Below are 57,671 nucleotides of genomic sequence, written 5' to 3' on the forward strand. Positions count from 1 at the left end.
GGGCGTGCCCGGCCGCCCCTGCCGGCTGGTGCACTACGAGGTGGTGACCAGCGACCCCGACACGGACCTGGCGCACCGGCTGCTCAACCTCGACGAGCGGCTCACCGCCCTGGTCGCCGAGCACCGCCCCGAGTCCGTCGCGGTGGAGCGGGTGTTCAGCCAGCACAACGTGCGCACCGTCATGGGCACCGCGCAGGCGGGCGCGGTCGCGATCCTGGTCGCGGCGCGCGCCGGCCTGCCCGTGCAGACCTACACCCCGAGCGAGGTGAAGGCCGCGGTCAGCGGCAACGGCTCCGCGGACAAGGCACAGGTCACCGCGATGGTGACCCGGCTGCTGCGGCTGCAGGTCGCGCCCCGGCCCGCCGATGCCGCCGACGCCCTCGCTCTGGCAATCTGTCATGTCTGGAGGGGCGGCACCCGGGACCGCATCCAGGCGGCGCTGAGGAGAGCACGATGATCGCGAGTGTGCGGGGGCGGGTCGCCGCCGTGTCGCCGGACGGGGCCGTGATCGAGGTGGGCGGGGTCGGCCTCGCCGTGCAGTGCTCCCCGCAGACGCTCGCCGACCTGCGGGTCGGCCAGGAGGCGCGGCTGGCCACGTCGCTGGTCGTGCGGGAGGACTCGCTGACCCTGTACGGGTTCGCCGACGACGACGCCAAGCAGCTGTTCGAGCTGCTGCAGACGGCGTCCGGCGTCGGGCCGCGGCTGGCCCAGGCGGTGCTCGCGGTGCACAGCCCAGAGGTGGTGCGCCGGGCCATCGCCGGCAACGACACGTCCACGCTGACCCGGGTGCCGGGCATCGGCAAGAAGGGCGCCGAGCGCCTCGTGCTGGAGCTGCGCGACAAGGTCGGCGCGCTGCCCGGCGACGGCGCGGCGCTCGTCGGGGTCGGCGCCGGCGCGGTGTGGGCCGAGCAGGTCCGCCAGGCGCTCACCGGCCTAGGCTGGACCGCCGGGCAGGCCGACCAGGCCGTCGCGGCCGTCGCCGAGCAGCTCGACGGCGGCACCGTCCCGCCGGTGCCGGTGCTGCTCAAGCAGGCCATCCGCATGCTGGGCACGATCCGGTGACCGACCCCCTCGTCAGCGCGTACGCGGCGGAGGAGGAGCGCGCCGCCGAGCAGAGCGTGCGCCCGAAGCGGCTCGCCGAGCTCATCGGCCAGCACCGGGTCCGCGAGCAGCTGGACCTGCTGCTGCAGAGCGCGCTGCGCCGCGGCAGCCCGCCGGACCACATCCTGCTGTCCGGCCCGCCGGGGCTGGGCAAGACGACCCTCGCGATGATCGTGGCCGCGGAGCTGTCCGCCGGCCTGCGGATGACCAGCGGTCCGGCGATCGAGCGCGCCGGCGACCTGGCCGCGGTGCTGACCAGCCTGTCCGAGGGCGACGTGCTGTTCATCGACGAGATCCACCGCATCGCGAAGCCCGCCGAGGAGCTGCTGTACAGCGCCATGGAGGATTTCCGCGTCGACGTCGTGGTCGGCAAGGGGCCCGGCGCCACCGCGATCCCGCTGGACGTGGAGCCGTTCACGCTGGTCGGCGCGACGACCCGCAGCGGCCTGCTCACCGGCCCGATGCGGGACCGCTTCGGCTTCGTCGGCCAGCTGGAGTTCTACGACCCGGACGAGCTGGAGCTGATCATCGCCCGCTCGGCGCGGATCCTCGACGTGCCGATCACCGACGAGGGGTCCGTGGAGATCGGCCGGCGCTCCCGGGGCACGCCGCGCATCGCCAACCGGCTGCTGCGCCGGGTCCGCGACTACGCGGAGGTGCGCGGCACCGGCGTGGTCGACCTGGCCGCGGCGAAGGCCGCCCTCGCCGTGTACGACGTCGACGAGCTCGGCCTGGACCGGCTGGACCGGGCGGTGCTGCACGCGCTGATCCGGCAGGGCGGGGGGCCGGTCGGGCTGTCCACGCTCGCGGTGGCGGTAGGTGAGCAACCCGACACCGTGGAAGAGGTCTGTGAACCTTTCCTGCTGCGTACCGGTCTGCTGGCGCGTACTCCGCGTGGGCGAGTGGCGACGCCGAGTGCATGGCGTCATCTCGGGCTCCCGGTTCCCGCTGGTACCGTCGGTGGCGGGAGCCACGCAGCGGGGACATCACCGCAAATGCCCGATCTTTTCAGCTTGGAGCCGTAGCGTCCCTAGCTGTCGTGATCGGACCGTGATAGACGCCGGTCTGCGTGTCTTCCGACACACCGACTAGACTCGCCGCGGTCCGCCGCGCGGACTTCATACTTCGCTCGGAGCGCCCAGGCCCCTGGGTCCCGAGCCGACCGGAAGGCCATGATCGTGCTGTTCGCCGAGGCACAGGGTTCGAGTGGTGGTAGCGGGTACACCTCCCTGTTGTTCATCGTGGGGATCTTCGCCCTCATCTACTTCATGATGATCCGCCCGCAGCAGCGCCGCCGCCGGGAAGTGCAGAGCATGCAGTCCACCATGGGCGTCGGCGACGAGATCATCACCGTCGGCGGCCTCTACGGCACCATCCGCAGCCTGGACGAGGAGAGCGTCCTGCTGGAGATCGCGCCCGGCGTCACCGCCAGATACGCCAAGGCCGCGATCGGCAAGGTGAACCAGAAGGCCGTCACCGACGACGCCGTCGAGGACGAGGCCGCCGGCGACCCGGCAGACGAGACGCCCGCGCCGGGCAGCACCCCGAAGTCCCTCGACTGACCGCAGATCCGCCGCACCACCACGAACAAGCACGCCGCGCACCCCGCCGGCGTTAGTGCAGGGAGACCCGACAGCCGTGGCACAACCTCAGGCACCGATGCACCCGGGCCGTCAGCTCGGTGTGCTCGGCACCATCTTCGTTCTGCTCGCCATCTGGGTGTGGTTCGGCGGTGACGGCGGCTGGCGCAACCGGCTTGAGCCGAACCTCGGCCTCGACCTGATCGGCGGGACCACGGTCACGCTGCAGGCGAAGACCGACAACGGCAAGCCGCCCACGAAACAGCAGATGGAGACGGCCAAGGACATCATCGACAGCCGGGTCAACGGCCTGGGTGTCTCCGAGGCCGAGGTCGTCATCGAGGGCGACACCAACATCAACGTCTCCCTGCCGGGCAAGAGCGACGACCGCCTGAAGCAGATCGGCCAGACCGCCGAGCTGCGCTTCCGCAAGGTGCTCGGGCAGACCCAGGACATCGGCGACACCAACCCGTCGGCGTCCGCCTCGGCCTCGCCGTCGGTGTCGGCGTCCGGCTCCGCCCCGGCGGCGTCGGCGTCCGCGTCCACCAGCGCGAAGCCCTCCACGTCGGCGTCCGCGCCCGCGTCGTCGGCCCCGGCGTCCGCCGCGCCGTCCGCGTCCGGGTCGGCGCCGGCCTCCTCCGCGCCGCCCGTCGCCGCCGACGTCGCGCAGCAGCGCGCCGCCGTGCAGAAGAAGATCGGCGACGCCGCCTGGGCCGCGGCCATGCAGGAGGCCGGGCCGGTCGACCTGTCCGCCGACCCGTCGAAGGCCGCGCTCTACGCGCCGTTCAAGTCGCTGACCCCCGAAGAGGTCGCGGTCCTGCCGCCGGCGATGCAGTTCAACATCCCGTTCGTGACCTGCGACAAGCTCGACAATCGTCCGGTCGGCTCGATCCGGGCCGCGGACCAGCCCGCGGTCGCCTGCGAGCCCGGCGTCAAGTACAACCTCGACGTCGCCAAGGTGCTCGGCACCGACGTGTCCAAGGCCGACTCGTCGATCGACTCCACGAACGGCAAGTGGATCGTCACCATCTCGTTCAAGGGCGACGGCCAGGACGCCTGGACCGACCTGACCCGCGAGGCGTACAACAACGGCACCGACAGCAAGCAGGTCGCCGTCGTGCTCGACAACAAGGTCGTCTCCGCGCCGGTCATCGAGAGCGTCATCCCCGGCGACGCGCGCATCACCGGCCAGTTCACCAAGCGCGACACCGAGCTGCTGGCCAACCAGCTGCAGTACGGCGCGCTGCCGCTGTCCTTCGTGCCGCAGGACGCGCAGAGCATCTCCGCCACGCTCGGCAGCTCCCACCTGGAGGCGGGCGTCCTCGCCGCCGGCATCGGCCTGGCGCTGGTGGTGCTCTACTCGTTCTTCTACTACCGGCTGCTGGGCCTGGTCATCACGCTGAGCCTGGTGCTGTCCGGCGCGATGGTCTACATGGCCCTGATCATCCTGGGCCGCACCATGGGCTTCACGCTGACGCTCGCCGGGTTCGCCGGCTTCATCGTGTCGCTCGGTGTCGCCGCCGACTCGTTCGTCATCTACTTCGAACGGCTCAAGGACGAGATCCGGGAGGGCCGCAGCCCGCGCAGCGCCGTGCCGCGCGCCTGGGTCCGGGCCCGCCGCACGATCATCTCCGCCAACGCGATCACCCTGCTCGCCGCCGCGGTGCTGTACTTCTTCTCCATCGGCTCGGTCAAGGGCTTCGCGTTCGCCCTGGGCGTCGCGACCATCCTCGACCTCGTCGTGGTGTTCCTGTTCCGCCATCCGATCATGACGTTGTTCGCGCGCAGCAAGGCATTCTTGTCACCGAGGGTGTCCGGCCTCGGCCGGATCGTCGAGCAGCGTCCCGGCGCCGGTGTGGCGTCCTCCGCCCCCCGTCGTAACCGCCCGAAGGAGGTCTGACGATGAGTGGCAAAGGTGGCATCGCAGCCCGGCTCTACCGTGGTGAAGCCAACATCAACGTCGTCGGTCGCCGGCGGCTCTGGTTCAGCGTCGCCGGGATCGCCCTGCTGATCGCGATCGGCAGCATGGTCTTCAAGGGCTTCACGCTCGGCATCGAGTTCGAGGGCGGCAACCAGTACAGCGTCCCGGTGAGCGTCGGCACGCTGGACGAGGTCGAGAAGGCGTTCGGCGACGCCGGCGTCGAGGTCAAGACGGGTCAGAAGGTCGGTGACAAGCAGTACGTCATCAAGACCGAGCTGATCACCGACTCGGCCCGGCAGACCGAGATCAAGGAGAAGGTGGCCGGCACCTTCAACATCGACGCCACCCAGATCAGCGACAGCGCCGTCAGCACCTCCTGGGGCGGCCAGGTCACCGACAAGGCCCTGCTGAGCCTGGTGATCTTCCTGGCGCTGGTCACGGCGTACCTGGTGTTCCGCTTCGAGTGGCGGATGGCCGTGGCGGCGATCGGCTCGCTGCTGCTGGACCTGGTGCTCACCGGCGGCGTCTACTCGCTCGTCGGGTTCGAGGTCACGCCCTCCACGGTCATCGGCTTCCTGACGATCCTCGGTTTCGCCCTGTACGACGTCGTCGTCGTGTTCGACAAGGTGCAGGAGAACACCAGGGGCATCACCGGCAACAACAACAGCACCTACAGCGAGGCCGCCAACCTGGCGGTCAACCAGACCCTGATGCGCTCCATCAACACCGGTCTGGTCGCCCTGCTGCCCGTCGGCGGCCTGCTCTTCATCGGTGCCGGCCTTCTCGGCGCGGGCACCCTGAAGGACCTCGGCCTGGTGCTGTTCATCGGTATGGGCGTCGCGGTGTACTCCTCGATCTTCTTCGCCACGCCGGTGCTCGCCGAGCTCAAGGTCCGCGAGCCGCGCCTGCAGGCGCACGAGGCCCGGGTGGCGAACCGCCGCGCGGCGGTGGCGAAGCAGGCCACCCAGGCGCCGCCCGTCGACAGCGACGGCGTGCCGATCGGCAGCGCGGCCGGCAAGTCCGCGGAGCGCTCCGAGCTCGCCGGTGCCTCGCCCCGCCCGGGTGCGCGCCCCGGCAACCGTCCCGGCCAGGCGAAACGCCCCCGGGCAGGGGGTCGGCCCGGCTCCGGCCGGCGCTGAGCCTCATCCACGTTCACCCGGTACGGGCGTCGCTGTCGCAGCGGCGCCCGTGCCGCCGTTTCCAGGAGGTACTGCGGTGGAGATCTCGGAGCTGGTCGCCAGCAAGGTCGTGGACGTGCCCGACTTCCCCAAGCCCGGCATCCTGTTCAAGGACCTGATGCCGCTGTTCGCCGACGGTCCGGCGTTCGCCGCCGTGATCGACGCGATCATCACCGAGCACGGCGCGGACAGCTTCGACGTGGTCGCCGGGATCGAGGCCCGCGGCTTCGTGATCGCCGCCGCCGTCGCGTACGCCACCGGCAAGGGCGTCGTGCCGGTGCGCAAGGCCGGCAAGCTGCCCCGCCCGACCGTGTCGGCCAGCTACGCCCTCGAGTACGGCGAGGCGGTCCTCGAGGTCCACGAGGACGCGTTCGTCGCGGGGGAGCGGGTCCTGGTCGTCGACGACGTGCTCGCGACCGGGGGCACCGCCGCCGCCACCCTCGGCCTCGTCGAACGCGCCGGCGGCCGGGTGAGCGGTTTCAGCGTCCTGCTGGAGCTCGGGTTCCTCGGCGGGCGGGAGCGGGTGGCGCCGCGTCCGGTTCATGCCCTGCTGACCGTCTCCTGACCGCGCTTTCCGGCCGCTTGGTCCCTGGGAATGTCGGTGGGGGCGGGTACGCTTGCGGTTCATACGTTGACGGCGATGAGGAGTGGCCGGTGACCGGCGACATCGCATCCCCGAAGGGGGGTACGGTCAAGCGGATGGGCGCTGCGTCGACACCGGAGGCGGTCCACGTGCCAGACGATCAGCAACAGGCACCGCAGGGCACCGAGCCCGAGACGGCCGAGGCCGGCGGTGTGGTGCTGCAGTTCCCGACCCCCGACGGCGCCGTGGCGCACAACCGGCGCTCGACCGACCCGGGCTACACCGGCCCCCGCGGTCCCGTCCCCGGCCCGCCCGCCGCGGCCGCGCCCACCCGGCGCCAGGTCGACGACCTCGGCGAGGACACCGAGGACCTGACCGAGGCGGCCGGCTCGATGACCGGCACCGCGCTGGGGCTGGTCGGCGCCGCGCCGACCGGCCGCCGGGTCCGGGCGCGCCTGGCCCGGTTCAACGCGCCGTGGCAGAGCCCGTCGGTGAGCGAGGTCCTCGAGCCGCTGATCGCGCAGCACAAGGCCAGCCACCCGAAGGCCGACGTGCGGCTGCTGCAGCGGGCCTACGACATGGCCGAGCACTTCCACAAGGGGCAGTACCGCAAGTCGGGCGACCCCTACATCACGCACCCGCTCGCCGTCGCCACGATCCTCGCCGACCTGGGCATGGACACCACGACCCTGGTCGCGGCGCTGCTGCACGACACGATCGAGGACACCGACTACACCATCGAGCGCATCCAGCACGACTTCGGCGGCGAGGTCACGCTGCTCGTCGACGGCGTCACCAAGCTCGACAAGGTCAAGCTCGGCGACGCGGCGAAGGCCGAGACGATCCGCAAGATGGTCGTGGCGATGGCCAAGGACCCGCGGGTGCTGGTCATCAAGCTCGCCGACCGGCTGCACAACATGCGCACCCTGACCTTCCTGCCCCGCCCCAAGCAGGAGCAGAAGGCCAAGGAGACCCTGGAGATCCTGGCGCCCCTCGCCCACCGCCTCGGCATGAACACGATCAAGTGGGAGCTGGAGGACCTGGCGTTCCGCACGCTGTTCCCGAAGCGGTTCGACGAGATCAGCCGGCTCATCGCCGAGCACACCCCGCAGCGCGACTCGCTGCTGCGCACCGTGACCCAGAAGGTCGCCACCGACCTCAAGGCCGCGAAGATCAAGTCCGAGGTGACCGGCCGACCGAAGCACCTCTACTCCGTCTACCAGAAGATGATCGTCCGGGGCCGCGACTTCGGCGACATCTACGACCTGGTCGGCGTGCGCATCCTGGTCGACACGGTGCGCGACTGCTATGCGGCACTCGGTGTCATCCACGCGAACTGGCAGCCCGTCCCGGGCCGGTTCAAGGACTACATCGCGATGCCGAAGTTCAACATGTACCAGTCGCTGCACACCACCGTGATCGGCCCCACCGGCAAGCCCGTGGAGCTGCAGATCCGCAGCTACGCGATGCACCGCACCGCCGAGTACGGCATCGCCGCGCACTGGCGGTACAAGGAGAGCAAGAACGCCACGATCGCCGGCCCGCCCGCCCACATCGACGAGATGACGTGGCTGCGGCAGCTGCTGGACTGGCAGCGGGAGGCGAGCGACCCGTCGGAGTTCCTCGACGCGCTGCGCTTCGACCTGTCCAGCCAGGAGGTGTACGTCTTCACGCCCAAGGGCGACGTGATCGCGCTGACCACCGGCTCGACCCCGGTCGACTTCGCCTACGCCGTGCACACCGAGGTCGGCCACAAGTGCATCGGCGCCCGGGTCAACGGCAAGCTCGTGCCGCTGGAGAGCACGCTGTCCAACGGTGACGTCATCGAGATCTTCACCTCCAAGTCGGAGACCGCCGGCCCGACCCAGGACTGGCTCGGCTTCGTGAAGAGCCCGCGGGCCCGCACGAAGATCCGGCAGTACTTCAACAAGGAGCGCCGCGAGGAGGCGATCGAGGCCGGCAAGGAGGCGATCGTCAAGGCCATGCGCAAGCAGGGCCTGCCGCTGCAGCGCCTGCTGACCTCCGAGTCGCTCATGACGATCGCCCGCGAGCTGCACCTCGCCGACGTCGCGGCCCTCTACGCCGCCGTCGGCGACGGCCAGGCCTCCGCCCAGTCGATCGTCCAGCGCCTCGTCGCGGGCTACGGCGGCGAGGAGGGCGCGGTCGAGGACATCGCCGAGACCGCCATCCCGACCCGCCCGTCACGCACCCGCACCGCCGCCTCCGACCCCGGCGTCGAGGTCCTCGGCGTCGACGACGTCTGGATCAAGCTCGCCCGCTGCTGCACCCCGGTCCCCGGCGACGCCGTCTTCGGCTTCGTCACCCGCTCCGGCGGCGTCAGCGTGCACCGCGACGACTGCGCCAACGCCGCCGACCTCAAGGAGCAGCCGGAGCGGGTCCTGGAGGTCAACTGGAAGCCCACCAGCGCCTCCACGTTCCTCGTCGCCATCCAGGTCGAGGCCCTGGACCGCCACAAGCTCCTCGCCGACGTCACCCGCGTGCTGTCCGAGGAGAAGGTCAACATCCTGTCCGCCACGGTCACCACGACCCGCGACAGGGTGGCGATCAGCCGGTTCAGCTTCGAGATGGCCGACCCGAAGCACCTCAACCACCTCCTGGCCGCGGTCCGCCGCATCGACGGCGTGTACGACGCCTACCGGGTCACCTCCGGCGCCTGACCCACCCGGCCACGGCGCCCTCCGCCGCGGCGCCCGGCGCGCGCGGCCGGCGGGTCACGGGCTTGCCGTGGCGCTCACGGCCGGCCCGGGGCGCTTCCGGGGCGGTGCCGACCGCGTTTCCGCGCGCTCCGTGTTGGGCGGGCACCGGGAGACGGCCTGCGCCGGTCTGAGGTCTTGTGAGCGGTGTCCGCTCTGCTTGCCGGGCTCGGAGGAGCTCTGCGTCGGTCTGAGGGCTTCAGGACGGCTCTGTGGCGTGCTGGACCCGCACGGCGGCCGGGTTTCCGCGACCTGCCCCGTTGCGAGAGTTGCCCGCCTCGACCGACCGCGCGTCGGCGGCAGGAAGTTCTCCGCGGGGATGCTGTAGCTTGGCTGATGCCTCGTCCCCGTGCTGTCCGTCGCTCATCTGCCTGGTCGACTGCACCGCGGCGGAGACCGGCTCGCCGACAGCGCACTGTGGCGCATCGCCCCTGGTCCGGATGCGCTGCCATCAGCCGACCAAGGACCCCGTCGCACGCCGCACCGGTGAGGGCAAGACGAAGACAGAGATCATGCTTCGCCGCAAGCGCTACGTCGCCCGCGAGACATTTCCGCTACCGGTGGTCAGCATCGCCTGGTGCGAGAAGTGGCAAAACCGACAGCCTGGCCGTGGCGTGGAAATACGTGAAAACAGGAAGGGCCGCAGCTCGGTGAGCTGCGGCCCTGTCCAGGTCGGCGATCAGCTGGCCGGGCTCATCGTCAGCGAGTTGATCTTCACCTCGGTCTTCGGTGCGCCGTCGCCGGAGGAGGCGGCGGCCGGGTCACCGGAGGCGGCGGGGTCCGGGACGGTGCCGGCCTCGGCGACCTTCTTGACCAGGTCGAGGCCCTCGGTGACCCGGCCGAGGACCGTGTAGTCGGCCGACAGGGACTCGATGTCCTTGTAGACGATGAAGAACTGGCTGCCGCTGCTGGCCGGGTTCTGCGTCTTCGCGATCGCGACCATGCCCTCGGTGTACGCGGGGCGGCGGCCGGTCGGCAGGTTCTCCTCGGCGTAGCGGTACGTCGGGCCGCCGAGGCTGGTGCCGGACGGGTCGCCGCACTGCAGGACGTAGATGCTCTGGGTCACCAGGCGGTGGCACTTCGAGCCGTCGAAGAACTTCTTGCCGGCCAGGTACGTGAAGCTGGCCGCCGCGCACGGGGCGTGCTCGGTGTCGACCTTGATCTTGATCACGCCGACGCTGGTGTCCATGGTCATGACCTGGGACCCGGTGCGGGGCTCGCCGGACGCCGGCGGGGTGCCGACGTCCTTCACCTCCTTGGGGATCTCCGGCTTGGGCGACGCGGACGGGTCGACCAGGGGCAGCCAGGTGCAGCTGGTCGGGGTCGCGGAGGCCGAGGCCGAGGCGGCCGCCTCGGCGCCGGTCTTCGTGTCGTCGCCCTTGGTCAGCACGACCACCAGCCACGCCACGCCGAGCAGGACAACCAACCCACCGGCCGTCGCGGCGATCGTCGTGTTCCTGCGCCGTCGGCTGGCTGAGCGCTCTGCGCGGTCGGCCATCTCCCGCTCCAGTCGCGCACGCGCTGCGGCGCGCTGGCGGTCCCGGTTGGAGGTCACGGTTGGTACTCCTTGCTCAGCAGGGATTGGGGTGGAGTTACGACTTGCTGGAGGCGCTGGCCGACGGGGCCGGCGAGGCGGGCGCCGACGACGCCGGGGCGGAGGCGGGGGCCGACGTGGCGGGCGTCGGGTCCTCCTGCGGGGCGACGTCGGTGATCGTCAGCGAGCTGATCTTCGCCTCGGTCTTCGGCTTGCCGTCCCCGGCCGGGTCGGAGCCGCCGGCGCCGATCTGGGTCAGCACGTCCATGCCGCCGACGATCGTGCCGAAGATGGTGTAGTTCGGCGGCAGCTTGATGTCCTTGAACACCAGGAAGAACTGGCTGCTGTTGGTGTCGGCGCCGGAGTTGGCCATCGCGACGGTGCCGGCCGGGTAGAGCACGTTGGTGTCCGCCGGGGCGGACGGATCCGCCGAGGGGTCGGTGGACGGCGCGGCGGCCGGCGGCGGGTTGTTCTCGTCGGGGAACCGGTACGCGGGGCCGCCGCTGCCGGTGCCGGACGGGTCGCCGCACTGCAGCAGCGAGTCGTTGAGCATCCGGTGGCAGGTGGTGTTGTCGAAGAACTTCTTGCTCGCCAGGTACGTGAAACTCTCCACGGTGCACGGCGCCTTGCTCGGGTCGAGCTTGGCCGTCACGGTGCCCTGGCCCAGGGCGATCGTCATCGTCTTGACGCCGTTCTTGACCACGTCGTTGGTCCGCGGCTTGCCCACGTCGGTGACGCCGCCACCGGCGTCGACCGGGGTCCAGGCGCAGTCGGCGGCGCGGACCGGCTCGGGGTCGAACCCGCCGGTCTTCCAGATCACGGCCAGGACCAGCAGGGTCAGTGCCACGGCCCCGCCGATGCCGGCCTGCCATTGCCGACGACGCCGTGCCGCTGCCGCCCGACGGGCGATCTGCCGCTCGGTCTTCGCCCGCGCCAAGGCGCGTTGCCGGCTCTTACTGGAAGCCACCGGTGCTCCCCTCCAGGAAAATACGTTTGGGTGCCACGTCACACGCCCGCCAGAGTGTACGGGTAGAAACCGGAATGGTGGTCGCCGCCCGGTCACGGTTCGCTGTGCCTGACCTCCGGATAGGGTCTGAGGGGTTGTCGCGCGGAAATCGACAGGGAGGAGCGCCGCGTTGCTCGTCGCCGGCTTTCCCGCCGAGGCGTTCGGGACCAACTGCTACGTGGTCGCTCCCGCGCCCGGTGAGCAGTGCGTCGTCATCGACCCCGGGATCGGGGTCCTCGACCGGCTGGACGCCGTGCTCGCCGAGCACCGCCTGCAGCCGGCCGCGGTCCTGCTCACCCACGGCCACCTGGACCACACGTTCTCCGTCACGCCGGTGTGTGGCGCGCGGGGCATCACCGCCTACATCCACCCGGACGACGGCGAGATGCTCGCCGACCCGGCCAAGGGGCTCAGCACCGACCTGACGGCGCTGTTCGGCGGCCGGCTGAGCTGGACGGAGCCCGAGGACGTCGCACCCCTGGAGGACGGCCTGGTCCTCAAGATAGCCGGGCTGGAGCTGATCGTCGACCACGCGCCGGGCCACACGCGCGGGTCGGTGATGTTCCGCGGCGCCGAGCAGATCTTCACCGGAGACGTGCTGTTCAAGGGCTCCATCGGCCGCACCGACCTGCCCGGCGGCAGCATGGCGCAGATGATGGCGAGCCTGCGCGACAAGGTGCTCACGCTCCCCGACGAGCTCGTGGTCCTGCCCGGGCACGGGCCCGGCACCACGATCGGCCGGGAACGCAAGGGCAACCCGTACCTGCGCGAAGCGACGACACAGAACCCCAACCGAGGCTGGTAGACACAGATGACCCGTCCCACGCCGCTGTCCGGTTTCCCGGAGTGGCTCCCCGAGCAGCGCCTCGTCGAGCAGCAGGTCCTCGACCGGCTGCGGCGCACGTTCGAGCTGTACGGCTTCTCGCCCCTGGAGACGCGCGCCGTCGAGCCGCTCGACCAGTTGCTGCGCAAGGGGGAGACCTCCAAGGAGATCTACACGCTGCACCGCCTGCAGGCGGCGGAGGGCGACGACGAGCCGAGCCTCGGGCTGCACTTCGACCTGACCGTCCCGTTCGCGCGGTATGTCCTGGAGAACGCCGGCAAGCTGCAGTTCCCCTTCCGCCGGTACCAGATCCAGAAGGTGTGGCGGGGGGAGCGCCCGGCGGCCGGCCGCTATCGCGAGTTCCTGCAGGCGGACATCGACATCGTCGACCGTGACACCCTGCCCTCCCACTACGAGGCCGAGATCCCGCTGGTCATCGGCGACGCGCTGCGGTCGCTGCCGATTCCGCCGGTCAAGATCATGGTCAACAACCGCAAGCTGTGTGAGGGGTTCTACCGGGGCCTCGACATCGACGAGCCGGAAGAAATTCTCAGAATAGTCGACAAACTGGACAAAGTCGGTCCGGACGCCGTGAAAGCGGAAATAGCCGGAAAATATGATGAGGCGCGGGCGGACGCCTGCCTCGCGCTCGCCGCCATCCGCGCGCAGGACGCGTCCTTCGCCGACGAGGTCCGCAAGCTCGGCGTCGAGCACCCGCTGCTCGACGAGGGCGTCGCCGAGCTCGCGGCGGTCGTGGAGACCGCCCGCGAGCACAGCCCCGGCCTGGTCGAGGCGACCCTGAAGATCGCCCGCGGCCTCGACTACTACACGGGCACCGTTTACGAGACCGAGCTGGCCGGGTTCGAGCAGTTCGGCTCGATCTGCTCCGGCGGGCGGTACGACAACCTCGCCAGCGCCGGCCGGGACGTCTTCCCCGGCGTCGGCATCTCCATCGGCGTCTCGCGCCTGCTCGGCCTGCTCTTCAAGGCCGAGGCCCTGACGGTGTCCCGGCCCGTGCCGACCGCCGTGCTGGTCGCGCTGTGGAGCGAGCAGGACCGGCCGGTCAGCAACCGCATCGCCGCGTCGCTGCGGTCCCGCGGCATCGCCACGGAGGTCGCGCCGGTACCGGCGAAGCTCGGCAAGCAGATCCGCCACGCCGAGCGGCGGGGCATCCCGTTCGTCTGGTTCCCCGCCAACGGCGACAACCCCGACCAGGTGAAGGACATCCGCAGCGGGGAGCAGGTCGACGCCGAAGGATGGGCACCCCCCGCCGAGGACATCGCCCCGACGCTGCGGTGACAGAATGACTACCACCTGCCCGTACGCGAAGGAGAGAGACATCCCGTGATCCGATCCCATCAGTCCGGCGCCCTGCGGGCCGGCGACGCCGGCACGACCGTGACGCTCGCCGGCTGGGTGGCCCGCCGCCGCGACCACGGCGGCGTCATCTTCGTGGATCTGCGGGACGCCTCCGGCGTGGTCCAGGTCGTCTTCCGCGAGGACATGCAGGTCGCGCACGCGCTGCGCAACGAGTACTGCGTCCTGGTCACCGGCGAGGTGCGCACCCGCCCGGCCGGCAACGAGAACCCCGACCTGCCCACCGGCGCGGTCGAGGTCGTCGCCACCTCCCTGGAGGTGCTGTCGGAGGCCGCGCCGCTGCCGCTGCCGGTCGACGACGGCGAGGCCGCCAGCGACGACGTGCGCTACCGCTACCGCTACCTCGACCTGCGCCGCTCCGGCCCGCACAAGGCGATGAAGCTGCGCTCCCGGGCCAACCAGATCGCCCGCAACCTGCTCGCCGAGCGCGACTTCGTCGAGGTGGAGACCCCGACGCTGACCCGCTCCACGCCCGAGGGCGCCCGCGACTTCCTGGTGCCCGTGCGGCTGCAGCCCGGCACCTGGTATGCGCTGCCCCAGTCGCCGCAGCTGTTCAAGCAGCTGCTCATGGTCGGCGGCCTGGAGCGGTACTACCAGATCGCCCGCTGCTACCGCGACGAGGGCTTCCGCGCCGACCGGCAGCCGGAGTTCACCCAGCTGGACATCGAGATGTCGTTCGTGACCCAGGACGACATCATCGAGCTCGGCGAGGCGATCGTGCGGGCTCTGTGGTCCGACCTCGCCGGCCACGAGATCACCGGCGACATCCCGAAGCTGACCTGGCACGACGCCCTCGCCCGGTACGGCTCCGACAAGCCCGACCTGCGCTACTCCGTCGAGCTGACCGAGCTGACCGACTACCTGCGCGGCACCGAGTTCCGCGTCTTCGCCGGCGCGATCGACGCCGGCGGCTACGTCGGCGCGGTCGTCATGCCCGGCGGCGCCGCGCAGACCCGCAAGGAGCTCGACGGCTGGCAGGACTGGGCCAAGGCGCGCGGCGCCCGCGGCCTCGCCTACGTGGTGCTCGACGCCGAGACCGGCGAGCCGCGCGGCCCCGTGGCGAAGAACCTGTCCGCGGAGCACCTGGCCGGCCTCGCCGACGCCGTCGGCGCCAAGCCCGGCGACGCGGTCTTCTTCGCCGCCGCCACCGAGCGCCGCGAGGCGCAGGAGCTGCTCGGCGCCGCCCGCATCGAGATCGCGAAGCGGGCCAAGCTCGTCGACGAGTCGGCCTGGTCGTTCTGCTGGGTCGTCGACGCGCCCATGTTCGAGCCCACCGACCCGGACGCCGGCGGCACCGGCGGCGGCGCGAAGGGCTGGACGGCCGTGCACCACCCGTTCACCTCGCCGAACCGCGAGTGGATCGACCGGTTCGAGGAGTCCCCGGGCGAGGCCCTGGCCTACGCGTACGACATCGTCTGCAACGGCAACGAGATCGGCGGCGGGTCCGTGCGTATCCACCGCGGCGACGTGCAGCGGCGGGTCTTCGACATCCTCGGCATCAGCCCCGAGGACGCCGCGGACAAGTTCGGCTTCCTGCTCGAGGCGTTCAAGTACGGCCCGCCGCCGCACGCCGGCATCGCCTTCGGCTGGGACCGCATCTGCATGCTCCTCGCCGGCGCCGACTCGATCCGCGAGGTGATCGCGTTCCCGAAGACCGGCGGCGGCTTCGACCCGCTGACCGGCGCGCCGACCCCGATCACGGCGCAGCAGCGCGCCGAGGCCGGCGTCGACGCCAAGCCGAAGGCCGCGGCCGCCGAGGCGAAGGCTTGACGGTGCTCGTGACCGGCGCCTCCGGGTATCTCGGAGGCGCCGTCGCCGCCCTCGCCGGGGCGGTGCCCGCACCCCGGGTGGACATCCGCGACCTGGCCGCGCTGTCCGCCCTGTTCGCCGTGGTACGGCCCGCGACCGTCATCCACACCGCCACCACCCTCGGCAACAAGGGCGGCGCACCGCAGGACCTGTGGCCCGTGGTCGCCGCCGGCGCCGCCAACGTCGCGGTCGCGGCCCGCGCGGTCGGCGCCCGCCTCGTCCACGTGTCCTCCGACGCCGTGTTCGCCGGGCGTGACGCGCCGTACACGGAGGCGGACGCGCCGTCGCCGGTGTTCGACTACGGCGCCGCGAAGGCCGCCGCCGAGGAGGCCGTCGCCGCCGTCGACCCGGGCGCCGCCATCGTGCGGACCTCCCTGATCGTCTCCGGCGGCCGCGGCGAGCTGTCCCGGCACGAGCGCACCTGCCTCGACCTGGCCACGGGCGCGGCGCAGGGTGCGCTGTTCACCGACGAGATCCGCTGCCCGATCGCCGTGGACGACCTGGCCGCGGCCGTCGTCGCGCTGGCCGCGACCGACCACGCCGGGGTGCTCAACATCGCCGGCCCGCAGGCGCTGTCCCGCCACGAGCTCGGCGTGCGGGTCGCCGCCCGGCACGGCGTGGACGCCGCCGCCGTGCCCGCCGCCACCCTCGCGGCGAGCGGCCTGACCCGCCCCGGCCGGGTGGTGCTGGACTCCTCCGCCGCCGCGCGGCTGCTCGGGCTCACCCCGCGACCCGTCTAGAAATCTGTTTCGCAGCGCAAACATGTAGGGTCTGGGGCCGTGGACGGCTTGTTTGAGGTGCAACCACCGGACGGCGGCGACCCCGCGCGGCCCGGCGGGTTCGACGACGTCGCCGCCGACGCGCCCCTCGCGGTGCGGATGCGGCCACGGACCCTGGACGAGCTGGTCGGGCAGCAGCACCTGCTGGCTCCCGGCGCCCCGCTGCGGCAGCTCGTCGTCGGTGCCGCGCCGATGTCGGTGATCCTCTACGGCCCGCCCGGCTCCGGCAAGACCACCATCGCGCACCTGGTCGCGGGCGCATCCGACCGGAAGTTCGTCGCGCTGTCCGCGCTCACCTCCGGGGTGAAGGACGTGCGTTCGGTCATCGATGTCGCACGCCGCGAACGCCGCCGCGGCGGCCCGCAGACCGTGCTGTTCATCGACGAGGTGCACCGCTTCAGCAAGACGCAGCAGGACTCGCTCCTCGCGGCGGTCGAGGACCGCACCGTGACGCTGCTCGCCGCGACCACCGAGAACCCGTCGTTCTCCGTCATCACCCCGCTGCTGTCGCGCTGCGTGCTGCTGAAGCTCGAGCCGCTCACCGACGATGACGTGCGCCGCCTGGTCCGGCGCGCCCTGACCGACCCGCGCGGGCTCGACAGCCAGGTCACGCTCGCCCCGGAGGCCGAGGCGCATCTGGTACGACTGGCGCTCGGCGACGTCAGGAAGGCGCTCACGGCCCTGGAGGCGGCCGCCGGCACCGCCCTGGCCCAGGGCGTCACCGAGGTCGACCTGACCACCGCCGAGCGGGCCGTGGACGTGGCCGCGCTGCGCTACGACCGCGACGGCGACGAGCACTACGACGTGATCAGCGCGTTCATCAAGAGCATCCGCGGGTCCGACGTCGACGCCGCCCTGCACTACCTGGCGCGGATGCTGGTCGCGGGGGAGGACGCCCGGTTCATCGCCCGGCGGCTCGTCGTGCACGCCAGCGAGGACGTCGGCATGGCCGACCCGACCGCGCTGCAGACCGCGACGGCCGCCGCGCACGCCGTGCAGTTCGTCGGCCTGCCCGAGGCCCAGATCGTGCTGGCGCAGGCCGTGATCCACCTGGCGCTCGCCCCGAAGTCCAACGCGGTCGTCGTCGCGATCGGCGCCGCCATGGCCGACGTGCGCGCCGGGCACGGCGGTGCAGTTCCCGCGCATTTACGCGATTCGCATTACAGCGGCGCATCCAAGCTCGGCCACGGCAAAGGGTACAAATACCCCCATGACGACCCTCGAGGCGTTGTCCCGCAACGGTACGCCCCGGAAGGGCTCGACGACCGGGAGTACTACCGCCCTACGGGCCATGGCGCTGAGCGCGCTGTGGCGGAACGATTGCCCAAACTGCGGCGTATCGTGCGGGGGACCGACGGCGTGACCAGCATGGTGGAGGAGCGGCACCGGTGACATCGGGTCGAGACGAGGCCAAGAAGCGGCGCGGCCGCGGCAAGGCCGAAGAAGGCCCGAGCGACGAGGACCTCGGCTGGCTCGCCGAACTCCGCAGCGCCCGCGGCGACGAGGACGTCCTGCCGCCGCCCCCGGCCACCCCGGGCCCCGGCGGCCGTGACCTGCTGGACGACGCCCCGCCCCCGGACCCCCGCCGCCGCGCGGACCCGCCCCGACCCGCCGAGCCGACCCAGGCCTGGCACGTGCCCCGGGAGTCCCCGTCGGGCGGCCTGCCGGCGTCGGGTCGTCGCGGCACCGCCGAGCCCCCGCCGGGTGGCGTGCCCACGTCCGGCCGCCGTGGCGCGGAGCCGCCGTCGGGCGGCCTGCCGGCCTCGGGCCGCCGCGGCGCCGCCGAGCCCCCGCCGGGTGGCGTGCCCACGTCCGGCCGCCGTGGCGTGGAGCCGCCGTCGGGTGGCCTGCCGGCGTCGGGTCGCCGTGGCGTGGAGCCGCCGTCGGGCGGTCTGCCGGCGTCGGGCCGCCGTGGCGTGGAGCCGCCGTCGGGTGGTCTGCCGGCGTCGGGTGGCGTCGCGCCGGCCGGGCGGCGGGGTCCCGCCGAGCGGGAGTCCCCGTCGGGTGGTCTTCCGGCCGGTGGCCGGCGTGCGGCGGCGGAGCCTGCCGCTGGTTGGCCGGCCGGTCGCGGCGCGGGTCGTGGCGAGGTCGAGCGGGAGTCGCCGTCCGGTGGTGTGCCGGCCCGTGGGCGGGGCGGCGTGCCCGAGCCCGCGCCGCCGTGGCAGCCGGAGACCTCCCAGTCCGTCGGCCGCCGCGCCGCCCCTGAGCCTTCTGCGCCGATCACCGGCCGCCGCGCCGCGCCGGAGACCGCTGAGCCCCCCACCGGCCGCCGCGCCGCGCCGGGCAGCCCCGAGCCCACCGCCGGGCGCCGGGCCGCTCCTGAGATCCCCGAGCCCACCATCGGGCGGCGCGCGGCTCCCGAGCTCCCTGAGCCCACGGTCGGGCGCCGGGCCGTTCCCGAGGTCGCCGAGCCCACCATCGGCCGGCGGGCCGCGCCGGAGATCGCTGAGCCCACCATCGGGCGCCGGGCCGTGCCGGACGTCACTGAACCCACCATCGGGCGGCGGGCCGTTCCAGGTGTTGCCGAGCCCGCCGCCGGGCGGCGGGCCGCTCCTGAGCCGCCTGCCGGGCGGCGTGCGGCGCCGGAGACCGGTGAGCCCACCATCGGGCGGCGGGCGGCTCCCGAGATCGCTGAGCCGACCGCCGGGCGGCGGGCCGCTTCCGAGCCGCCCGCCGGGCGTCGTGCCGCGGCGGGTGCCGCACCGGTGTCGGGCCGCACAGCGGTGCCGGGAGCGTTGCCTGTCACCGGCCGCACCGCCGTGCCCGGGGTGCCGCCCGTCGCGGGCCGCACCGCGGTGCCCGGCACGCCGCCCGTCACGGGCCGCACGGCGGTGCCCGGGGTGCCGCCCGCCACTGGTCGCACCGCCGTGCCCGGGGCTGCCGTGCCGGGTGTGCCCGGCGTCGAGCCCGGTGAGCGGGGTCCGGCCGCCGCACCCGTGAGCCGCCCGCCCCTTGGCGGTGGCGGATCCGTCACGGGCCGCACGTCCGTGCCCGGGGCGGTGCCCTCGCCGTGGGACTCGCCCGCTCAGGAAACACCGCCTGGAGGCCACCGCGCCCCGGTCGGTGAACGCCGGGACGACGACGAGTCCCCCTCGCGTGGCCGCCGTGCCGCCGACGAGTCCCCGTCGCGCGGACGGCGCCTCGACGACGAGTCCCCGTCGCGCGGTCGGCGCCTCGACGACGAGTCCCCGTCGCGTGGTCGGCGCCTCGACGACGAGTCGCCGTCGCGGGAGAGGCGGCTCGACGACGAGTCGCCGTCGCGGGGGAGGCGGGCGGCGGTGCCCGAGCCGCGCCGTGGCGAGCACGACCTGGAGCAGAGCGGCGGGCGCCGGGCGTTCGAGGCGGCCGCCGACGAGACCCGCTTCGCCGCCGACGGGCTCCCGCCGGCGCAGCGCCGTGGCGGCTCCGGAGCGGAACTGACCAGCCGGTTCGCCGCCGACCCCGGTCCCGCCGCGGCACCGGGCAGGGACGCCCACGGCTCAGCCGGCTCCCGGGGCGTCGGCGCCCAGGGCTCCGGCCCCCGCGGCGCCGGGCCGCACAGCAGCGGACCGCACGGCACCGGCCCCCTCGCCGGCGGCGGCACCGTCGGACCGCGCGGCTCCAGCGGCCCCGGTGGCCCCGGCAGCCAAGGCGGCCAAGGCGGCGGCCCCGGCGGCCGAAGCGGTCCCAGCGGCCCTGGCACCTCCGGCGGCCCAGGCCAAGGCGGTCCCGGCGGCCAAGGCGGTCCCGGCGGCCAAGGCGGTCCCGGCGGCCCCAAAGGCACCCAGACCGGCGGTGGGCCCGGCATCCACCACGGCCCGCAGCACCCCCAGCAGCGCGGACCACAGCAGCAGCGCGGACCGCAGCAGCAGCGCGGCCCCCAGGGCGGCCAGGGCGGTCCCGGCGGCCGGCCGGCGCCGTACGGGGTGGCCCGCCAGCCCGGCGAGGCGCCGCCGAAACCGTTCGTGGACCTCGCCCGGTTCGACCCGAACCCGGCGATCACGTACCGGGGGACCGCCACCACCCCGGGCGCGTTCGACTGGGAGTCCACGACGCAGATCGCGCCGTTCGGGCTGCTGCAGCTCGCGCAGGCGAAACGGGTCCGGCAGCTGCGCCTGGCCACGATCATCTTCGTGGTGCTCGCGGTGGTGAGCGCGCCGGCGGCGTTCTTCGTGATCCGCGAGTTCACCCGGGACCCGGTGTTCGTGGAGCTGGACAACCTGAACCTGCCGGAGTGGGCGGCGCGCAACCCCACCGACGGGGCCCTGGGCAGCCGGTGGTGCATCCGGGAGTGCCGGTCGCGGCAGCGCACGTGGGAGTCGGCGCGCGGGCCGGAGGAGACGAACCGGGCGTTCGTCGGCAAGCTCAGGGACGCCGGCTGGGTGGAGTGGGACATCCCGGACTGCCAGGCGGAGGGCGTCGACGGGATCGAGACCTGCTGGCAGCGCGACGAGTACGTGCTGGACCTGTGGGTGCGCGCCGCCGTCTGTGACGTGAAGAACGCCCGGCCGACGGTGAACGCGTCGCCGCCGGCGGGGTCGGCGAAGCCGACGGCGAAGGCGCCGGCCAGCCAGCCGGCGTCGCAGGAGCCGAATCCGCAGCCGAGCGAGGTGGACGGCCCGGCGCCCGCGCCGACCGCCATCTGCCCGCTCGCGGTGACGACGATCAAGGTCTTCAACCGGATCAGCTACGGCCCAGGTGGGGACCAGGGCGGCGGTTGACCGCGACACCGGCCGGTCGGGAAGCGCCGCTACATCACGGAGGGTAGGGTTCGTCTGCGTTGGATGAGCGCATCCACGCGGGTGAAGGAGGTCGGGCGTGTCCGTGTCCCTGGGCGGTATTGCGGCGCTGGTGGCGTCGGGTGGTTTCTTCGTGCTCGTGCTCGTGCTCGCGGTGCCGATCCTGCGGGTCCGGCACACGATCGACGCGGCGACCGGCGCGTTGCGCGACGTCGCGGACCAGACGACCCCGATGCTGGAGCGGGTCAACACCACCATCGACAATGTCAACGTGGCCCTCAACCAGGTGCACACCACGCTTGACGGGGTCAACATGCAGCTGGCCCGCATCGACACGATCACCGAGAACGTGTCGCACGTGAGCGCGAATGTTGCGAACCTGTCCACAGTGGTCAGCGCGGCCGCCGCGAACCCGCTGGTGAAGGTCGCCGCGTTCGGTTACGGCGTGCGCAAGGCCGCCGCGAACCGCCGCGCCGCCGCCGACGAGGCCGAGGTGCGGGAGCAGATCAAGCAGTCGCGGCGCAAGCGGGCCTGACCGGCCCGGCGCTGCCCGTACAGACGACAAACAACGCGAACAGAGAGGTTGAGCCATGCGGCGGATGCTGTGGCTCGGGATCGGACTCGCCGTCGGCGCGCTGGTGGTCCGCGCGGTGACGAAGAAAGCACAGGCGTTCACCCCGCAGGGCATGGCCGCCTCGGCGCGCAACTCGGCCGTCGGGTTCGCCGAGAGCGTCCGCGGGTTCGTCGACGACGTGCGCGACGGCATGGCGGAGCGTGAGGCCGAGATCCACGCCGCGTTCACCGACGGTTCGACCCTTGACGAAGACCTTTACCCGGAAGGCCGGCAGCACCGATGAAGACCGCGGAGATCAAGCGTCGTTTCCTCGCCCACTTCGAGGGCGCGGGACACACGGTGGTGCCCAGCGCGCCGCTGCCGGCGATCGCCGACCCGAACCTGCTGTTCATCAACGCCGGCATGGTGCAGTTCGTGCCGTTCTTCCTCGGCCAGCGCACCCCGCCGTACCCGCGGGCGGCGAGCGTGCAGAAGTGCATCCGTACCCCGGACATCGACGAGGTCGGCAAGACCAGCCGGCACGGCACGTTCTTCCAGATGAACGGCAACTTCTCCTTCGGCGACTACTTCAAGGAAGGCGCGATCAAGCTCGCCTGGGACCTGTCGACGAAACCGGTCGACCAGGGCGGCTTCGGTCTGGACGCCGACCGGATCTGGGCGACGGTCTACCTCGACGACGACGAGGCGATCGAGATCTGGAAGCGCACCGGCCTGCCCGCGGAGCGCATCGTGCGCCGGGGCAAGAAGGACAACTTCTGGTCCATGGGCATCCCCGGCCCGGCCGGCCCGTGCTCCGAGCTGTACTACGACCGCGGCCCCGCCTACGGCCGCGAGGGCGGCCCCGAGGTCGACGAGGACCGGTACCTGGAGTTCTGGAACCTGGTCTTCATGCAGTACGAGATCACCAACGTGCGGTCCAAAGAGGACTTCGACATCGTCGGTGAGCTGCCGAACAAGAACATCGACACCGGGATGGGCCTGGAGCGCATCGCGTCGATCCTGCAGGGTGTCGACAACCTGTACGAGATCGACGAGGTCAACCCGGTCCTCGCCAAGGCCGCGGAGATGACCGGCAAGCGCTACGGGCAGGCCGTGTCGCACGTCGCCGCCGAGTCGCACCCCGACGACGTGCGGCTGCGCGTCATCGCCGACCACGTCCGCACCGCCCTCATGGTGATCTCCGACGGGGTCACGCCGTCCAACGAGGGCCGCGGGTACGTGCTGCGCCGCATCCTGCGCCGCGCGATCCGCTCGATCCGGCTGCTGGGCTGGCACGAGGGCCCGGCGCTGCCGATCCTGCTGCCGATCGCCCGCGACTGCATGTCCCCGTCGTACCCGGAGGTCGCCGCCGACTACGAGCGGATCTCGCAGTACGCGTACGGCGAGGAGGAGGCCTTCCTGCAGACGCTGCGGGCGGGCACCACGATCCTCGACCTGGCCGTCACGGAGACCAAGGCGGCCGCCAAGAGCGTCCTGCCGGGCGACAAGGCGTTCCAGCTGCACGACACGTACGGCTTCCCGATCGACCTGACCCTGGAGATCGCGGCGGAGCAGGGGCTCACCGTCGACGAGGAGGGTTTCCGCCGGCTCATGGCGGAGCAGCGCACCCGCGCGAAGGCCGACGCGAAGGCCCGCAAGACCGGCCACGCCGACCTGTCGCAGTTCCGGGCCGCGCTGGAGCAGGGCGGGCCGGTCGAGTTCACCGGGTACCGCGAGGTCGCCCGCGAGTCGGTCGTGCGTTCGCTGCTCGGCGCGGCCGCCGCCGGCCAGGGCGAGGAGGTGTCGCTGGTCCTCGACGCGACCCCGTTCTACGCCGAGGGCGGCGGCCAGATGCCCGACCTGGGCGTCATCACCACCGGCAGCGGCAAGGTCGAGGTCCTCGACGTGCAGACCCCGCTGCCCGGTCTCATCGTGCACCGGGTCAAGGTCCTGGAGGGTGAGATCCGGCCCGGCGAGTCCGCGTTCGCCGAGATCGACACGGCGCGCCGGCGGGCCGTGTCCCGGGCGCACACCGCGACCCACCTGATCCACCAGACGATGCGCAACTTCCTCGGCGAGTCCGCGACGCAGGCGGGGTCGCTCAACGCGCCCGGCCGGCTCCGCTTCGACTTCAACACCCCCGGCGCCGTGCCGCAGAGCGTCCTGCACGACGTCGAGCAGCAGGTCAACGAGGTGCTGCTGCGGGACCTGCTGGTGCACGCGTTCATCACCTCGCAGGAGGAGGCGCGCAAGCTCGGCGCGATGGCCCTGTTCGGCGAGAAGTACGGCGACGAGGTCCGCGTCGTCGAGGTCGGCGACTACGCCCGCGAGCTGTGCGGCGGCACCCACGTCGAGCGCTCCAGCCAGCTGGGCCTGGTGAAGATCCTCTCCGAGTCGTCGATCGGTTCGGGTGTACGGCGGGTCGAGGCCCTCGTCGGCCTGGACGCGTTCGGCCACCTGGCCCGCGAGCACGTCCTGGTGTCCCGCCTCGCCGAACTGTTCCGCGTCCCGGGCGACCAGGTCGCCGACCGGGTCGAGCAGACCGTGGCGCAGCTGCGCGACGCGGAGCGGGAGCTGGAGAAGCTGCGCACCCAGCTGGTGCTCGCCAACGCCGGCGGGCTCGCGGACGCGGCGAAGGACGTGCACGGCGTCGCCTACGTCGGCACCGAGGCGCCCGAGGGCACCTCCGCCAACGAGGTCCGGACCCTGGTGCAGGAGATCCGCGGCCGGATCCCCGCCGACCGGCCCGCGGTCGTCGCGGTCGCCGCCCGCGCCGGCGGCAAGGCGTCGCTGGTCGTGGGGCTCAACGCGGCCGCGAAGGGCCGCGGCCTGTCCGCCGGTGACCTGGTCAAGGGGGCCCTGTCCGGCCGCGGCGGCGGCAACGCCGACCTCGCGCAGGGCGGCGGCGTGCCGGCCGCCGAGGCGCCGAACCTCCTCGCCGCGGTCGAACGCGCGCTGTAGGCGACACCGCATGCGGGTAGGTGAATTCGTCGATTCACCTACCCGCGGCCGTCCGGGGGATGCGCGGTGCGCATAGGGTGCTACCCGTGAGCGCAGCGCGAGTGACGCCATGGACCAGGGGGCGGCGCGTCGGCGTCGACGTCGGCACCGTCCGGGTGGGCGTCGCCGTCTGCGACCCCGACGGGATCCTCGCCAGCCCGGTCGCGACGGTCCCGCGCGACCCGGACACGGACAGTGACCGCACCCCTTCGGACATGTCCGAAATACTGCGACTGGTCGCTGAGTACGAAGCGGTCGCGATCGTTGTCGGCCTGCCGATCAACCTCGCCGGCCAGGAAGGCCCCGCAGCGGTGCTGATCAGGCAATACGCGGATCGGCTGGCGGCTTTGGCGGACCCGGTGCCGGTGCTGCTGACGGACGAGAGGATGTCCACCGCGGCCGCAACACGTAGGCTGTCGGAGCGTGGTGTCCGGGGCAGGCGGCAACGCGCGGTCATCGACCAGGTGGCCGCGGTGGAGATCCTGCAACGTTGGCTCGACACGCACCGGGCCGGAGCGGTGCGCGGCTGAATGCCAGGAGGCGAAGGACAGATGGACGAGCTGGACCTGGGTTGGGACGACGAGGAGCGCCCCAGCAGACACCGACGCACCCGTGCCACGGCGAGCCGGACCCGCGGCAGGAAGAAGGGGCGCGGCGGGAGGACCTTTCTCGCGCTCTTCATCAGCCTGCTGGTCTTCGGCGGCCTGGCCTACGGGGCGTATGTCGGTGTGGACCGGGTCAAGGACATGTTCACCGCTGCCGACTACAACGGCGGCGGCACCGGTGAGGTGACGGTCGAGGTCCTGCCCAACCAGTATGCCGCGGACATCGCCGCCACGTTGGCGGAAAAGGATGTCGTGAAGAGCGCGAAGGCGTTCATCGAGGCCGCGAAGAAGGACGAGCGCAGCAAGAAGCTGCAGCCGGGCTTCTACAAGCTGCGCAAGCAGATGCGCGCCGCCGACGCCCTGTCGCTGATGCTCGACCCGAAGAGCCGCCTCGTCAACAAGGTCACCCTCCCCGAGGGCCTCACCTACCAGGACACCTTCAAGAAGCTCTCCGAGGTCACCAAGATCCCGTACGAGGACTTCGAGAAGGCCGCCGCCGACACCAAGGCGCTCGGGCTGAGCGACGTGTGGTTCGCCCGCCAGGACGGCAAGCAGGTCGCCAAGAGCATCGAGGGCTTCCTGTTCCCGGCCACCTACGACTTCCCGCCGAACGTCGACGCGACCGCCATCCTGAAGATCATCATCAAGCGGTTCAACCAGGAGATCGAGACCACCGGGTTCATCGACGGCGTGCAGGCCTCGCTGCACATCTCGCCCTACGAGGCGCTCATCGCCGCGTCGATCGCCCAGGTCGAGGGCCTCGACAAGGACCAGGAGGGCATCGTCCGGGTCCTGTACAACCGGGTCTACTCCGGCAAGTTCCCGTGCAACTGCCTGCAGGTCGACAGCACCGTCAACTACTACCTGCGCATCACCGGCAAGGGCGCCAAGCCGTCCACCGAGCTGCTCAACTCCGAGCTGCACAACAAGAAGAACCCGTACAACGCCCACGACGTGCCGGGCATGCCGATCGGCCCGATCAGCAACCCCGGCAACAGCGCGCTCAAGGCGGCGATCAACCCGCCGAAGCACGACTACTACTTCTTCCTCGCCATCGACACCGCCGGCAACACCGCGTACGCCAAGACGTACTCGGAGTTCGAGAAGCTGTGGGAGCAGGCCCAGAAGAACGGCGTCAAGTAGTGCGGGCGGCGGTCCTCGGCCAGCCGGTGAGCCATTCCCGCTCACCGGCGATCCACAACGCCGGCTACGCCGCCGCCGGGCTTCGCGACTGGTCGTACACCGCGATCGAATGCGGCACCGACGAGCTCGCCGGGCTCGTCGCCGGGCTCGGCACCGACTGGGCCGGGCTGTCGCTCACCATGCCGCTCAAGGAGGTGGCGCTGACCGTCGCCGCGATGGTCGACCCGTTCGCGGCCGCGATCGGCGCCGCCAACACCCTCGTGCGCCGCGCGTACGGCTGGCACGCCTACAACACCGACGCCCCGGGCATGGTCCGGGCGCTGCTCGAGGCCGGCGTCGCCCGCACCCCGGCCCTCGCCGTCCTCGGCGGCGGCGGCACCGCCCGCGCCGCGATCGCCGCGGCCGCCGCCCTGTCCGCCGACGTCACCCTGTACACCCGGCGCCCCGAGGCCTACGAGGAGCTGCTGCCGGTCGCCGCCGCCCTCGACGTCGACCTCGCCCACGCGCCCTGGGACTCCCTCGCCGGGTGCACCGCGTTCCCGGTGGTGATCTCCACCGTGCCGAAGGGCGCCGCCGACAGCCTCGCAGTCGCCGACTGGTCCGGGCGGCCCGTCGTGTTCGACGCCATCTACGAGCCGTGGCCGACCCCGCTCGCCGCCGCCGCGCAGGCCGCCGGGTGCGCGATCGTGTCCGGGCTCGACCTGCTGCTGTGGCAGGCCGTCGACCAGTTCGAGCTGTTCACCGAGGTGAAGGCGCCGGTCGACGCGATGCGGGCGGCGCTGCGTCCCGCCTGACGGGCGCCGGTTACCTCACTGTGGGAAGTGTCGTACCGCCGTGACAGACTTGCCGACGTGTTGCGCTGGTTGACCGCAGGTGAGTCGCATGGCCCGGCACTCGTCGCGATCCTGGAGGGTGTTCCCGCCGGCATCGAGCTGACGAGCGCGTCCGTGGCGGCAGAGTTGGCCCGTCGACGCCTCGGCTACGGCCGCGGCGCGCGGATGGCGTTCGAGCAGGACGTCGTCGAGTTCATCGGCGGCCTGCGGCACGGACGCACCCTCGGCAGCCCCGTCGCGATCCGCGTCGGCAACAGCGAGTGGCCGAAGTGGGAGACCGTCATGGCGGCCGACCCGGTCGACCCGGAGGTGCTCGCCGCGCAGGCCCGCAACGCGCCGCTGACCAGGCCCCGCCCCGGCCACGCCGACCTCGCCGGCATGCAGAAGTACGGGCACACCGACGCCCGGCCGATCCTGGAGCGCGCCAGCGCCCGCGAGACCGCCGCCCGGGTCGCCGTCGGCACCGTCGCCAAGGCCCTGCTGCGCCAGGCCCTCGGCGTCGAGATCGTCTCCCACGTCATCGAGCTCGGCTCCGTCGCCGCCAAGCCGGGCCTGCTGCCCCGGCCCGAGGACTTCGACCGCATCGACGCCGACCCGCTGCGCTGCCTCGACCCCGACGCCAGCGCCCGCATGGTCGAGGAGGTCGACGCCGCCAAGAAGGACGCCGACACCCTCGGCGGGATCGTGGAGGTCCTCGCCTACGAGGTGCCCCCGGGCCTCGGCAGCCACGTCCAGTGGGACCGCAAGCTCGACGCGCGCCTCGCCACCGCCCTCATGTCCATCCAGGCGATCAAGGGCGTGGAGATCGGCGACGCGTTCACCCAGGCCCGCTCCCGCGGCTCCCAGGCCCACGACGAGATCGTCAACACCGCCGACGGGGTGCGGCGCGTCACCGACCGCGCCGGCGGCCTCGAAGGCGGCATCACCACCGGCGAGCCGCTGCGGGTCCGCGCCGCGATGAAGCCGATCTCGTCGCTCAACCGCGCCCTGCAGACCATCGACGTGACCACGGGCGAGGCGGCCACCGCCATCAACCAGCGCTCCGACGTGTGCGCGGTGCCGGCGGCCGCCGTGGTCGCCGAGGCGATGGTCGCGCTGGTGCTCGCCGAGGCGGCGCTGGAGAAGTTCGGCGGCGACTCGGTGCCGGAGATCCAGCGCAACGTCGCCGGGTATCTCGAGCACCTGGTGATCCGGTGAGCCCCCGAGCGGTCTTCGTCGGGGCTCCGGGGGCGGGGAAGACGACGGTCGGGACGCTGCTCGCCGAGGCGCTCGGGGTGCCGTTCCGTGACGTCGACGCCGACATCGAGACCACCGCGGGCAAACCGATCCCGGAGATCTTCATCGACGAGGGCGAGGAGCACTTCCGCGCCCTGGAGCGGGCCGCGGTCGCCGACGCGCTCACCACGTTCGACGGTGTCCTGGCCCTCGGCGGCGGCGCGATCCTCGCCCCCGAGACCCGCGAGCTGCTCGCCGGGCACACCGTGGTCTACCTGTCGGTCCAGCTGTCCGACGCCGTCTCCCGGGTCGGCCTGGGCACGGGCCGGCCACTGCTCGCCCTGAACCCGCGGGCCACGCTCAAGTACCTGCTGGACCAGCGCCGGCCGCTGTACGAGCAGGTCGCCACGATCACGGTCGCCACCGACGGCCGGACCCCCGAGGACATCGCCGAAGAACTGGCAGGCAAGCTGTGACTTCCTCTGTTGGCTTCTCCGTGGTCGACGTCGACGGCTACTCGGTGCTGATCGGGCGGGGCCTGTTCGACCGGGTGCCGGACCTGGTGGGCGGCGCCGCGCAGGTCGCGGTCCTGTTCGCCGGCCCGGTCCGCGGGCACGCCGAGCAGGTCATGGCCGCGCTGCGCGCCGCCGGCCACACGGTGCTGCCCCTCGAGGTCCCCGACGCCGAGGCCGGCAAGGACATCGCCGTCGCCGCCGGCTGCTGGGACGCCCTCGGCGAGGCCGCGTTCACCCGCAGCGACGCCGTCGTCGGCGTCGGCGGCGGCGCGGTCACCGACGTCGCCGGTTTCGTCGCCGCCAGCTGGCTGCGCGGCGTCCGCCTCGTCCAGGTCCCGACCAGCCTGCTCGGCATGGTCGACGCCGCCGTCGGCGGCAAGACCGGCATCAACACCGCCGCCGGCAAGAACCTCGTCGGCGCCTTCTACCCACCCGCCGGCGTCGTGTGCGACCTGTCGACCCTGGACACCCTGCCCGCCGACGACCTGCGCGCCGGCATGGCCGAGGTCGTCAAGTGCGGCTTCATCGCCGACCCCACCATCCTCGACCTCGTCGAAGCCGACCCCGCCGCCGCCCTCGACCCGCACGGCCCGGTCCTGCCCGAGCTGGTCGAGCGGGCCGTCGCCGTCAAGGCCAGGGTCGTCTCCACCGACCTGCGCGAGTCGGGCCTGCGCGAGATCCTCAACTACGGCCACACCCTCGGCCACGCCATCGAACGCCGCGAGCAGTACCGCTGGAAGCACGGCCACGCCGTCAGCGTCGGCCTCGTCTACGCCGCCGAGCTCGGCCGGCTCACGGGCCGCCTCCCCGCCGACGTCGCCGACCGCCACCAGCGCGTGCTCACCCTGCTCGGCCTCCCCGTCACGTACGACGCTGCCGCCTGGCCCGACCTGCACGCCGCGATGCGCGTCGACAAGAAGGCCCGCGGCGCAACGCTGCGCTTCGTCGTCCTCGACGGCCTCGCCACCCCGGGCACCCTCGCCGGCCCACCGGACGAGCTGCTGCTCAAGGCGTACGCGGCCGTCGCGTCGTAGCCGCTGCGACATCGCCGTTTCCGACATCGCCGTTTCCGACATCGCCGTTTCCGACATCGCCGTTTCCGACATCGCCGTTTCCGACATCGCCGTTTCCGACATCGCCGGCGGGGCCCGCGCACGGGCAACCGCCGCCACCACCCCCGCCGGCGTTCCGTCATACCAGGCAACGCGTTCGTCATACCAGGCAACGGTTGTGTGCACGGGCCAGTCGATCCACCCGCCAGCATGACCCACCTGCCAGCTCGGCCTGCCGGATCGACCCGCTGGCTCGGTTCGCCCGCTGGTTCGGTTTGCCGGTGGCGGTCCCGCTGGTTCGGTTCGCCCGCCGGTTCGGTTCGCGCGCCGGTTCGGTTCGCGCGCCGGCGTGACCTGCTGTTCGGCGTGGCCGCTATCAGGGGCGACTCGCTGGTGGCATTGGACATGACCCCGCTGGACTCGGTAAGCAGGGCTCGGCGCGGCGTACCTGGCGGGGTTCGCGACCGCCGAAACGATGCCACGTGCGAAACGATGCACGCGCACCGAACCTGATCAGCGCGTCGGGCTTACGGGACGAACCCATTTGGCCTGCTCCGGGGAGCGGCGCCACCGGCCGACCTCGGAGTCGCCGGCCACCCAATCGGATGGGTCGCGCCGCTCACCGTCGCCGGTCGTGTCCGCTCGTCCCAGCGGCGCCGGCCGTGTCCGCTCGTCCGCGCACATGCTGTTCCACTGGTCCGGGCACACGCCGCCCCTCCACCACGGGTCGCGCCCCCTCCACCACGGGTCGCGCCCCCTCCACCACGGGGCGCGCCGCTCGCAACCGGTGCGCGGCTCGTTCAGGTCGACGGCTCATCCACGTCGACGCCAGTCCACGTCAACCCCGCAAAGGACGGCCTTGCGCGCCGCCTCGGTCGACCCCGTACTCACCGCCGCGCCCAGGCGACCAATACTGCCCCGACGAACACCCCAACATCGACCGCCGTGCCGTACCGCTTCAACAGCACGATACACCACGCCAGGAAATTGATCTTCGGGCCGATTGCCGTCCGTAACCGACCCCTGGCCCAGCGGCAGTCAGGTGGCGGGAACCAGGGCCGGCACCGGCGGTCGCAGCCGCAGATACAGCACCCCACCGACCGTGCCGAAGATGGCGGCCACGACCGCCTCAGGGTAACCGGGCGCCCCGAACGGCAGCAAAAACATCGCGACGCCGACCGACAGCCGTACCGCGGCCGAGGGCTGGCGGTGCAGGCCCGCGGCGAGCGGGACGATCGGCCACAGCAGATACCACGGATGCACGACCGGGCCGCACAGGACGATCGCGGTCAAAGCGAGCCCCAGCCCGGCGAGCGGGTTCGGGGCGCGCAGCAGCGCCCAACCGGCCAGCGCGCAGCCGAGCGCGGCGCCGGCGAGCCGGATGACCGCCATCGCGTCGGGGTGGCCGGCCACGGCGAGCAGCATGCCGGCGTCGGTGCTCAGGGACAGGCCGTTGCGCACCGTGGTCGGGGTGTGCAGGGCGGCGATCCAGCCCAGGCCGAGCCCCGACGCCGCCTGCAGCACCAGGAACGTGAGGGCGGCGCCGGCGAGGGTGCGGATCACGGCGCCGGTACGGCCACGCGACAGCGCGACGACCGTGACCAGGGCGAGGACGGCGGGTGCCTTGACCAGCGCGGCGGCCGTGACGAGGGCGGCGCCGAGCAGCGGGCGGTGGCGGGCGGCGGCGAGCAGGCCCGCGGCGAGCAGGCCGACCATGAGGGCGTCGTTGTGGGCGCCGGCGACGAGGTGCAGCAGGAGCAGCGGGTTGAGCGCGCCGAACCACAGGGCCCGCTGCGCGGGCACGCCGAAGCGGGCGGCGAGGCCCGGCAGGCAGGCGACGATCAGCGCGACGCCGGTGAGGGCGACGAGCCGCATCGCCAGGACGCCGGCGACGGTGTGCTCGCCGGTGACGGCGAGGATCGCCGACGCGCAGCGCAGGAACACGGGACCGTACGGCGCGGGGGTGTCCTGCCAGATCGCCGGCACGTCCAGCGCGAGCGGGCCGCCGAGCGCGGACGGGCCCCAGCGGTACGCGTCGAGGCCGCGGCCGACCATGGCGCCCTGGGCGAGGTAGCTGTACACGTCGCGGCTGAACATGGGGGCGGTGAGGGCGAGCGGCGCGGCCCACCACAGCAGGGTCCGGATCAGGTCGGCCGGGCGTTGCGTGTCGGCGGTGGCGCGCATCCGCAGCCAGGCGCCGCACAGCAGGGCGAGGCCGAAGTACGTGCCGGCGACACCGGCGAGGGGGAAGGCGCGCAGCTCGCGGATCAGCGGCCAGTGCTCGAACGGGTCGCGTTGCGGCAGCGCGCCCGCGGCGGCGCCACCCACCGCGATCGCGACGGAACCCGCGAAGCCCAGGGTACGGTTGACGATGTCGGGTCTTCCCACCCCGGCACACTGGCTGAGTCTCATGTCCGCGTGGCCAATGCGACATGAACGGGTGCCTGCCCGACCGGTACACTGCTTCGGGCCTTTCCGCCGGCACGATGCCGCACGGACCAACCGACGAAAGTGACGTCTATCCACATGGCAACCACGAACGACCTGAAGAACGGCCTGGTGCTCAACCTCGACGGCGATCTGTGGACCGTTGTTGAGTTCCAGCATGTCAAGCCGGGCAAGGGCGGCGCGTTCGTGCGGACCACCCTGAAGAACGTGCTCTCCGGCAAGGTGGTCGACCGCACGTTCAACGCCGGCACGAAGGTCGATACCGCCACCGTCGACAAGCGCACGATGCAGTACCTCTACATCGACGGCGAAGACTACGTGTTCATGGACCTGCAGTCGTACGAGCAGATCTCGGTCCCCGCCGGCACCGTCGGTGAGAACACGAAGTTCCTGCTGCCGGAGGCCGAGGTGACGGTGGCGACGCACGAGGGTGTGCCGCTGTACGTCGAGCTGCCCACGTCGGTGGTCCTCGAGGTCACGTACACCGAGCCGGGTCTGCAGGGTGACCGCTCCACCGGCGGCACGAAGCCGGCGACCGTCGAGACGGGCGCCACGGTCAACGTGCCGCTGTTCATCTCCACCGGCGAGAAGATCAAGGTCGACACCCGCGACAGCCGTTACCTCGGCCGGGCCTGACCGTGTCCTTCTCTGGGGGCTCCTTCCTCGGGGGCGACGTCACCGCGCAGATGACCGCGCGGCGCAAGGCCCGCAAGCGTGCCCTCGACGTGCTCTACCAGGCCGACCTGCGCGGTGAGCCGCGCGGGTCGGTCCTGACGGCCTACGTGGCGAACCTCGAGGAGCCGAAGCCCAGCTACCTGCCCTACACGGTGCAGCTGGTCGAGGGTGTCGAGAGCCACGCCGTGCGCATCGACGAGCTGCTGGCCAGCTACGCCGAGGGGTGGACGCTGGAGCGGATGCCGGTGGTCGACCGGAATCTGGCTCGCATCGCGGTGTACGAGCTGCTGTACAACGACGAGATCGACAACCCGGTCGCGATCACGGAGGCGGTCGAGCTGGCGGAGACGCTGTCGACCGACGACTCGCCCCGGTTCCTCAACGGCATCCTCGGCCGGATCGCCGACTACGCCACGTAGCCCACACGGGTGTGAGCTGGACCAACGCCGAGCGTGATCCGCCGTCGCCGGACGCGGATCCGCTCGAGCACCTGCTCTTCCGCCAGCACCACGTCATCTCCCGCCGCCAGGCCCTGCGCCACCTGACCCGGCACGCGCTCGACCATCGGGTCCGGTCAGGCCGTTGGCAGCAGCCGGTGCGTTCGTTGTACGTGGCGATGACCGGCCCGATCGGGGTACCGCAGCGGCGCTGGATGGGCGTGCTGGGCAGCCGCGGGCCGCTGGCGGCGTTCAGCGCGCTCGAGGCGCTCGGCCTCAAGGGCTATGCGAAGCGTTACACCGAGGTGCTGATCACAGCCGAACGCAGAGTCAGGACCGCGCTGCCGGAAACGGTGATCAGGCGCACGGCGGTGCTGACCCGGGAGGATGTGCTGCTGCGGGGGCTGCCCCCGGCCACGGTGGCGGCCCGGTCGCTGGTGGACGCGGCGCAGTGGGCCGGTGACGACGCGGAGGCGACGGCCGTGGTCGCGGCGGCGTTCCAGCAGCGGCTGGTCGCGGGTGACGAGGTGCTCGATGTGCTCGGCCGGCTGCAGGGCGTGCGGCGTGAGGCGCTGATCCGGCAGGCCGTGCATGACGCCCGCGGCGGCTCCCACTCGATCTCCGAGGTGCAGTTCCTGCGGCTGTGTCGGCGTAACGGGCTGCCCGAGCCGAGCCGGCAGGTGGTGCGCACGGACGCCCGGGGGCGTCGGCGCTACCGGGACGCGCTGTTCGAGGAGTGGGGGATCCACGTCGAGGTCGACGGTGCGCAGCACATGGAGGTCCGGGCCTGGGCCGCTGACATGACCCAACACAATGAGATCGCGATCTCAGGTGGCCGGTTGCTGCGGTTCACCGCGTGGCAGCTCCGTCGCGACCCGGCCACCGTCGTACGGCAGCTGCGGGCGGCACTGTGGGCGGCGGGCTGGCGTCCCGGTTGACCTTGGACGATCGTGCCGGTCCTGACCGGTCAAAGTGTCCAAGGTCAACTCGAGGTCCGGAAAAAGGGGGCCGCGCAGCGGCCCCCTTCTTCCGGACGGTCAGGACTGGAACAGGCTGCGCGGGTCGGTGACCAGCACGCCGTGCTCGTTGAGCCGCTCGACCAGGCCCGACGGCGAGGCGTCGTAGACGATGGCGAGGGCGCGCAGGTCGTCGGCCCGGATGGACAGGACCCGGCCGTTGTAGTCGCCACGCTGCTGCTGGATGGCCCGGGCGTAACGGGCCACGTAGGCGAGGTCCTCGGCGCCGGCGTCGTACAGCCGCTCCAGGTCCAGGACGATCTTGTTGGTGGGCTCGTGCCGGACGCCGCTGCCCTCCGGCAGCAGCTCGGCGACGGGGACGCGGTAGAACTCGGCCAGCTCGGCCAGGCGGGACACCGTGACGGCCCGGTCGCCCCGCTCGTACGAACCGACGACGACGGCCTTCCAACGCCCTGCCGACTTCTCCTCGACACCCTGCAGAGACAGCCCCTGCTGCTGTCGGATGGAGCGCAGGCGAGCACCAAGAGACTTGGCGTACTCAGACGGCATACGGACACTCCCAGTCACTGGCCTGAGGGGTTTCCCCAGCGATCGCTACGGAGCGTGACCGTAACTGGCGGAAGACGCGTGGTCAAGTGGTCGAGACCCATCCGTTGCCCAGGTCAGGGCGGTTGTTAGGGTGGTTGGCGTTCGACGTCCTTTAACGACCCGTCCGGTGAGGCGGGGAAGGAGGTCTGGTTTGTCGTCCCCGACAACCGGCGCTGAGCTGGGCAAAACCATCCTAACGGCGGCAGATGTCGCCCGGGTGGTGGACCGGATTGCCCATCAGATTCTGGAAAAGACGTCCGGCGCGGCCGAAACGGTGCTGCTGGGCATACCTACCCGGGGCGTACCCCTGGCGCGCCGGCTGGCCGCGCGGATCGCCACGTTCGAGGGCGTGACCATTCCCGTGGGTGTGTTGGACATCACGCTCTACCGGGATGACCTCCGCCTGCAGGCGACGCGTGCGCTGGGTCACACGGAGGTGCCGCCGGGCGGCCTCGACGGGCGGCGGGTGATCCTCGTCGACGACGTGCTGTTCTCGGGCCGGACCGTGCGCGCGGCGCTCGACGCGCTCAAGGACCTCGGCCGGCCGCGGATGGTGCAGCTGGCGGTCCTTGTCGACCGGGGGCACCGGGAGCTGCCGATCCGGGCCGACTACGTCGGCAAGAACATCCCGACGTCGATCGAGGAGAGCGTCCGGGTCTTCACCGCCGAGCACGACGGCGAGGACGCCGTGATGATCGTGAACAAGGGCGGGGTGAAATGATCAAGCATCTGCTCAGTGCCGCCGACCTGGACGCCGCGACCGCGACCCTCGTGCTGGACACCGCGGCGGAGATGGCGAGCCTGGCGGGGCGCGAGGTGAAGAAGCTGCCCGCGTTGCGCGGGCGCACCGTGGTGAACCTGTTCTACGAGGACTCGACCCGGACCCGGATCTCGTTCGAGGCGGCCGCGAAGCGGCTGTCGGCGGACGTCATCAACTTCTCCGCGAAGGGCTCCAGCGTCTCCAAGGGTGAAAGTCTCAAGGACACCGCGCTGACCCTGCAGGCGATGGGCGCCGACGCGGTCGTGGTGCGCCACCCCGCCAGCGGCGCGCCGCACCGGCTCGCCAACTGGGTGGAGGGCAGCGTCGTCAACGCCGGCGACGGCACGCACGAGCACCCCACGCAGGCGCTGCTGGACGCGTACACGATGCGCAGCCGCCTCGGCCGGCTCGCCGGGCTGAACGTGGCGATCGTCGGCGACGTGCTGCACTCCCGGGTGGCCAGGTCCAACGTGCAGCTGCTGCACACCCTCGGCGCGAAGGTGACGCTCGTCGCGCCGCCGACGCTGCTGCCGGTCGGCGTGGACGCGTGGCCCGCCGGGACCTCCTACGACCTGGACGCCGTCGTGCCGGATTCCGACGTCGTCATGATGCTGCGGGTCCAGCGGGAAAGAATGAACCAGGCGTATTTCCCGTCGGAGCGGGAGTACGCGCGACGCTACGGCTTCGACGTGCCGCGCATGCGGCGGCTGCCCGGGCACGCGATCGTCATGCACCCCGGGCCGATGAACCGGGGCATGGAGATCGCGCCGGAGGTCGCCGACTCGCCGCGCTCCACGATCGTCGAACAGGTCGCCAACGGGGTCTCCGTGCGGATGGCCGTCCTCTACCTGCTGCTCGGAGGCAAAGCGTGATCACCAACCTGGGCGAGATCACCATCGAAGATGGGGTCATCGTCCGTATCGACCCGGACAAGAAGGGCCCCCTGGTCGCCCTCCCCGGGCTGGTCGACCTCCACACCCACCTGCGTGAGCCGGGCCGTGAGGACGCCGAGACCGTGGAGTCCGGGTCGCGGGCCGCGGCCCTCGGCGGGTACACGGCCGTCTGCGCGATGGCGAACACGTCCCCGGTCGCCGACACCGCCGGCGTCGTGGAGCAGGTGTGGCGCCTCGGCCGCGAGGCCGGCCTGGTCGACGTGCAGCCGATCGGCGCCGTCACCGTCGGCCTCGGCGGCGAGCAGCTCGCCGAGCTCGGCGCGATGGCCGACTCCGCGGCGCGGGTGCGGGTCTTCTCCGACGACGGGCACTGCGTGCACGACCCGCGGCTCATGCGCCGCGCCCTGGAGTACGTCAAGGCGTTCGACGGGGTCATCGCCCAGCACGCCGAGGAGCCGCGGCTGACCACCGGCGCGCAGATGAACGAGGGCGACGTCGCCGCCCGGCTCGGCCTGACCGGCTGGCCCGCGGTCGCCGAGGAGGCGATCATCGCCCGGGACGTGCTGCTCGCCGGGCACGTCGGGGCCCGCCTGCACATCTGCCACGTGTCGACCGCCGGCAGCGTCGAGCTGATCCGCTGGGCGAAGTCGAAGGGGTGGCGGGTGACCGCCGAGGTGACCCCGCACCACCTGCTGCTCACCGAGGACCTCGCCGTCGACTACGACCCGGTGTACAAGGTGAACCCGCCGCTGCGCACCGAGGCCGACGTCCTCGCCCTGCGCCGCGGCCTGCAGGACGGCACGATCGACTGTGTGGCCACCGACCACGCCCCGCACAGCGTGGAGGACAAGGAGTGCGAGTGGGCGTATGCCAGGCCGGGCATGCTCGGGCTGGAGACCGCGCTCGCGATCGTCGTGCAGACGATGGGGCCGCAGTGGGACAGGATCGCCGACTGGATGTCCGCCGCGCCGGCGAAGATCGCCGGGCTGGCCGGGCACGGCCACCCGCTGCAGGTCGGGCAGGTCGCGAACCTCACGATCTTCGACCCGGACGCCAGGTGGACGGTCGACCCGACCGCCCTGGCCAGCAGGTCGCGCAACACCCCTTACGCCGGAATGGAGCTGCGCGGTCGCGTCGAGGCGACCTACCTGCGCGGCGAGCCGACGGTGTTGAACGGAAAGGCGACTCGGTGAAGCGCAGAGCAGCATTGTTGGTACTGGAGGACGGCCGCACGTTTCGCGGTGAGGCCTTCGGCGGCATCGGCGAGACCTTCGGCGAGGCGGTGTTCAACACCGGCATGACCGGTTACCAGGAGACGCTGACCGACCCGTCGTACCACCGGCAGGTCGTCGTGCAGACCGCGCCGCAGATCGGCAACACCGGCGTCAACGGCGAGGACGACGAGTCCGACCGGGTCTGGGTCGCCGGGTACGTGGTGCGCGACCCCGCCCGCACGTACTCGAACTGGCGGGCCACCTGCAGCCTCCAGGACCGCCTCGCGGTCGAGGGGATCGTCGGCATCAGCGGCATCGACACCCGGGCCCTCACCCGGCACCTGCGGGAGCGCGGCGCCATGCGCGTCGGCGTGTCCAGCGTCGACGACGACCGCGACGGGCTGCTGCAGCGGGTCCGCCAGCAGCCGCAGATGCTCGGCGCCGACCTGTCCGCCGAGGTGAGCACCCCGCAGCGGTACACCGTCGAGGCGCAGGGCGAGCACCGGTTCACCGTCGCCGCGGTCGACCTCGGCATCAAGCGCAACGTCCCGCGGCGCCTCGCCGCCCGCGGGGTGACCACCCACGTGCTGCCGGCGAACACCACCCTGGAGGAGATCCGCGCGCTCAACGCCGACGCGGTGTTCTTCTCGCCCGGCCCCGGCGACCCGGCCACCGCCGACGGCCCGGTGCAGCTGGCCAAATCGGTCATGGCCGCGAAGATCCCGCTGTTCGGCATCTGCTTCGGCAGCCAGATCCTGGGCCGGGCGCTCGGCTTCGGCACCTACAAACTGGGCTACGGCCACCGGGGCATCAACCAGCCCGTCATGGACCGCACCACCGGCAAGGTGGAGGTCACCAGCCACAACCACGGCTTCGCCGTCGACGCGCCGCGGGACACCAGGACCACCACCGAGTTCGGCGACGTCGAGGTCAGCCACGTCTGCCTCAACGACGGCGTCGTGGAGGGCCTGCGCTGCCTGGACGTGCCGGCCTTCACCGTGCAGTACCACCCGGAGGCGGCAGCGGGGCCGCACGACGCGGACTACCTGTTCGACAGATTCGCGGAGTTGATGAACACCAATGCCTAAGCGGACCGATCTCCGGCACGTCCTCGTCATCGGCTCCGGCCCGATCGTCATCGGCCAGGCGTGCGAGTTCGACTACTCCGGCACCCAGGCGTGCCGGGTGCTGCGCGCCGAGGGGCTGCGGGTCAGCCTCGTCAACTCCAACCCGGCGACGATCATGACCGACCCCGAGTTCGCCGACGCCACGTACGTCGAGCCGATCACCCCCGAGTTCGTCGAGCAGGTGATCGCCAAGGAGCGCCCCGACGCGCTGCTCGCGACGCTCGGCGGGCAGACCGCGCTCAACACCGCGGTCGCGCTGCACGAGGCCGGGGTGCTCGACAAGTACGGCGTCGAGCTCATCGGCGCCAACATCGACGCGATCCGCCGCGGCGAGGACCGGCAGCTGTTCAAGGACATCGTCGCGAAGGCCGGCGGGGAGACCCCGCGCAGCCGCGTCTGCCACTCCATGGACGAGGTCCGCGCGACCGTCGCCGAGCTCGGCCTGCCGGTCGTCATCCGCCCGTCGTTCACCATGGGCGGCCTCGGCTCCGGCATGGCGCACACCGACGAGGACCTCGAGCGGCTCGCCGGCGGCGGCCTCGTCGCCTCCCCGGTGCACGAGGTCCTCATCGAGGAGAGCGTGCTCGGCTGGAAGGAGTACGAGCTCGAGCTGATGCGCGACAAGCACGACAACGTCGTCGTCGTGTGCTCGATCGAGAACGTCGACGCGATGGGCGTGCACACCGGCGACTCGGTGACCGTGGCGCCCGCGATGACGCTCACCGACGTGGAGTACCAGCGGCTGCGCGACCTCGGCATCGCCGTGCTGCGCGAGGTCGGCGTCGACACCGGCGGCTGCAACATCCAGTTCGCGGTGAACCCGGCCACCGGCCGGCTCGTCGTCATCGAGATGAACCCGCGGGTCTCCCGCTCCAGCGCCCTGGCCAGCAAGGCGACCGGCTTCCCGATCGCGAAGATCGCCGCGAAGCTCGCCATCGGCTACACCCTGGACGAGATCCCCAACGACATCACCCTCAAGACCCCGGCGGCGTTCGAGCCGTCGCTGGACTACGTCGTGGTGAAGATCCCGCGGTTCGCGTTCGAGAAGTTCCCCGGCGCGGACGCCGAGCTCACCACCACGATGAAGTCGGTCGGCGAGGCCATGTCCATGGGCCGCACCTTCCAGGAGGCCCTCGGCAAGGCGATGCGGTCGATGGAGACCAAGGCCGCCGGCTTCTGGACCGCCCCCGACCGGCCCGGCATCGACGCGCTCGAGGCGCTCAAGGTCCCGCACGACGGCCGGTTGTACACCGCCGAACGCGCCCTGCGCGAGGGCCACAGCGTGCAGGCCGTCGCCGAGGCGTCCGGCTTCGACCCGTGGTTTGTCGACCAGATCGCCGCGCTGGTCGACCTGCGCGCCGAGATCCTCAGCGCCGCGGTGCTCGACGAGCCGCTGCTGCGCACCGCGAAACGCGCCGGGCTGTCCGACCGGCAGATCGCCGCGCTGCGCCCCGAGTTCGCCGGCGAGGACGGGGTGCGCAGCCTGCGCCAGCGCCTCGGCCTGCGGCCCGTGTACAAGACCGTGGACACCTGCGCCGCGGAGTTCCGCGCCAGCACCCCGTACCACTACAGCACCTACGAGGAGGAGACCGAGGTCGCCCCGTCGGACAAGCCGAAGGTGCTCATCCTCGGCTCCGGCCCGAACCGCATCGGCCAGGGCATCGAGTTCGACTACTCGTGCGTGCACGCGGTCATGGCGCTGCGGGCCAAGGGCTACGAGACCGTCATGGTCAACTGCAACCCGGAGACCGTCTCCACCGACTACGACACCGCCGACCGGCTGTACTTCGAGCCGCTCACCTTCGAGGACGTGCTGGAGGTCGTGCACGCCGAGAACGAGTCCGGTCGCGCCGGCGGCGGCCCCGGCGTCATCGGCGTCGTCGTGCAGCTCGGCGGGCAGACCCCGCTGGGCCTGGCCCAGCAGCTCGCCGACGCGGGCGTGCCGATCGTCGGCACCTCACCCGAGGCGATCGACCTGGCCGAGGACCGCGGCGCGTTCGGCAAGCTGCTCGCCGCCAACGGCCTCAACGCCCCCGCGCACGGCACCGCGACCAGCTTCCCCGAGGCGAAGCTGATCGCCGACGAGATCGGCTACCCGGTGCTGGTGCGGCCGTCGTACGTGCTCGGCGGGCGCGGCATGGAGATCGTGTACGACGAGGAGACGCTGCGCGGCTACATCGCCCGCGCCACGGAGATCTCCCCGGCGCACCCGGTGCTCGTCGACCGGTTCCTCGACGACGCCATCGAGATCGACGTCGACGCGCTGTGCGACAAGGACGGCGAGGTGTACGTCGGCGGCGTCATGGAGCACATCGAGGAGGCCGGCATCCACTCCGGCGACTCCTCCTGCGTCCTGCCGCCGATCACCCTCGCCGGGGTGCACCTGGACGAGGTGCGCCGCTACACGGTCGCCCTGGCCCGCGGCATCGGCGTGCGGGGGCTGCTCAACGTCCAGTACGCGCTGAAGGACGACAGCCTGTACGTCCTGGAGGCCAACCCGCGCGCCTCGCGCACCGTGCCGTTCGTGTCGAAGGCGACCGCGGTGCCCCTGGCGAAGGCCGCGGCCCGCATCGCGCTCGGCGCCACCATCGCCGAGCTGCGCGCCGAGGGGCTGCTGCCGGCCGAGGGCGACGGCGGCACGCCGCCGGACCACGCGCCGATCGCGGTCAAGGAGGCGGTGCTGCCGTTCAAGCGGTTCCGCACCGTCGAGGGCAAGGGCGTGGACAACCTGCTCGGGCCGGAGATGAAGTCGACGGGTGAGGTTATGGGCATCGACACGTCCTTCGGCCACGCGTTCGCGAAGTCCCAGTCGGCCGCGTACGGCTCGCTGCCCACCGCCGGCACCGTCCTCGTCACGGTCGCCAACCGGGACAAGCGCGGCATCGTGTTCCCCGTGAAGCGCCTCGCCGACCTCGGCTTCTCCATCGTCGCCACCGCCGGCACCGGCCAGGTGCTGCGCCGCTACGGCGTCGCCTGCGAGATCGTGCCGAAGCACTACGAGGAGGGCAACGGCCGCAACGCCGTGTCGATGATCGCCGGCGGCGAGGTCGCCCTGGTGATGAACACGCCGCAGGGCTCCAGCGGCCGGCAGGACGGCTACGAGATCCGCAGCGCCGCCGTCGTCGCCGACATCCCGTGCATCACCACGCTGCCCGGCGCGGCCGCCGCCGTCATGGGCATCGAGGCGCTGCTGCGGGGTGAGATGACGGTCCGGCCGCTGCAGGAGCTGCACGCCGCGCTGCGCGGGCAGCGGTGACCTACGAGCGGCTCGTCCGCCCGGTGCTGTTCCGCCTCGGCGGCGGTGACGCCGAGGCGGTGCACGAGCGGACCCTGCGCTGGCTGTCGCGGATCCCCGGCCGGGGATCCGCGTACAGCCCGCCGGGCGCCCGCCGGACCGTGTTCGGGATCGACTTCCCGAACGCGGTCGGGCTCGCCGCCGGCATGGACAAGGACGGCCGGGCGCTGCGGGCCTGGCCCCGGCTCGGGTTCGGCTTCGTCGAGGTCGGCACCGTCACCTGGCACCCGCAGCCCGGCAACGACCGGCCCCGCCTGTTCCGCTTCCCGCAGCACGAGGCGATCGTCAACCGGATGGGGTTCAACAACGCCGGCGCCCGGGCCCTCTCGGCGCGCCTGGCGCGGCTGGGGCCCCTGCCGGTGCCGCTGGGCATCAGCCTCGGCAAGTCGAAGGTGACGCCGCTGACCGGCGCCGTCGAGGACTACGTCAGCAGTTTCCGGCAGCTGTACGACCAGGGCGCCTACTTCGCCGTCAACGTCAGCTCGCCGAACACGCCCGGGCTGCGCGAGCTGCAGGACAAGGCGCACCTGTCCGCGCTGCTCGGGGCGTTGCACGCGGCGAACCCGGCGGGCAAGCCGGTCCTCGTCAAGGTCGCGCCGGACCTCACCGACACCGCCCTCGGCGAGCTGCTCGACGTGTGCCTCGCCCGCGGCGTCGCCGGGCTCATCGCCACCAACACCACCATCGAACGCCACGGCGTGCCCACCGCCGAGGCGGGCGGGCTCAGCGGCCGGCCCCTCGCGCCACGCGCGCTGCAGGTCGTGCGCTTCGTCACCAAGGAGAGCGGGCTGCCGGTCATCGGTGTCGGCGGGATCACCACCCGCGACGACGTCACCAGGATGCTGGACGCCGGCGCCGCCCTCGTGCAGCTGTACACCGGACTCATCTACCACGGCCCGCGCCTCGTCCGGCAGGCCGTGCAAGCGACAAGGGGGAGCACGTGAGCGATCCGGAGCGGAGCGGAGGAGCCGTGAACCATCAGCTCAGTGTTGGCTCGCGGCGGCGCCGGAGCGTACCGGAGGTGACGGCGTGAGCGGCAGATTCGGTGCGCGGCTGCGGGCCGCCATGGACACGCTGGGGCCGCTGTGTGTCGGGATCGACCCGCACCCCTCCCTGCTGACCGCCTGGGGCCTCTCCGACGATGTCAAGGGCCTGGAAGCGTTCAGTCGGACGGTGGGGGAGGCCCTGGCCGACCGGGTCGCGGTGATCAAGCCCCAGTCCGCCTTTTATGAGCGTTTCGGCTCCAGGGGCATCGCGGTGCTGGAGTCAACTATCCGACAGTTTGACGGGACCCGGACCCTTGTGATTCTCGACGTCAAGCGGGGTGACATCGGCTCCACGGCCGCCGCGTACGCCGACGCGTACCTCGATCCGGCCTCGCCGCTGCGCGCCGACGCGATCACCGTCAGCCCCTATCTCGGCGTCGGCGCGCTGCGCCCGATCATCGACAAGGCGACCGCGGGTGGGCTCGGCGCGTTCGTCCTCGCCCTCACCTCCAACCCCGAGGGCGCCGCGGTCCAACGCGCCGTCGGCGCCGCCGGCGCGACCGTCGCGCAGACCGTCATCGACGAGATTTCGCAGGTCAACGCGGGTGTGACCCCGCTCGGCGACATCGGCGTGGTGATCGGCGCCACCCTCGGGCAGCACGGGCACGACCTGACGAACCTCAATGGCCCGATCCTGGCGCCGGGCCTCGGCGCGCAGGGTGGAAGGGCCGACGGACTCCGCGCCGCGTTCGGTGATCAAGCCCCTGACGTGCTGCCGTCGTACTCCCGGGAGGTCCTCGGCGCGGGCCCCGACGTGGCCACGCTGCGTGCCGCCGCGGAGCGGGCGCGTGACGACTGCGCGGCCGCCCTGGCGGTCACCGCCTGATCATCGGGCCGCCACCGGCCGTCGATCATGCGATACCCACGTTGCCGAAATGGCTCGTGACCGCTAGTTTTCCCGGCGCTAGACCATCAACATTCTTTTCAAGGGACCTGAGGAGACCTGGTGCCGCTCCCGTCACTGAGCCCGGAACAGCGCGCGGCCGCTTTGGAAAAAGCGGCTGAGATTCGTAAGGCTCGCGCTGAGCTGAAGGAGCAACTGAAGCAGGGGAAGACCACCCTCGCTGCCGTGCTCGATCGTGCGGAGTCCGACGACGTCGTCGGCAAGCTTCGGGTTTCGGCCGTGCTGCAGGCGATGCCCGGCATCGGCAAGATCCGCGCGACGCAGATCATGGAGAAGCTGAAGATCGCTGACAGCCGCCGCCTCCGCGGCCTCGGCGACCAGCAGCGCAAGGCACTGCTCGGGGAGTTCGCCGGCGGCAAGTGACTGCCGCCAGGTCCCCCCGGACCAGTGTGAACGCGACGCCCGGACCCCGGATGGGGGCCGGGCGTCGTGCTGTGCCGGCCGCGCTGTGTTGGCTGCGCTGTGTTGGCTGCGCGCCGCAGGCGGCGCGCGGCGGGGGTTCCCACCCGCGGCCCCCATGCTCGCTGCGCTCGCACTTCTCAGGCCGGCTGGACCGGGGGGATCGGGCGCTGCGCTTCCGAGCGCCGTCGTGGCCGGGCTTCCGTTGAGGGCTGGACGGTGGCGGAGCCCGGTGGCCGGCCTTCTCGTCCCGGCCCTCCCCATCCTGGTCTTGTCTGGGTCGAGCCGTGCCCGGATTTTGGTGATACGTGGCTTTCGTGCCATGGATGTTTGGCTATCTTTCGCTATTTGAAGATCTTTCCTGGAGTGGTCACACTTTGGCGAATGGGGGAGTCGTAGAACCCTCCCCGGTTCGCCTCTGCGGGTGGCGGTCGAGGTCAGCGGCGGCCTGGTAAGGTTTACAGGTTCGCGAGCTGTCAATTTGGAAAGTCGTGAGGTTGTTTCGTGGCCGGAACCGTGGCAGACCCCCAGGGCATCACCAATCCGCCGATCGACGAGCTGCTGGAGAAGACCACGTCGAAGTACGCGTTGGTGATCTTCGCGGCGAAGCGCGCCCGTCAGGTCAACGCCTACTACAGCCAGCTGGGTGAGGGGCTTCTGGAGTACGTCGGTCCCCTGGTGGAGACCACGCCGCAGGAGAAGCCGCTGTCCATCGCGCTCCGCGAGATCAACAGCGGGCTGCTGACCGCCGAGCGCATCGAAGAGGTCTAGTCCGACATGCATGCCGGGGACGGCGCCGGTGACCGGCCGCGGGTCGTTCTCGGCGTCGCCGGCGGCATCGCCGCCTACAAGGCCTGTGAGCTGCTGCGGCTGCTGACCGAGTCCGGGCACCGGGTGCGGGTGGTGCCGACCGCGGCGGCGCTCACGTTCGTCGGCGAGGCGACCTGGGCGGCCCTGTCCGGGCAGCCGGTCAGCACCGACGTGTGGACCGGCGCCCACGAGGTGCCGCACGTGCGGCTCGGGCGGGAGGCCGACCTCGTCGTCGTCGCCCCCGCCACCGCCGACCTGCTGGCCAAGGCCGCGCACGGCCTGGCCGACGACCTGCTCACCAACACGCTGCTCACCGCCCGGTGCCCGGTGCTGTTCGCGCCGGCCATGCACACCGAGATGTGGGAGCACCCGGCCACCAGGGCCAACGTCGAGCTGCTGCGGTCCCGCGGGACCGTGGTCCTGGAGCCCGACGTCGGGCGGCTCACCGGCGCCGACACCGGCAAGGGGCGGCTGCCCGCCCCGGCGGAGATCTTCGCCGTCACGCAGCGGCTGCTGCGCCGCGGCGACCTCGGCCCGGACCTGGCCGGACGGCACGTGGTCGTGACGGCCGGCGGCACCCGCGAGCCGATCGACCCGGTCCGGTTCATCGGCAACCGCTCCTCCGGCAAGCAGGGTTACGCGATCGCCCGGGCCGCCGTCGCCCGTGGCGCGCGGGTGACGCTCATCTCGGCCAACGTCGCGCTGGCCGACCCGGCCGGCGCCGACCTGGTCCGGGTCGAGACCACCGAGGAGCTGCGGGTCGCCACCCTGGCCGCCGCCGAGGCCGCCGACGTCGTGATCATGGCGGCCGCGCCCGCCGACTTCCGGCCCGCGGTGTTCGCCCCCGGCAAGATCAAGAAGGTGGACGGGGCCGCGCCGACCCTCGACCTGGTCACCAACCCCGACATCGCCGCCGAGCTCGGCGCCGCGAAGCGGGAGGGGCAGGTGCTCGTCGCGTTCGCCGCGGAGACCGCCGCGATCGAGCAGGCCGTCGCCAGCGGTCACGAGAAGTTGCTCCGCAAGCGGGCGGACCTCATCGTGGTGAACGAGGTGGGCGTCGGCAAGACCTTCGGCGCCGAGCGCAACGAGGCGGTGATCCTCGGCGCCGACGGCACCCGCGACGCACTGCCCGAACTGTCCAAAGACGACCTTGCCGATAGGATTTTGGACACCGTGCTCGCCCGTTTGCCCTGATCATGCCGTTTCCACGGTGCCGTGGCGGCCCGGACTCAACCATGCCTTTATCAAGACACCAGCGTCGGGTCGTACACTGCTGCGAAACCACACAACCGACGCCGTATCCCTGAGGAGCACCATTGGCCCGCCGCCTGTTCACGTCAGAGTCGGTCACCGAAGGTCACCCGGACAAGATCGCCGATCAGATCAGCGACGGCATTCTCGATGCGCTCCTCACGCAGGACGCCCGCAGCCGGGTCGCCGTTGAAACCCTGATCACCACCGGTCAGGTCCACGTGGCCGGCGAGGTGACCACGTCCGCGTACGCCGACATCGCCAAGATCGTCCGTGAGACGATCCTCGGCATCGGGTACGACTCGTCCAAGAAGGGCTTCGACGGGGCCTCCTGCGGCGTGAGCGTGTCGATCGGCGCCCAGTCGCCCGACATCGCGCAGGGCGTCGACTCCGCGCTGGAGGTCCGCGAGGGCTCCGGCAGCGACAACCTCGACCTGCAGGGCGCCGGCGACCAGGGCATGATGTTCGGCTTCGCCTGCAGCGAGACGCCCGAGCTGATGCCGCTGCCGATCGCGCTGGCGCACCGGCTGGCCCGCCGCCTCTCCGCCGTGCGCAAGGACGGCACCATCCCCTACCTGCGGCCCGACGGCAAGACCCAGGTCACCATCGAGTACGACGGGCTGCGCCCGGTCCGGCTGCACACCGTCGTGGTGTCCAGCCAGCACGCGCCCGACATCTCCCTGGAGTCGCTGCTGACCCCCGACGTGCGCGAGCACGTCATCGCCCCCGAGCTGGAGGGCCTGGGCCTGGAGACCGACGGCTACCGGCTGCTGGTCAACCCGACCGGCCGCTTCGAGATCGGCGGCCCGATGGGCGACGCCGGCCTCACCGGCCGCAAGATCATCGTCGACACCTACGGCGGCTACGCCCGCCACGGCGGCGGCGCGTTCTCCGGCAAGGACCCGTCGAAGGTGGACCGGTCCGCGGCGTACGCCACCCGCTGGGTCGCCAAGAACGTCGTGGCCGCCGGCCTGGCCGAGCGCTGCGAGGTCCAGGTCGCCTACGCGATCGGCAAGGCGCACCCGGTCTCGCTGTTCGTGGAGACCTTCGGCACCGAGGTCGTGCCGGTCGATCGGATCGAGAAGGCCATCAACGAGGTCTTCGACCTGCGCCCGGCCGCGATCATCCGCGACCTGGACCTGCTCAAGCCGGTCTACCAGCAGACCGCGGCCTACGGTCACTTCGGCCGCGAGCTGCCGGGCTTCACCTGGGAGCAGGCGAGCCGCACCGCCGAGCTGAAGTCCGCCGCCGGCGCCTGATCAATCCTTCGATGTTGGCCGATCGATCGCATTCCCGGGTTGATCGGCCAACGTCTATTTCTGGACCCGCCGGCGACGCATCACAGGACGGTCTCTTCCCCCAACTGGAGCCGGTCGTCCCGATCAGCGGGCGGGCCGCCGCGGAGCGCGTCGCCGGGCGCGCGAAGACCGCCGGCCGGGCCCGCACCGCGAAGGCCGCCCCGCCCCGCCCGGCGGCCGCCGAGCTGCCGGTCGCGCGGGTGTGCGTGGACGTGCCGCTGCCGCACCTCGACCGGCCCTTCGACTATCAGGTGCCGGCCACCCTCGACGACGCCGCCCGGCCCGGGGTGCGGGTCAAGGTGCGCTTCGCCGGCCAGCCCGTCGACGGCTACCTGCTGGAGCGCGTCGCCGCGTCCGGCCACGAGGGGCAGCTGCTGTTCCTGGAGAAGGTCGTGTCGCCGGAGCCGGTGCTGCGCCCCGAGATCGCCGCCCTGGCCAGGGCGGTCGCCGACCGGTACGCGGGCACCATGTCCGACGTGCTGCGCCTGGCCGTCCCGCCCCGGCACGCCCGCACCGAGCAGGCCCCCGTCGCGCACGGCGTCGCCCGGCCCGTCCCGGCGGTCGAGGAGCACGGCTGGCGGCGGTACACCGCCGGACCCGCCCTGCTGCGCGCCCTCGGCGACGGGCGCCGCCCGCACGCCGTGTGGACCGCGCTGCCCGGCGAGGACTGGCCCGCCCGGCTCGCCGAGGCCGCCGCGACCACGCTCGGCGGCGGCCGCGGCGCGCTGCTCGTCGTCGCCGACGCCCGCGACCTGGACCGCCTCGACGCCGCCATGACCACCGCGCTCGGCGGCACCGGCGCGCACGTGGCGCTGTCGGCGGCGCTCGGCCCGGCCGAACGCTACCGGCGCTTCCTCGCCGCCGCCCGCGGCCAGGCCCGGGTCGTCATCGGCACCCGCGCCGCGTGCTTCGCCCCGGTCGCCGACCTCGGCCTCGTCGCGATCTGGGACGACGGCGACGACCTGCACGCCGAGCCCCGGGCGCCCTACCCGCACGCCCGCCAGGTCCTGCTCGCCCGCGCCGAGCAGGCGGGGTGCGGCGTCATCGTGGGCGGTTTCGCGCGTACCGCCGAAGCCCAGCAGCTCATCGAGGCGGGCTGGGCGATCGAGGTCGCCGCCGCGCGCGACGTGCTGCGCCGGCACATGCCGAAGGTGGTCACCGTCGGCGAGGACGACCAGCTGGCCCGCGACCCGGGCGCCGTGTCGGCCCGGCTGCCCACCGCCGCGTGGCGGGCCGCCCGCGACGCCCTGCAGCGCGACGCGCCCGTGCTCATCCAGGTGCCGCGGCGCGGGTACGTGCCGTCCGTCGCCTGCGCCGAGTGCTACACCGCCGCCCGCTGCCCGAACTGCTCCGGCCCGCTCGCCCTGCCGTCGGCGTCGGCGCCCCCGTCGTGCCGCTGGTGCGGGCGGGTCGCGGCCGCGTACAGCTGCCCGGAATGCGGCAGCAGGCGGCTGCGGGCCTCGGTCGTCGGCGCCCGCCGCACCGCCGAGGAGCTGGCCCGCGCCTTCCCGGACACCCCGGTGCGCACCTCCGGCCGCGACGGCGTCCTCGCCACGGTCCCCGGCGAGGCCTCCATCGTGGTGTCCACCCCGGGCGCGGAGCCCGTCGCGACCGGCGGGTACGGCGCCGTCCTCCTCCTCGACAGCTGGGCCCTGCTCACCCGCGCCGACCTGCGCGCCACTGAGGAGGCCCTGCGCCGGTGGCTGACCGCCGCGTCCCTGACCCGCCACACCGGCCAGGTCGTCGTGGTCGCCGACGCGTCCCTCGCCGTCGTGCAGGCCCTGGTCCGCTTCGACCCCGGCTGGCTCGCCGCCCGCGAGCTCGCCGACCGCCGCGAGCTCGGCTTCCCGCCGGTGGTCCGGATGGCGTCGCTCACCGGCACCCCCGCCGCCGTCGCCGACCTCCTCGCCGTCGCCCGCCTCCCACCGGGCGCGGAGGTCCTCGGCCCCGTCCCCGCCGGCGACGACCAGGAACGCATGCTGGTGCGCACCGGCCGGGCCACCGGCCGCGCCCTGGCCCTGGCCCTGCGCACCGCCGCCGGCCTGCGCTCCGCCCGCAAGGCCACCGACCCCGTGCGGATCCAGGTCGACCCCCTGGACCTGCTGTGAGCGCACCACCGGCGGTCCTCGCCTACGCCGCCGCGGTGGCCGCCACGCTGCACGAGGAGCACCCCGGCACCGTCGGGGTGTACCTGCACGGGTCCGCGGCCCTCGGCGGCTTCCGCGCGGGCACCAGCGACGTCGACATCCTCGCCGTCGTCCCCGGCCCCGTCGCAGTGCCCGGCGCTGATCCCGGTGCCGCGGTGCGGCTCGGCGAACGGCTCGCCGCGGTCCCCGGCTGCCCGGGCAGCGGCCTGGAGCTGAGCGTCATCACCGCCGCGACCGCCGCCGACCTCGGCAGCTGCCCGTTCGAGGTGCACGTCGCCACCACCGACGCACCCGCGCGCATCGTCGCTGGCGACGGCCACCCCGGCGACCCCGACCTGGTCCTGCACGCCACGGTCTGCCGCGAGCACGCCGTCGCGGTCACCGGCCCGCCCCCGCCGGCGGTGTTCGCCCCGGTGCCCCGCGAGCGCGTGCTGGCCGCGATGGTCGAGGAGCTGCGCTGGGCGTCGCTGCGGCACGCCACGGTGTACGCGGTCCTCAACGCCTGCCGCGCCGCCCGGTACGCCGAGGAGGGCACCCTGTGCTCGAAGCTCGCCGGCGGCGAGTGGTTCCTGCGCCGGCACGGCCCCACCCCGGTCGTCGGCGCCGCCCTGACCGCCCAGCGTCACGGCCTCGAGCTGCCCCCACCCCGCGGCCGTATCACCGTCCTGCAGCGGGTCCAGGCCGCGCGGGCGTTCGTCGCCACCGTCCAGGACCAGCTGCGCGCCACCCTGGCGCAGCCGCACCCCTGACCCGGCGCGACGGCAACGGGGCCGGCCCGGCTCAGCGCAGCATCATCCGCAGCGACGCCGCGAGGTCCGGGGCGCCCTCGCGGTTGTCGATCTCGTGGTGCGCGACGGCGGGCGGGCGGTCCGGGGGGATGGCGGCGAGGAAGTCGTCCCAGCGGTCCAGCTTCTGGCCGTCGCGGTGCGAGCCGCGGGCGAGCAGCCGGGCCCGCAGCGTCGCCGGGTCGGAGCGGACCCACACCAGGTGGACGGGTTCGCCGCCGAGGGCGGCCACGAAACCGGCCCAGCGGGCCGGGTCGGAGATCTGGCCGGTGAACGGCGCGGACAGCACCACCGGGCAGCCGCGGGAGCGGATCTCCCGGGCGGTGGCCGCCAGGCCGGCGTACTCGTGGGGTTTGATGTTCGCGTCGTACCAGACACCTTCGCGCTCGCCGGGGGAGCGGCCCGCGGAGGCGAGCGTGGCGGCGACGAAACCGCCGTAGACGGTGTCCTTGTCGAGCAGGGCGGGCGGCGGGTCGAGCAGGCCGATCAGCAGGTCGGCGACGGTCGACTTGCCCGCGCCGGGCGGTCCGGCGACCACCCACACCTCGCCGGGGTCCCTCACGCCACGAGCAGCTGGTTGGTGGCGAGCTCCCGGTACAGGTCGCTGGTCTCCAGCAGGTCGGCGTGCCGGCCGGTGGCGACGACCCGGCCGCCCTCCATGACCACGATCTGGTCCGCGTCCACGACGGTCGACAGGCGGTGCGCGACGACGATCATCGTCCGATTGTGCGCCACGGTGTCGATCGCCTGGCGCAACGCCACCTCGTTGCGCGCGTCGAGGTTGGAGGTCGGCTCGTCCAGCAGCAGGATCGGGGGTGCGGCGAGGAGGGTACGGGCGATCGCGAGCCGCTGCCGCTCACCGCCGGACAGCAGCACACCGCCCTCGCCGACCTGCGCGCCGAGGCCTTCTGGGGCGCGGTCGACGACGTCGGCGAGGTTGACCGCGTCGAGGACCTCCAGCATCTGGGCGTCGGTGGCGGCGGGCGCGGCCAGGCGCAGGTTGTCCCGCAGCGTGCCGGCGAGGACCGGGGCCTCCTGCTCGACGTAGCCGAGCTGGGCGCGCAGCACCTGCCGCGGCAGGTCCCGCACGTCGACGCCGGCGACCCGGACGGTGCCGTCGGTCACGTCGTAGAACCGCTCGACCAGCTGCAGCAGCGTGGACTTGCCCGCCCCGGAGGGGCCGACGAGGGCGGTGCGGGTGCCGTACGCCACGGCGAAGGACACGTCACGGACCACCGGCTGCGCCGCCCCCGCATAGGCGAACGTGACCCCGTCGAACGCGACGGCGACGGGGCCGGAGGTCACCGCGGCGGTGCCCGCGTCCTGTTCCGCGGGCACGTCGAGGATGTCGTGCATGCGCTGCAGCGCGCCGAGGCCCGTCTGCAGCTGCGTGTACGCGTGCAGGGCCTGACCGAGCGGCATGACCAGGAAGAACAGGTAGAGCACGAAGGCGACCAGGTCACCGACGGAGATGGTGCCGTTGGCGACCCGGGCGCCGCCGACGCCGAGCAGCAGCAGGAACGCGCCCTGGATCGCGGCGACGCTGGCCGGGCCGACGAGCGCCTGCAGCTTCGCGATGCGCACCCCCGCCCGGTACGCCTCCTCGGCGCCGGCCTCGACGGTCGCGGCCTCGCGCTGCTCGGCGTTGCTGGCCCGGATGGTGCGCGCGGCGGTCAGGGCACGCTCCACGGCGCTGGTCATGTCGCCGATGCGGGCCTGCGCCTCCTGCGACGCGGGCCGCACCCGGCGGGAGAACACCACCGCGATCGACAGGCCCAGCGCCAGGCCACCGCCGGCGGTGAGGAACAGCACCGGGTCCAGCAGCAGCATCGCGCCGGCCGCGCCGAGCACCATGACGGCGCCGGTGACGGTCTCGAACAGCCCGGACGTGACGACGGCCCGCAGCAGCGTGGTGTCCGCGCCGACCCGGGACAGCAGGTCGCCGGTGCGGCGCTGGTCGTACTCGGCGATCGGCAGCCGCAGCAGGTGCCGGGTCAGCCGCCGCCGGGCGGTGAGCACCAGCCCCTCGGCGGTGCGCTGCAGCAGGTAGTCGCGCAGCGCGTTGAGCAGGGCGACCGCGGCGAGGACCGTGACCAGCAGCGCGACGGTGCGCCCCACCGGCCGGGCCGCCTGCAGCCCGTCGAGGACGTCGCGGGTCAGCAGCGGCTGGGCGAGCGTGGTCAGCGACCCGAGCAGCGACAGCACGGCGACGACGCCGAGCGTGCCGCGGTGCTCGCGCAGGTACGGCAGCAGGGAACGCAGCGAGACAGGTTTCTCCTTCGCGGCCACGCCCCTGAGGCTAGCGCCGGTTCGCTGAGCGTCCCCTGAGCATGACCAGTGACGGGTGTCGCAGCGCCGCCGGCGTCACCCTCGGGTCGGCGGCGACGGCGACGAGGTCGGCCGGCGCGCCCTCCTCCAGCCCGGGGAAGCCCAGGTAACGCCGGGCGTCCCAGCAGGCGGCGCCGACCGCGGCGGCGGGCGGCAGGCCCGCGGCGACGAGGTGGCCGATCTCGGCGACGACGTCGCCGTGGCCGAGGGAGTCGGTGCCGGCCAGGACCGTCACCCCGGCCTCCCACGCCGCGACGGTCGCGGTGCGCAGGCTCGCCACGCCGCCGAGGAACCAGTCCTTGCGCGGCCCCTCCGGCTTCGTGCGCACCACGTCGACGTGCGGCAGGAACCCGGTCCACGTGGGGGTGACCGCCCCGCCCCGCGCGGCGAGGACGTCGAGCAGGTCCGGGGTGAGGAACCAGGCGTGCTCGATCGAGTCGACGCCGGCGAGGACGGCGTTGCGGGTGCCCTCCGCGGTCTGGCAGTGCGCGGCGACCCGCCCGCCGGCGGCGTGCACGGCGTCGCAGAGCTGCCGCAGCACCGGCTCCGGCGTCTTGGGCCGGTCGTGCTCCCAGTCGCCGTACGTCTTGCACCAGCCGTCGTTGGCGAGGGCCTGCGCGACCCCGGCCGCGGCCAGGTCCGCCGGCACGGTCTGCGGCTCGTCGAGGTCCTCCAGGCCCGCCCACGCCAGCCACGGCCCGGCGGTGACCAGGCGCGGCAGGTCCGGCCGGTCCCGCAGCGCCGCCGGGATCGGCTCGCGGTGCCCCGGCACCCGCAGCAGGGTGGTGCCGTCCGCCGCGTACGCGAGGGCCGCCGCCTCGAACAGCGCCGGGTCGAAGGCCATCGTGGCCGCGTCGTGGCCCAGGTGCGCGTGGGCGTCGACCAGCCCTGGGAGGATGAACCCGCCGTCGTGCACGGTCGTCGTGTCACCCGCGGGGCGGCGCAGGGTGATCCGGTCACCGAGGATCCAGATGTCGCGGACGTCACCCTCGGGCAGCACGGTGCCACGCAGGTGGAGGCTGCTCATCGGGCCACACTAGACTTGCGTGACTCGAATCAGATATGGGGTGCCTCGTTTGACCGTCCAGTCCGTCCGCCTCTTCGGCGACCCGGTGCTGCGCACGCCCGCCGACGAAGTCGTCGACTTCGACCGGGAGCTGCGCAAGCTGGTCAATGACCTGCTCGACACCATGCGCCAGCAGAACGGCACCGGCCTCGCCGCGCCGCAGATCGGCGTCGGGCTGCGCGTGTTCACCTTCGACGTCGACGACGTCGTCGGGCACCTGGTCAACCCGGTGCTCGAGTTCCCCGACGAGGAGGAGCAGGACGGCCCGGAGGGCTGCCTGTCGATCCCCGGGGTCTACGTGGACACCAAGCGCCGCCAGCACGTCGTGGCCAAGGGGTTCAACCAGCACGGCGACCCGGTCCAGATCGTCGGCGACGGGCTCATGGCGCGCTGCGCCCAGCACGAGACCGACCACCTCGACGGGGTCCTGTTCCTCGACCGGCTCGACGCCGACCGGCGCAAGCAGGCGATGAAGGAGATCCGCGCCGCCGAGTGGTACAACCCCGACGCCCCGCCGGTCGTGAAGGCCAGCCCGCACGGGCTGTTCGGCCGGTGAGGCTGGTCTTCGCCGGCACGCCCGCGGTGGCGGTGCCGGCGCTCGACGCGATCGCCGCCTCCTCCCACGAGCTCGTCGCGGTCGTCACCCGGCCCGACGCCCCGTCGGGCCGCGGCCGGCAGCTGGTGCCGTCGCCGGTGAGCGCCTGGGCGCAGGAGCGCGGCATCCCCGTGCTGACCCCCGCCCGGCCCCGGGAGCCGGAGTTCCTGGAGCGGCTGCGCGCCCTGGAGCCCGACTGTGCGCCGGTGGTCGCCTACGGCGCGCTGGTGCCCCGGGTCGCGCTGGACATCCCGCGGTACGGCTGGATCAACCTGCACTTCTCGCTGCTGCCCGCGTGGCGGGGCGCGGCACCCGTGCAGCACGCCGTGCTGCACGGCGACGACATGACCGGCGCCAGCGTGTTCCTGCTGGAGGAGGGCCTGGACACGGGGCCCGTGTTCGGCACCCTCACCGAGCCGGTCGGCGCCCGCGACACCTCCGGCGACCTGCTCGACCGGCTCGCCGTGTCCGGCGCCGGCCTGCTCGTGCAGGTTCTCGACGGCATCGAGGCGCACACCGTGGGGCCCGTGCCGCAGCCGCACGAGGGCGTCTCCACCGCCCCGAAGCTCACCGTCGACGACGCGCTCGTGCGCTGGGCCGACCCGGCGTTCGCGGTCGACCGGCGGGTCCGCGCCTGCACCCCCGCGCCCGGCGCGTGGACGACGCTGCGCGGCGACCGGCTGAAGCTCGGCCCGGTCACCCCCGTCACCGCGGCCTCCGTCATCGGTGGCGGCGCGGCCCTCGGCCCCGGCGTCGTCGCCGTCGAGCGCAACCGGGTCCTCGTCGGCACCGGCACCGTCCCGGTGGTGCTCGGCACCGTCACCGCGCCCGGCAAGAAGGCCATGCCGGCCGACGCGTGGGCGCGCGGCGCCCGCATCGAGTCCGGCGCCGTGCTCGGAGTCACCTCTTGAGATCACCCCGGCGCGGGCCCGGGCCGCGGCCCGCGGGCGCCCGCGACGACCGGCTCGTGCGCCCGCCGCGCGGCGGGCGGCCCGCGATCGACCCGGCCCGCGAGGCGGCCTACGAGGCCGTCGCCGCCGTGCACCGCGACGACGCTTACGCCAACCTGGTGCTGCCGCGGCTGCTGCGCGAGACCGGGGTCACCGGCCGCGACGCCGCGTTCGCGACCGAGCTGACCTACGGCACGCTGCGCCAGACCGGCACCCTGGACGCCATCGTCGCCGTGGCCGCCGACCGGGCCGTCGAGCGGATCGACCCGCCGGTCCGCGACGCGCTGCGCATCGGGGCGTACCAGCTGCTCAACATGCGCGTCGGGGCGCACGCGGCGGTCGCGACCACCGTCGACCTGGTCCGGTCGCTGGTGCCCGGCGCCGCCGGGTTCGCCAACGCCGTCCTGCGCCGCGTGGCGGAGTCCGACCGGGCGGCGTGGCTGGAGCGGCTCGCGCCCGCCGACCCGTACGAGCGCGCCGCCCTCGTCCACGCGCACCCGCAGTGGATCGTGCGGGCGTTCACCGACGCGCTCGGCTCCCTCGAGGAGGCCGAGCTGGCCCTCGACGCGGACAACCTCGCCCCGCCCGTGCACCTGTGCGCCCGGCCCGGCCTGCTCGACCCGGCGTCGTTCGCCGCGTCGCTGCCCGGCGCGGCCGCCGGGCGGTACTCGCCGTACGCCGTGGTGCTCTCCGGCGGCGGTGACCCGTCCGGCATCGCCGCCGTCCGCGACGGCCGCGCCCACGTGCAGGACGAGGGCAGCCAGCTGGTCGCCGCCGCTCTCGCCGCCGCCCCGCTCGACGGGCGCGACGAGCGCTGGCTCGACCTGTGCGCCGGCCCCGGCGGCAAGGCCGGGCTGCTCGGCGCGCTCGCCCGCACCCGCGACGCGCACGTCACCGCCGTCGAGGTCGCCCAGCACCGCGCCGAGCTGGTCGCCCGGGCCACCGAGGACCTGCCGGTCTACACCATCCGCGCCGACGGCCGTGACGTCGGCAAGGACGCCGACCTGCCCGAGGGCGGCTTCGACCGGGTCCTCGTCGACGCGCCGTGCACCGGCCTGGGCGCGCTGCGCCGCCGCCCCGAGGCCCGCTGGCGCCGCCAGCCGTCGGACCTGCCGCCGCTCACCCGCCTGCAGCGGGAGCTGCTGCAGGCCGCGTTCCGGGCGGTGCGCCCGGGCGGGGTGGTCGCCTACGTGACCTGCTCACCGCACCAGGCCGAGACCGAGGTGTCGGTGACGGAGGCGGCGCGCCGCTCCGCGGTGGACATGGACCTGCTCGACGCCCGCCCCTGCCTGCCGGCGTCGCTGCCGGACCTGGGCACGGGCCCGACGGTGCAGCTGTGGCCGCACCGGCACGGCACCGACGCGATGTTCCTCGCCCTGCTGCGCCGCGCCGCCTGACCCCGACGGTCCCGGTGGCCGCGGCCGGCCGGGACCGTCCGGGGATCAGGCGCCGGACCGTCCGGGATCCGGGCCGGGCAGGAGGGCGGCCACCGCCGCCCGGGAGCCGCACGCCGCGGCGATCAGCCGGTCCCGCTCGGCGACCCACGCGTCGCCGAGCGCCGCCCGGGTCGCCGGGTCCAGGGCGAGGGCGTCGTTGAGCAGGGTGCGCTCCTCCTCGTCCAGGTGGTGGTACAGCGCGT

The 57,671-nt window shown here is 72.9% G+C and carries 49 protein-coding genes and 1 pseudogene (2 of these 50 running past the window's edge); 42 read left to right on the forward strand and 8 right to left on the reverse strand.

What is annotated here, in order from left to right:
* From ruvC to OP18_RS01860, 8 genes are all read left to right on the forward strand, one after another.
* Window positions 1–457, forward strand: partial view of a crossover junction endodeoxyribonuclease RuvC gene (ruvC, locus tag OP18_RS01825; protein ID WP_033356811.1) — the 3' portion only. 56 nt of this gene lie to the left of the window's left edge; 457 of the gene's 513 nt are visible here — the last part of the coding sequence; its start codon lies off the left edge, out of view; it ends in the stop codon at window positions 455–457.
* The gene (gene ruvA, locus OP18_RS01830; protein WP_033356812.1) at window positions 454–1,062 is read left to right on the forward strand and encodes a Holliday junction branch migration protein RuvA; all 609 of its coding nucleotides are present in this window, start codon (window positions 454–456) and stop codon (window positions 1,060–1,062) included. The genes ruvC and ruvA overlap by 4 nt, the downstream gene beginning before the upstream one ends.
* A complete protein-coding gene (ruvB, locus tag OP18_RS01835; RefSeq protein ID WP_033356813.1) occupies window positions 1,059–2,126 on the forward strand; it encodes a Holliday junction branch migration DNA helicase RuvB in 1,068 nt (355 codons plus the stop codon). The genes ruvA and ruvB overlap by 4 nt, the downstream gene beginning before the upstream one ends.
* A 147-nt stretch (window positions 2,127–2,273) precedes the next feature.
* Window positions 2,274–2,663, forward strand: a complete 390-nt coding sequence (gene yajC, locus OP18_RS01840) for a preprotein translocase subunit YajC (protein WP_052386073.1) — start codon at window positions 2,274–2,276, stop codon at window positions 2,661–2,663.
* A 76-nt stretch (window positions 2,664–2,739) separates the two neighbouring features.
* Entirely contained in the window at window positions 2,740–4,581 is a 1,842-nt protein-coding gene (gene secD, locus OP18_RS01845; RefSeq protein WP_063745401.1) for a protein translocase subunit SecD, read from the forward strand.
* A gap of 2 nt (window positions 4,582–4,583) precedes the next feature.
* A complete protein-coding gene (gene secF, locus OP18_RS01850; protein ID WP_033356815.1) occupies window positions 4,584–5,741 on the forward strand; it encodes a protein translocase subunit SecF in 1,158 nt (385 codons plus the stop codon).
* 49 nt (window positions 5,742–5,790) lie between these two features.
* On the forward strand, window positions 5,791–6,345 hold the full coding sequence (locus tag OP18_RS01855) for an adenine phosphoribosyltransferase (RefSeq protein ID WP_033356816.1): 555 nt from the start codon (window positions 5,791–5,793) through the stop codon (window positions 6,343–6,345).
* 134 nt (window positions 6,346–6,479) lie between these two features.
* Entirely contained in the window at window positions 6,480–9,041 is a 2,562-nt protein-coding gene (locus OP18_RS01860) for a RelA/SpoT family protein (RefSeq protein WP_156089232.1), read from the forward strand.
* Between the two features lie 715 nt (window positions 9,042–9,756).
* On the opposite strand, the gene OP18_RS01865 is transcribed toward OP18_RS01860, so the two are convergent.
* Window positions 9,757–10,575: a peptidylprolyl isomerase gene (locus OP18_RS01865; RefSeq protein ID WP_211273407.1), complete on the reverse strand. Its 819-nt coding sequence runs from the start codon at window positions 10,573–10,575 to the stop codon at window positions 9,757–9,759.
* A gap of 94 nt (window positions 10,576–10,669) precedes the next feature.
* Window positions 10,670–11,578 carry a peptidylprolyl isomerase gene (locus OP18_RS01870; RefSeq protein WP_033356818.1) on the reverse strand — a complete coding sequence of 303 codons (909 nt, stop codon included), beginning with the start codon at window positions 11,576–11,578 and terminating at the stop codon, window positions 10,670–10,672.
* A gap of 169 nt (window positions 11,579–11,747) precedes the next feature.
* On the opposite strand from OP18_RS01870, the gene OP18_RS01875 reads away from it, so the two are divergent.
* The 15 genes and pseudogenes from OP18_RS01875 to aroB all read left to right on the forward strand — a co-directional run bounded on the left by OP18_RS01875 (window position 11,748) and on the right by aroB (window position 30,021).
* Window positions 11,748–12,422 carry an MBL fold metallo-hydrolase gene (locus OP18_RS01875; protein ID WP_033356819.1) on the forward strand — a complete coding sequence of 225 codons (675 nt, stop codon included), beginning with the start codon at window positions 11,748–11,750 and terminating at the stop codon, window positions 12,420–12,422.
* Between the two features lie 6 nt (window positions 12,423–12,428).
* On the forward strand, window positions 12,429–13,739 hold the full coding sequence (hisS, locus tag OP18_RS01880; RefSeq protein ID WP_033356820.1) for a histidine--tRNA ligase: 1,311 nt from the start codon (window positions 12,429–12,431) through the stop codon (window positions 13,737–13,739).
* Window positions 13,740–13,784: 45 nt separating this feature from the next.
* On the forward strand, window positions 13,785–15,587 hold the full coding sequence (gene aspS / locus OP18_RS01885) for an aspartate--tRNA ligase (protein ID WP_033356821.1): 1,803 nt from the start codon (window positions 13,785–13,787) through the stop codon (window positions 15,585–15,587).
* 2 nt (window positions 15,588–15,589) lie between these two features.
* Window positions 15,590–16,366, forward strand: a complete 777-nt coding sequence (locus tag OP18_RS01890; RefSeq protein WP_245635227.1) for a sugar nucleotide-binding protein — start codon at window positions 15,590–15,592, stop codon at window positions 16,364–16,366.
* A 39-nt stretch (window positions 16,367–16,405) separates the two neighbouring features.
* A pseudogene (locus tag OP18_RS01895) lies at window positions 16,406–17,752 on the forward strand (replication-associated recombination protein A); the annotation flags it as partial.
* Between the two features lie 41 nt (window positions 17,753–17,793).
* Window positions 17,794–21,105, forward strand: a complete 3,312-nt coding sequence (locus OP18_RS01900; RefSeq protein ID WP_033356823.1) for a hypothetical protein — start codon at window positions 17,794–17,796, stop codon at window positions 21,103–21,105.
* Window positions 21,106–21,208: 103 nt separating this feature from the next.
* On the forward strand, window positions 21,209–21,658 hold the full coding sequence (locus tag OP18_RS01905; protein ID WP_033357030.1) for a DUF948 domain-containing protein: 450 nt from the start codon (window positions 21,209–21,211) through the stop codon (window positions 21,656–21,658).
* 55 nt (window positions 21,659–21,713) lie between these two features.
* Window positions 21,714–21,980 carry a hypothetical protein gene (locus OP18_RS01910; protein ID WP_033356824.1) on the forward strand — a complete coding sequence of 89 codons (267 nt, stop codon included), beginning with the start codon at window positions 21,714–21,716 and terminating at the stop codon, window positions 21,978–21,980.
* Window positions 21,977–24,637, forward strand: coding sequence for an alanine--tRNA ligase (gene alaS / locus OP18_RS01915; protein ID WP_033356825.1), 2,661 nt, complete (start codon window positions 21,977–21,979; stop codon window positions 24,635–24,637). The genes OP18_RS01910 and alaS overlap by 4 nt, the downstream gene beginning before the upstream one ends.
* Before the next feature lie 101 nt (window positions 24,638–24,738).
* Entirely contained in the window at window positions 24,739–25,206 is a 468-nt protein-coding gene (ruvX, locus tag OP18_RS01920) for a Holliday junction resolvase RuvX (RefSeq protein ID WP_033356826.1), read from the forward strand.
* A 21-nt stretch (window positions 25,207–25,227) separates the two neighbouring features.
* Complete coding sequence (mltG, locus tag OP18_RS01925) at window positions 25,228–26,424, forward strand: endolytic transglycosylase MltG (protein WP_033356827.1); 1,197 nt, start codon at window positions 25,228–25,230, stop codon at window positions 26,422–26,424.
* Window positions 26,424–27,218 carry a shikimate dehydrogenase gene (locus OP18_RS01930; RefSeq protein ID WP_033356828.1) on the forward strand — a complete coding sequence of 265 codons (795 nt, stop codon included), beginning with the start codon at window positions 26,424–26,426 and terminating at the stop codon, window positions 27,216–27,218. The genes mltG and OP18_RS01930 overlap by 1 nt, the downstream gene beginning before the upstream one ends.
* Before the next feature lie 57 nt (window positions 27,219–27,275).
* Window positions 27,276–28,454 (forward strand): chorismate synthase, encoded by a 1,179-nt coding sequence (gene aroC, locus OP18_RS01935; protein WP_033356829.1) that lies wholly within the window; start codon window positions 27,276–27,278, stop codon window positions 28,452–28,454.
* Window positions 28,451–28,948 (forward strand): shikimate kinase, encoded by a 498-nt coding sequence (locus OP18_RS01940; protein ID WP_033356830.1) that lies wholly within the window; start codon window positions 28,451–28,453, stop codon window positions 28,946–28,948. Before aroC ends, OP18_RS01940 begins: the two co-directional genes overlap by 4 nt.
* Window positions 28,945–30,021: a 3-dehydroquinate synthase gene (aroB, locus tag OP18_RS01945; protein WP_052386076.1), complete on the forward strand. Its 1,077-nt coding sequence runs from the start codon at window positions 28,945–28,947 to the stop codon at window positions 30,019–30,021. The genes OP18_RS01940 and aroB overlap by 4 nt, the downstream gene beginning before the upstream one ends.
* Window positions 30,022–31,077: 1,056 nt before the next feature.
* Here aroB and mptB read toward each other — a convergent pair.
* The gene (gene mptB, locus OP18_RS01950) at window positions 31,078–32,427 is read right to left on the reverse strand and encodes a polyprenol phosphomannose-dependent alpha 1,6 mannosyltransferase MptB (protein ID WP_052386077.1); all 1,350 of its coding nucleotides are present in this window, start codon (window positions 32,425–32,427) and stop codon (window positions 31,078–31,080) included.
* A gap of 138 nt (window positions 32,428–32,565) precedes the next feature.
* On the opposite strand from mptB, the gene efp reads away from it, so the two are divergent.
* From efp to OP18_RS01965, 3 genes are read left to right on the forward strand one after another with little or no spacing between them, the layout of a single operon-like run.
* Complete coding sequence (efp, locus tag OP18_RS01955; RefSeq protein WP_033356832.1) at window positions 32,566–33,123, forward strand: elongation factor P; 558 nt, start codon at window positions 32,566–32,568, stop codon at window positions 33,121–33,123.
* 50 nt (window positions 33,124–33,173) lie between these two features.
* Window positions 33,174–33,581 carry a transcription antitermination factor NusB gene (nusB, locus tag OP18_RS01960; protein ID WP_033356833.1) on the forward strand — a complete coding sequence of 136 codons (408 nt, stop codon included), beginning with the start codon at window positions 33,174–33,176 and terminating at the stop codon, window positions 33,579–33,581.
* Between the two features lie 11 nt (window positions 33,582–33,592).
* Window positions 33,593–34,537: a PDDEXK family nuclease gene (locus OP18_RS01965; protein ID WP_033356834.1), complete on the forward strand. Its 945-nt coding sequence runs from the start codon at window positions 33,593–33,595 to the stop codon at window positions 34,535–34,537.
* 99 nt (window positions 34,538–34,636) lie between these two features.
* Here the strand turns inward: OP18_RS01965 and bldD are convergent, their stop codons facing one another.
* Window positions 34,637–35,125, reverse strand: a complete 489-nt coding sequence (gene bldD, locus OP18_RS01970) for a transcriptional regulator BldD (protein WP_033356835.1) — start codon at window positions 35,123–35,125, stop codon at window positions 34,637–34,639.
* 190 nt (window positions 35,126–35,315) lie between these two features.
* Here bldD and pyrR point away from each other — a divergent pair, with 190 nt between their 5' ends.
* The 13 genes from pyrR (at window position 35,316) to OP18_RS02035 (ending at window position 51,057) form a co-directional block, all read left to right on the forward strand.
* Window positions 35,316–35,885, forward strand: coding sequence for a bifunctional pyr operon transcriptional regulator/uracil phosphoribosyltransferase PyrR (gene pyrR / locus OP18_RS01975; RefSeq protein WP_033356836.1), 570 nt, complete (start codon window positions 35,316–35,318; stop codon window positions 35,883–35,885).
* Complete coding sequence (locus OP18_RS01980) at window positions 35,882–36,796, forward strand: aspartate carbamoyltransferase catalytic subunit (RefSeq protein WP_033356837.1); 915 nt, start codon at window positions 35,882–35,884, stop codon at window positions 36,794–36,796. The genes pyrR and OP18_RS01980 overlap by 4 nt, the downstream gene beginning before the upstream one ends.
* A complete protein-coding gene (locus OP18_RS01985; RefSeq protein WP_033356838.1) occupies window positions 36,793–38,010 on the forward strand; it encodes a dihydroorotase in 1,218 nt (405 codons plus the stop codon). Before OP18_RS01980 ends, OP18_RS01985 begins: the two co-directional genes overlap by 4 nt.
* Entirely contained in the window at window positions 38,007–39,119 is a 1,113-nt protein-coding gene (gene carA, locus OP18_RS01990) for a glutamine-hydrolyzing carbamoyl-phosphate synthase small subunit (RefSeq protein WP_033356839.1), read from the forward strand. Before OP18_RS01985 ends, carA begins: the two co-directional genes overlap by 4 nt.
* Window positions 39,112–42,414, forward strand: a complete 3,303-nt coding sequence (carB, locus tag OP18_RS01995; protein ID WP_033356840.1) for a carbamoyl-phosphate synthase large subunit — start codon at window positions 39,112–39,114, stop codon at window positions 42,412–42,414. Before carA ends, carB begins: the two co-directional genes overlap by 8 nt.
* Entirely contained in the window at window positions 42,411–43,397 is a 987-nt protein-coding gene (locus OP18_RS02000) for a quinone-dependent dihydroorotate dehydrogenase (protein ID WP_033356841.1), read from the forward strand. The genes carB and OP18_RS02000 overlap by 4 nt, the downstream gene beginning before the upstream one ends.
* Window positions 43,398–43,482: 85 nt before the next feature.
* Entirely contained in the window at window positions 43,483–44,325 is an 843-nt protein-coding gene (gene pyrF, locus OP18_RS02005) for an orotidine-5'-phosphate decarboxylase (protein WP_279327118.1), read from the forward strand.
* Window positions 44,326–44,445: 120 nt separating this feature from the next.
* A complete protein-coding gene (mihF, locus tag OP18_RS02010) occupies window positions 44,446–44,766 on the forward strand; it encodes an integration host factor, actinobacterial type (protein ID WP_033356842.1) in 321 nt (106 codons plus the stop codon).
* A 540-nt stretch (window positions 44,767–45,306) separates the two neighbouring features.
* Window positions 45,307–45,573, forward strand: coding sequence for a DNA-directed RNA polymerase subunit omega (rpoZ, locus tag OP18_RS02015; protein ID WP_033356843.1), 267 nt, complete (start codon window positions 45,307–45,309; stop codon window positions 45,571–45,573).
* 6 nt (window positions 45,574–45,579) lie between these two features.
* Window positions 45,580–46,806, forward strand: coding sequence for a bifunctional phosphopantothenoylcysteine decarboxylase/phosphopantothenate--cysteine ligase CoaBC (gene coaBC / locus OP18_RS02020; protein WP_033356844.1), 1,227 nt, complete (start codon window positions 45,580–45,582; stop codon window positions 46,804–46,806).
* A gap of 122 nt (window positions 46,807–46,928) precedes the next feature.
* Window positions 46,929–48,122, forward strand: a complete 1,194-nt coding sequence (gene metK, locus OP18_RS02025; RefSeq protein WP_033356845.1) for a methionine adenosyltransferase — start codon at window positions 46,929–46,931, stop codon at window positions 48,120–48,122.
* 245 nt (window positions 48,123–48,367) lie between these two features.
* Entirely contained in the window at window positions 48,368–50,269 is a 1,902-nt protein-coding gene (locus tag OP18_RS58505) for a primosomal protein N' (protein ID WP_033357033.1), read from the forward strand.
* Window positions 50,266–51,057, forward strand: coding sequence for a nucleotidyltransferase domain-containing protein (locus OP18_RS02035; protein WP_033356846.1), 792 nt, complete (start codon window positions 50,266–50,268; stop codon window positions 51,055–51,057). The genes OP18_RS58505 and OP18_RS02035 overlap by 4 nt, the downstream gene beginning before the upstream one ends.
* 31 nt (window positions 51,058–51,088) lie before the next feature.
* Here OP18_RS02035 and OP18_RS02040 read toward each other — a convergent pair whose 3' ends face one another.
* Genes OP18_RS02040 through OP18_RS02050 form a run of 3 tightly spaced genes read right to left on the reverse strand, consistent with a single transcriptional unit; the run spans window position 51,089 to window position 54,448 of the window.
* Window positions 51,089–51,655, reverse strand: coding sequence for a P-loop nucleotide/nucleoside kinase family protein (locus OP18_RS02040; RefSeq protein ID WP_033356847.1), 567 nt, complete (start codon window positions 51,653–51,655; stop codon window positions 51,089–51,091).
* Complete coding sequence (locus OP18_RS02045; RefSeq protein WP_033356848.1) at window positions 51,652–53,382, reverse strand: ABC transporter ATP-binding protein; 1,731 nt, start codon at window positions 53,380–53,382, stop codon at window positions 51,652–51,654. The genes OP18_RS02040 and OP18_RS02045 overlap by 4 nt, the downstream gene beginning before the upstream one ends.
* A 10-nt stretch (window positions 53,383–53,392) precedes the next feature.
* Window positions 53,393–54,448, reverse strand: a complete 1,056-nt coding sequence (locus OP18_RS02050; protein ID WP_033356849.1) for an amidohydrolase family protein — start codon at window positions 54,446–54,448, stop codon at window positions 53,393–53,395.
* A 49-nt stretch (window positions 54,449–54,497) separates the two neighbouring features.
* Between OP18_RS02050 and def the strand changes: the two genes are divergently transcribed.
* From def to OP18_RS02065, 3 genes are read left to right on the forward strand one after another with little or no spacing between them, the layout of a single operon-like run.
* Window positions 54,498–55,043 carry a peptide deformylase gene (def, locus tag OP18_RS02055; protein ID WP_033356850.1) on the forward strand — a complete coding sequence of 182 codons (546 nt, stop codon included), beginning with the start codon at window positions 54,498–54,500 and terminating at the stop codon, window positions 55,041–55,043.
* On the forward strand, window positions 55,040–55,993 hold the full coding sequence (gene fmt, locus OP18_RS02060; protein WP_033356851.1) for a methionyl-tRNA formyltransferase: 954 nt from the start codon (window positions 55,040–55,042) through the stop codon (window positions 55,991–55,993). The genes def and fmt overlap by 4 nt, the downstream gene beginning before the upstream one ends.
* Window positions 55,939–57,429, forward strand: coding sequence for an RsmB/NOP family class I SAM-dependent RNA methyltransferase (locus OP18_RS02065; RefSeq protein ID WP_389249482.1), 1,491 nt, complete (start codon window positions 55,939–55,941; stop codon window positions 57,427–57,429). Before fmt ends, OP18_RS02065 begins: the two co-directional genes overlap by 55 nt.
* Window positions 57,430–57,474: 45 nt before the next feature.
* Here the strand turns inward: OP18_RS02065 and OP18_RS02070 are convergent, their stop codons facing one another.
* Window positions 57,475–57,671, reverse strand: the end of a protein-coding gene (locus OP18_RS02070; RefSeq protein ID WP_033356852.1) for a hemerythrin domain-containing protein. 319 nt of this gene lie beyond the right edge of the window; the window shows 197 of its 516 coding nt (coding positions 320–516); the start codon falls outside the window, past its right edge; it ends in the stop codon at window positions 57,475–57,477.

This window comes from Dactylosporangium aurantiacum, assembly GCF_000716715.1.
Lineage (GTDB): Bacteria > Actinomycetota > Actinomycetes > Mycobacteriales > Micromonosporaceae > Dactylosporangium > Dactylosporangium aurantiacum.

What these genes read in the sequence shown, in the direction of transcription:
- ruvA (WP_033356812.1), top strand. Translation starts at nt 454, where the DNA reads ATGATCGCGAGTGTGCGGGGGCGGGTCGCCGCCGTGTCGCCGGACGGG.
- yajC (WP_052386073.1), top strand. Translation starts at nt 2,274, where the DNA reads ATGATCGTGCTGTTCGCCGAGGCACAGGGTTCGAGTGGTGGTAGCGGG.
- secF (WP_033356815.1), top strand. Translation starts at nt 4,584, where the DNA reads ATGAGTGGCAAAGGTGGCATCGCAGCCCGGCTCTACCGTGGTGAAGCC.
- OP18_RS01860 (WP_156089232.1), top strand. Translation starts at nt 6,480, where the DNA reads ATGGGCGCTGCGTCGACACCGGAGGCGGTCCACGTGCCAGACGATCAG.
- OP18_RS01865 (WP_211273407.1), bottom strand. Translation starts at nt 10,575, where the DNA reads ATGGCCGACCGCGCAGAGCGCTCAGCCAGCCGACGGCGCAGGAACACG.
- hisS (WP_033356820.1), top strand. Translation starts at nt 12,429, where the DNA reads ATGACCCGTCCCACGCCGCTGTCCGGTTTCCCGGAGTGGCTCCCCGAG.
- OP18_RS01910 (WP_033356824.1), top strand. Translation starts at nt 21,714, where the DNA reads ATGCGGCGGATGCTGTGGCTCGGGATCGGACTCGCCGTCGGCGCGCTG.
- alaS (WP_033356825.1), top strand. Translation starts at nt 21,977, where the DNA reads ATGAAGACCGCGGAGATCAAGCGTCGTTTCCTCGCCCACTTCGAGGGC.
- mltG (WP_033356827.1), top strand. Translation starts at nt 25,228, where the DNA reads ATGGACGAGCTGGACCTGGGTTGGGACGACGAGGAGCGCCCCAGCAGA.
- efp (WP_033356832.1), top strand. Translation starts at nt 32,566, where the DNA reads ATGGCAACCACGAACGACCTGAAGAACGGCCTGGTGCTCAACCTCGAC.
- nusB (WP_033356833.1), top strand. Translation starts at nt 33,174, where the DNA reads ATGACCGCGCGGCGCAAGGCCCGCAAGCGTGCCCTCGACGTGCTCTAC.
- bldD (WP_033356835.1), bottom strand. Translation starts at nt 35,125, where the DNA reads ATGCCGTCTGAGTACGCCAAGTCTCTTGGTGCTCGCCTGCGCTCCATC.
- OP18_RS01980 (WP_033356837.1), top strand. Translation starts at nt 35,882, where the DNA reads ATGATCAAGCATCTGCTCAGTGCCGCCGACCTGGACGCCGCGACCGCG.
- carB (WP_033356840.1), top strand. Translation starts at nt 39,112, where the DNA reads ATGCCTAAGCGGACCGATCTCCGGCACGTCCTCGTCATCGGCTCCGGC.
- coaBC (WP_033356844.1), top strand. Translation starts at nt 45,580, where the DNA reads ATGCATGCCGGGGACGGCGCCGGTGACCGGCCGCGGGTCGTTCTCGGC.
- OP18_RS02050 (WP_033356849.1), bottom strand. Translation starts at nt 54,448, where the DNA reads ATGAGCAGCCTCCACCTGCGTGGCACCGTGCTGCCCGAGGGTGACGTC.